At 41.7% G+C, this 57671-nt stretch carries 57 protein-coding genes, 1 pseudogene and 2 other annotated features (2 of these 60 only partly in view); of the genes and pseudogenes, 48 read left to right on the top strand and 10 right to left on the bottom strand.

Features of this window, described 5'->3' with window-relative positions:
- A protein-coding gene (gene ysxE / locus ACQKIC_RS07335) for a spore coat protein YsxE (protein ID WP_402958140.1) crosses the window boundary here: on the top strand, positions 1–825 show its 3' portion. 246 nt of this gene lie to the left of the window's left edge; only the last 825 of its 1071 coding nucleotides appear in the window; its start codon lies off the left edge, out of view; its stop codon occupies positions 823–825.
- A 57-nt stretch (positions 826–882) separates the two neighbouring features.
- Here ysxE and ACQKIC_RS07330 read toward each other — a convergent pair whose 3' ends face one another.
- A complete protein-coding gene (locus ACQKIC_RS07330) occupies positions 883–1035 on the bottom strand; it encodes a hypothetical protein (protein WP_402875862.1) in 153 nt (50 codons plus the stop codon).
- Between the two features lie 276 nt (positions 1036–1311).
- Positions 1312–1539: a binding site (T-box leader), on the top strand.
- Positions 1540–1582: 43 nt separating this feature from the next.
- Between ACQKIC_RS07330 and ACQKIC_RS07325 the strand changes: the two genes are divergently transcribed.
- Positions 1583–4234, top strand: coding sequence for a valine--tRNA ligase (locus tag ACQKIC_RS07325; RefSeq protein WP_402958145.1), 2652 nt, complete (start codon positions 1583–1585; stop codon positions 4232–4234).
- A 54-nt stretch (positions 4235–4288) separates the two neighbouring features.
- Here the strand turns inward: ACQKIC_RS07325 and ACQKIC_RS07320 are convergent, their stop codons facing one another.
- Positions 4289–5134, bottom strand: coding sequence for an ATP-grasp domain-containing protein (locus tag ACQKIC_RS07320; RefSeq protein WP_427590572.1), 846 nt, complete (start codon positions 5132–5134; stop codon positions 4289–4291).
- Positions 5131–6042: an ATP-grasp domain-containing protein gene (locus tag ACQKIC_RS07315; RefSeq protein WP_427590571.1), complete on the bottom strand. Its 912-nt coding sequence runs from the start codon at positions 6040–6042 to the stop codon at positions 5131–5133. Before ACQKIC_RS07315 ends, ACQKIC_RS07320 begins: the two co-directional genes overlap by 4 nt.
- Before the next feature lie 99 nt (positions 6043–6141).
- On the opposite strand from ACQKIC_RS07315, the gene ACQKIC_RS07310 reads away from it, so the two are divergent.
- The 4 genes from ACQKIC_RS07310 (at position 6142) to ACQKIC_RS07295 (ending at position 14142) form a co-directional block, all read left to right on the top strand.
- Positions 6142–7428, top strand: a complete 1287-nt coding sequence (locus ACQKIC_RS07310; protein ID WP_427590570.1) for a bifunctional folylpolyglutamate synthase/dihydrofolate synthase — start codon at positions 6142–6144, stop codon at positions 7426–7428.
- A 245-nt stretch (positions 7429–7673) separates the two neighbouring features.
- Positions 7674–9374 (top strand): sensor domain-containing diguanylate cyclase, encoded by a 1701-nt coding sequence (locus ACQKIC_RS07305; RefSeq protein WP_427668587.1) that lies wholly within the window; start codon positions 7674–7676, stop codon positions 9372–9374.
- Positions 9375–9624: 250 nt separating this feature from the next.
- Positions 9625–13113: a DUF5057 domain-containing protein gene (locus ACQKIC_RS07300; RefSeq protein ID WP_427590568.1), complete on the top strand. Its 3489-nt coding sequence runs from the start codon at positions 9625–9627 to the stop codon at positions 13111–13113.
- A gap of 60 nt (positions 13114–13173) precedes the next feature.
- Entirely contained in the window at positions 13174–14142 is a 969-nt protein-coding gene (locus ACQKIC_RS07295; RefSeq protein WP_427590567.1) for an ankyrin repeat domain-containing protein, read from the top strand.
- Here ACQKIC_RS07295 and ACQKIC_RS07290 read toward each other — a convergent pair.
- From ACQKIC_RS07290 to ACQKIC_RS07280, 3 genes are read right to left on the bottom strand one after another with little or no spacing between them, the layout of a single operon-like run.
- The gene (locus tag ACQKIC_RS07290; protein ID WP_427590566.1) at positions 14111–15754 is read right to left on the bottom strand and encodes a hypothetical protein; all 1644 of its coding nucleotides are present in this window, start codon (positions 15752–15754) and stop codon (positions 14111–14113) included. The genes ACQKIC_RS07295 and ACQKIC_RS07290 overlap by 32 nt on opposite strands.
- A 12-nt stretch (positions 15755–15766) precedes the next feature.
- Positions 15767–16420 carry a PilW family protein gene (locus ACQKIC_RS07285; protein ID WP_427590565.1) on the bottom strand — a complete coding sequence of 218 codons (654 nt, stop codon included), beginning with the start codon at positions 16418–16420 and terminating at the stop codon, positions 15767–15769.
- Positions 16375–16866, bottom strand: a complete 492-nt coding sequence (locus ACQKIC_RS07280; protein WP_427590564.1) for a type II secretion system protein — start codon at positions 16864–16866, stop codon at positions 16375–16377. The genes ACQKIC_RS07285 and ACQKIC_RS07280 overlap by 46 nt, the downstream gene beginning before the upstream one ends.
- Before the next feature lie 123 nt (positions 16867–16989).
- Between ACQKIC_RS07280 and ACQKIC_RS07275 the strand changes: the two genes are divergently transcribed.
- From ACQKIC_RS07275 to minD, 20 genes are all read left to right on the top strand, one after another.
- Positions 16990–18591: a hypothetical protein gene (locus ACQKIC_RS07275; protein WP_427590563.1), complete on the top strand. Its 1602-nt coding sequence runs from the start codon at positions 16990–16992 to the stop codon at positions 18589–18591.
- Between the two features lie 33 nt (positions 18592–18624).
- Positions 18625–19362, top strand: a complete 738-nt coding sequence (locus ACQKIC_RS07270; RefSeq protein ID WP_402875820.1) for a PRC-barrel domain-containing protein — start codon at positions 18625–18627, stop codon at positions 19360–19362.
- A 17-nt stretch (positions 19363–19379) separates the two neighbouring features.
- Complete coding sequence (locus ACQKIC_RS07265; RefSeq protein ID WP_427590562.1) at positions 19380–20816, top strand: VanW family protein; 1437 nt, start codon at positions 19380–19382, stop codon at positions 20814–20816.
- An 18-nt stretch (positions 20817–20834) separates the two neighbouring features.
- Positions 20835–22493, top strand: a complete 1659-nt coding sequence (locus tag ACQKIC_RS07260) for a GspE/PulE family protein (protein ID WP_427590561.1) — start codon at positions 20835–20837, stop codon at positions 22491–22493.
- A 10-nt stretch (positions 22494–22503) separates the two neighbouring features.
- Complete coding sequence (locus ACQKIC_RS07255) at positions 22504–23544, top strand: type IV pilus twitching motility protein PilT (protein ID WP_402958171.1); 1041 nt, start codon at positions 22504–22506, stop codon at positions 23542–23544.
- Positions 23545–24756 (top strand): type II secretion system F family protein, encoded by a 1212-nt coding sequence (locus ACQKIC_RS07250; RefSeq protein WP_427590560.1) that lies wholly within the window; start codon positions 23545–23547, stop codon positions 24754–24756.
- 113 nt (positions 24757–24869) lie between these two features.
- A complete protein-coding gene (locus ACQKIC_RS07245; protein ID WP_427590559.1) occupies positions 24870–25343 on the top strand; it encodes a prepilin-type N-terminal cleavage/methylation domain-containing protein in 474 nt (157 codons plus the stop codon).
- Between the two features lie 2 nt (positions 25344–25345).
- Positions 25346–26092 (top strand): prepilin peptidase, encoded by a 747-nt coding sequence (locus tag ACQKIC_RS07240; protein ID WP_427590558.1) that lies wholly within the window; start codon positions 25346–25348, stop codon positions 26090–26092.
- Positions 26093–26116: 24 nt separating this feature from the next.
- Positions 26117–27115 (top strand): type IV pilus biogenesis protein PilM, encoded by a 999-nt coding sequence (gene pilM / locus ACQKIC_RS07235; protein WP_427590557.1) that lies wholly within the window; start codon positions 26117–26119, stop codon positions 27113–27115.
- 2 nt (positions 27116–27117) lie between these two features.
- Positions 27118–27753: a hypothetical protein gene (locus ACQKIC_RS07230; protein WP_427590556.1), complete on the top strand. Its 636-nt coding sequence runs from the start codon at positions 27118–27120 to the stop codon at positions 27751–27753.
- The gene (locus tag ACQKIC_RS07225; protein WP_427590555.1) at positions 27750–28595 is read left to right on the top strand and encodes a hypothetical protein; all 846 of its coding nucleotides are present in this window, start codon (positions 27750–27752) and stop codon (positions 28593–28595) included. The genes ACQKIC_RS07230 and ACQKIC_RS07225 overlap by 4 nt, the downstream gene beginning before the upstream one ends.
- Position 28596: 1 nt before the next feature.
- Positions 28597–29055, top strand: coding sequence for a type II secretion system protein (locus ACQKIC_RS07220; RefSeq protein ID WP_427668585.1), 459 nt, complete (start codon positions 28597–28599; stop codon positions 29053–29055).
- Positions 29056–29163: 108 nt separating this feature from the next.
- Positions 29164–30147, top strand: a complete 984-nt coding sequence (locus tag ACQKIC_RS07215) for a hypothetical protein (protein WP_427590553.1) — start codon at positions 29164–29166, stop codon at positions 30145–30147.
- Positions 30148–30351: 204 nt separating this feature from the next.
- Complete coding sequence (locus ACQKIC_RS07210; RefSeq protein WP_407407944.1) at positions 30352–30921, top strand: Maf family protein; 570 nt, start codon at positions 30352–30354, stop codon at positions 30919–30921.
- Positions 30922–30979: 58 nt separating this feature from the next.
- A complete protein-coding gene (gene radC, locus ACQKIC_RS07205; RefSeq protein ID WP_402875860.1) occupies positions 30980–31654 on the top strand; it encodes a RadC family protein in 675 nt (224 codons plus the stop codon).
- A 148-nt stretch (positions 31655–31802) separates the two neighbouring features.
- Positions 31803–32822, top strand: coding sequence for a rod shape-determining protein (locus ACQKIC_RS07200; RefSeq protein WP_402875797.1), 1020 nt, complete (start codon positions 31803–31805; stop codon positions 32820–32822).
- A 153-nt stretch (positions 32823–32975) separates the two neighbouring features.
- A complete protein-coding gene (gene mreC, locus ACQKIC_RS07195; protein WP_427590552.1) occupies positions 32976–33848 on the top strand; it encodes a rod shape-determining protein MreC in 873 nt (290 codons plus the stop codon).
- Positions 33845–34363, top strand: a complete 519-nt coding sequence (gene mreD / locus ACQKIC_RS07190) for a rod shape-determining protein MreD (protein WP_427590551.1) — start codon at positions 33845–33847, stop codon at positions 34361–34363. Before mreC ends, mreD begins: the two co-directional genes overlap by 4 nt.
- Positions 34364–34479: 116 nt before the next feature.
- On the top strand, positions 34480–35163 hold the full coding sequence (gene minC, locus ACQKIC_RS07185) for a septum site-determining protein MinC (RefSeq protein ID WP_402958197.1): 684 nt from the start codon (positions 34480–34482) through the stop codon (positions 35161–35163).
- Positions 35164–35165: 2 nt separating this feature from the next.
- Entirely contained in the window at positions 35166–35969 is an 804-nt protein-coding gene (gene minD / locus ACQKIC_RS07180; protein WP_402875789.1) for a septum site-determining protein MinD, read from the top strand.
- Between the two features lie 126 nt (positions 35970–36095).
- On the opposite strand, the gene ACQKIC_RS07175 is transcribed toward minD, so the two are convergent.
- The gene (locus ACQKIC_RS07175; protein ID WP_402875787.1) at positions 36096–36539 is read right to left on the bottom strand and encodes a S1 domain-containing RNA-binding protein; all 444 of its coding nucleotides are present in this window, start codon (positions 36537–36539) and stop codon (positions 36096–36098) included.
- A 272-nt stretch (positions 36540–36811) separates the two neighbouring features.
- On the opposite strand from ACQKIC_RS07175, the gene ACQKIC_RS07170 reads away from it, so the two are divergent.
- From ACQKIC_RS07170 to ACQKIC_RS07120, 11 genes are all read left to right on the top strand, one after another.
- The gene (locus ACQKIC_RS07170) at positions 36812–37561 is read left to right on the top strand and encodes a peptidoglycan DD-metalloendopeptidase family protein (protein ID WP_402875785.1); all 750 of its coding nucleotides are present in this window, start codon (positions 36812–36814) and stop codon (positions 37559–37561) included.
- The gene (locus ACQKIC_RS07165) at positions 37554–38420 is read left to right on the top strand and encodes a M50 family metallopeptidase (RefSeq protein WP_403122089.1); all 867 of its coding nucleotides are present in this window, start codon (positions 37554–37556) and stop codon (positions 38418–38420) included. Before ACQKIC_RS07170 ends, ACQKIC_RS07165 begins: the two co-directional genes overlap by 8 nt.
- A gap of 41 nt (positions 38421–38461) precedes the next feature.
- On the top strand, positions 38462–39931 hold the full coding sequence (locus ACQKIC_RS07160; protein ID WP_427590550.1) for an Rne/Rng family ribonuclease: 1470 nt from the start codon (positions 38462–38464) through the stop codon (positions 39929–39931).
- Positions 39932–40006: 75 nt separating this feature from the next.
- Positions 40007–40091, top strand: a sequence feature (ribosomal protein L21 leader region).
- A 13-nt stretch (positions 40092–40104) separates the two neighbouring features.
- Complete coding sequence (gene rplU / locus ACQKIC_RS07155) at positions 40105–40413, top strand: 50S ribosomal protein L21 (RefSeq protein ID WP_402875780.1); 309 nt, start codon at positions 40105–40107, stop codon at positions 40411–40413.
- 14 nt (positions 40414–40427) lie between these two features.
- A complete protein-coding gene (locus tag ACQKIC_RS07150) occupies positions 40428–40760 on the top strand; it encodes a ribosomal-processing cysteine protease Prp (RefSeq protein ID WP_402958202.1) in 333 nt (110 codons plus the stop codon).
- A 12-nt stretch (positions 40761–40772) separates the two neighbouring features.
- Positions 40773–41063: a 50S ribosomal protein L27 gene (gene rpmA / locus ACQKIC_RS07145; RefSeq protein WP_402875777.1), complete on the top strand. Its 291-nt coding sequence runs from the start codon at positions 40773–40775 to the stop codon at positions 41061–41063.
- A 549-nt stretch (positions 41064–41612) separates the two neighbouring features.
- Positions 41613–42152, top strand: a complete 540-nt coding sequence (locus ACQKIC_RS07140; RefSeq protein WP_402875775.1) for a Spo0B domain-containing protein — start codon at positions 41613–41615, stop codon at positions 42150–42152.
- Between the two features lie 48 nt (positions 42153–42200).
- Entirely contained in the window at positions 42201–43490 is a 1290-nt protein-coding gene (gene obgE, locus ACQKIC_RS07135) for a GTPase ObgE (RefSeq protein ID WP_402875773.1), read from the top strand.
- A 45-nt stretch (positions 43491–43535) separates the two neighbouring features.
- Entirely contained in the window at positions 43536–43985 is a 450-nt protein-coding gene (locus ACQKIC_RS07130) for an ACT domain-containing protein (RefSeq protein WP_402875772.1), read from the top strand.
- 127 nt (positions 43986–44112) lie between these two features.
- Positions 44113–44988, top strand: coding sequence for a prephenate dehydratase (gene pheA / locus ACQKIC_RS07125; protein WP_427590549.1), 876 nt, complete (start codon positions 44113–44115; stop codon positions 44986–44988).
- 328 nt (positions 44989–45316) lie between these two features.
- Positions 45317–46045: a DUF6944 family repetitive protein gene (locus ACQKIC_RS07120; protein WP_402875768.1), complete on the top strand. Its 729-nt coding sequence runs from the start codon at positions 45317–45319 to the stop codon at positions 46043–46045.
- A gap of 44 nt (positions 46046–46089) precedes the next feature.
- On the opposite strand, the gene ACQKIC_RS07115 is transcribed toward ACQKIC_RS07120, so the two are convergent.
- Together ACQKIC_RS07115 and ypfJ are read right to left on the bottom strand one after the other, a co-directional pair.
- Positions 46090–46623: a transcription repressor NadR gene (locus ACQKIC_RS07115; RefSeq protein ID WP_402987346.1), complete on the bottom strand. Its 534-nt coding sequence runs from the start codon at positions 46621–46623 to the stop codon at positions 46090–46092.
- Between the two features lie 153 nt (positions 46624–46776).
- Positions 46777–47622 carry a KPN_02809 family neutral zinc metallopeptidase gene (ypfJ, locus tag ACQKIC_RS07110; protein WP_402986434.1) on the bottom strand — a complete coding sequence of 282 codons (846 nt, stop codon included), beginning with the start codon at positions 47620–47622 and terminating at the stop codon, positions 46777–46779.
- 284 nt (positions 47623–47906) lie between these two features.
- Between ypfJ and safA the strand changes: the two are divergent.
- The 10 genes and pseudogenes from safA to yajC form a co-directional block, all read left to right on the top strand.
- Positions 47907–48050 (top strand): annotated as a pseudogene (gene safA / locus ACQKIC_RS07105) (SafA/ExsA family spore coat assembly protein); the annotation flags it as partial.
- A gap of 1900 nt (positions 48051–49950) precedes the next feature.
- The gene (locus tag ACQKIC_RS07100; protein ID WP_427668583.1) at positions 49951–50904 is read left to right on the top strand and encodes a phosphotransferase; all 954 of its coding nucleotides are present in this window, start codon (positions 49951–49953) and stop codon (positions 50902–50904) included.
- Positions 50905–51012: 108 nt separating this feature from the next.
- Positions 51013–51618 (top strand): YhcN/YlaJ family sporulation lipoprotein, encoded by a 606-nt coding sequence (locus ACQKIC_RS07095; protein ID WP_402869847.1) that lies wholly within the window; start codon positions 51013–51015, stop codon positions 51616–51618.
- Positions 51619–51747: 129 nt separating this feature from the next.
- A complete protein-coding gene (locus tag ACQKIC_RS07090; RefSeq protein WP_402869845.1) occupies positions 51748–52248 on the top strand; it encodes a BofC C-terminal domain-containing protein in 501 nt (166 codons plus the stop codon).
- A 239-nt stretch (positions 52249–52487) separates the two neighbouring features.
- Positions 52488–53102, top strand: coding sequence for a Holliday junction branch migration protein RuvA (ruvA, locus tag ACQKIC_RS07085; protein ID WP_402958215.1), 615 nt, complete (start codon positions 52488–52490; stop codon positions 53100–53102).
- A gap of 11 nt (positions 53103–53113) precedes the next feature.
- Positions 53114–54115, top strand: coding sequence for a Holliday junction branch migration DNA helicase RuvB (gene ruvB / locus ACQKIC_RS07080; protein ID WP_402869841.1), 1002 nt, complete (start codon positions 53114–53116; stop codon positions 54113–54115).
- Positions 54112–54315: a DUF2905 domain-containing protein gene (locus tag ACQKIC_RS07075; RefSeq protein ID WP_402958217.1), complete on the top strand. Its 204-nt coding sequence runs from the start codon at positions 54112–54114 to the stop codon at positions 54313–54315. The genes ruvB and ACQKIC_RS07075 overlap by 4 nt, the downstream gene beginning before the upstream one ends.
- A 39-nt stretch (positions 54316–54354) precedes the next feature.
- Positions 54355–55383 (top strand): tRNA preQ1(34) S-adenosylmethionine ribosyltransferase-isomerase QueA, encoded by a 1029-nt coding sequence (queA, locus tag ACQKIC_RS07070; protein WP_402958220.1) that lies wholly within the window; start codon positions 54355–54357, stop codon positions 55381–55383.
- A 37-nt stretch (positions 55384–55420) separates the two neighbouring features.
- A complete protein-coding gene (gene tgt / locus ACQKIC_RS07065) occupies positions 55421–56560 on the top strand; it encodes a tRNA guanosine(34) transglycosylase Tgt (RefSeq protein ID WP_402986425.1) in 1140 nt (379 codons plus the stop codon).
- A 39-nt stretch (positions 56561–56599) separates the two neighbouring features.
- Positions 56600–56884 (top strand): preprotein translocase subunit YajC, encoded by a 285-nt coding sequence (yajC, locus tag ACQKIC_RS07060; RefSeq protein ID WP_402869833.1) that lies wholly within the window; start codon positions 56600–56602, stop codon positions 56882–56884.
- Between the two features lie 43 nt (positions 56885–56927).
- Here yajC and ACQKIC_RS07055 read toward each other — a convergent pair whose 3' ends face one another.
- Complete coding sequence (locus ACQKIC_RS07055; RefSeq protein ID WP_402869831.1) at positions 56928–57299, bottom strand: TIGR04086 family membrane protein; 372 nt, start codon at positions 57297–57299, stop codon at positions 56928–56930.
- Positions 57300–57488: 189 nt separating this feature from the next.
- Between ACQKIC_RS07055 and ACQKIC_RS07050 the strand changes: the two genes are divergently transcribed.
- Positions 57489–57671, top strand: the 5' end (the start) of a protein-coding gene (locus ACQKIC_RS07050; protein WP_402958222.1) for a DUF421 domain-containing protein. 477 nt of this gene lie beyond the right edge of the window; only the first 183 of its 660 coding nucleotides appear in the window; the start codon lies at positions 57489–57491; its stop codon lies off the right edge, out of view.

Here is a 57671-nt window from a genome sequence, read left to right as displayed (position 1 = left end):
CAGCGCTATGCCGTGCTTCATAATGGCCGATTATATTACCTGATGCCTTGGTTGAATAATGAAGAAAATGGCGAACGTGATGAGAAACATAAGCAAATGTTCAGGGAACTTGCACGGATGCATACACTGTCTGTGAAAGAAACAGAGGTGGATACAGAGGAGCGGGAAGCTCATTATGAAAGAACGCTGAGTGAGTGGAATACGCAGAAAGACTTTATGGAAGAGTACATTGTCACCTGTGAAAGAAAGTGGTATATGTCTCCATTTGAGATGTCGGTCTGCACCTTTTTTACGGATATCACCCAGGCATTGAACTACTCTATCAAAAAGTTTGAAACATGGTTCGAAAAGACAAAGGAAAGCGAAAAAGTAAGGACCGTCCTCACCCACGGAAAGGTTTCATTGAAGCACTTTGTATATGATGAACGAGGATATGGTTACTTTATCAATTTCGAGAATTCGAATACGGCCCCTCCCCATTTTGACTTACTACCTTTTCTCGTCAAAACGGCGAGGACCTATCCAGTCCAATGTGATGATTGCGTCGATTGGCTTTATAATTATCTTCGTTTCTTTCCTTTGAAAGAAGAGGAAATGCTGCTGATGCAAAGTTATTTGGCTTTCCCGGGATCAGCACTGGATGTGGTGAAGAACTATTCCGAGGGTAAAGGTCTAAGGACGGAACTGGATAATGTCACGAAGCTGCAACGACAATTCTGGCTTTTGAAGAATGTGGAATATATGGTGATGAAGGTCGAGGAAGTCGAAAAACAGAAAAAAGCGGCTGCCGAGGCGGCCAAAGAGGAACAATCGCCCCCAAGCTAAATATACATGAATGGATGAATATCCAATCATGTATATTTTTTTGTTGTAGGGGAATAATTATATCCATTCTAAATATAGCGACATGGCTAAGAAAATAAAGGCGACCAACAGGAGCATATCGAAGAAAGTTGGAAATATTAACGTACGTATTCCTTGAAAAACAATAAAGGGGACAATGAATTGCTGACAAACACCGCGGAACTTTTTCATCCAAGGTGGCAACGTATAAGGTGAGTATTTTCGTCTCAAGATTGCACCTTCCTTTGTAGGACTTCTTTTATTGTATGGGAGGGCTGCGAAACATGTGAGAAATGCGGAACATCATGAAACGTTGATGGTATAATAGGAAGATCGCTCTGTTCTTGTGAGCCTCCCTTAGTGAATAGGGCCATACTTACGAAAGTAAACGAAAAGATGATTGACTCGACCCCCCTTTTTTTTGTACTATATACTATATGCAATTAATGATTTTACATATGAATATAAATGAATGTAAAGACCGGAAATAGTAAGATGAAATGCCCTTTTCAGAGAGGAAACCATTGGTGCGAGGTTTCTAAGCAGGCAGCATCAGAAGTCGTCCGCGAGCAGTCTTCGTGAATAGTTAGTAGCGAAGGCCGGTGAAGAGCCGTTATCCGATTTGAGAGCCGAGAAAAGATTTCTTTCTTTTTCGGAAAAAAGGTGGCACCGCGAACAACTTCCTTCGTCCTTTTATGATGATGGAAGTTTTTTTTATGCCCAAAAGGAGGAAAACAACATGGAAGAAAACCAAATTTCGATGCCAACAAAATATGATCCGCAAACGATAGAGAAAGGCCGTTATAAATGGTGGCTTGATGGGAAGTACTTTGAAACAACAGGTGATGATAAAAAAGAACCGTATACAATCGTCATCCCTCCACCAAACGTAACAGGTAAGCTACATCTTGGTCATGCTTGGGATACAACACTACAAGATATCTTGACACGTATGAAGCGTATGCAAGGATATGACGTGCTATGGCTTCCTGGTATGGACCATGCCGGTATCGCAACACAGGCGAAAGTGGAACAAAAGCTTCGTGCTGAAGGCGTTAGCCGCTATGACCTAGGTCGTGAGAAATTCGTGGAAGAAACATGGAAATGGAAAGAGGAATATGCAAGCCATATCCGTGAACAATGGGCAAAACTTGGTCTTGGCCTTGACTATACCCGCGAACGCTTCACGCTTGATGAAGGTCTTTCTAAAGCGGTTAACGAAGTATTCGTTACCCTTTATAAAAAAGGATTGATTTATCGTGGCGAATATATCATTAACTGGGACCCATCGACGAAAACGGCCATTTCTGATATCGAAGTAATCTACAAAGATATTCAAGGTGCATTCTATCATATGAAATACCCGCTAGTTGACGGATCGGGAGAAATTGAAATTGCGACAACCCGTCCAGAAACGATGCTTGGTGATACGGCAGTTGCGGTACATCCTAAAGATGACCGTTACAAGCATTTAATCGGGAAAATGGTTCGTCTGCCAATCACAGGTCGTGAAATTCCGATCGTTGGCGATGATTATGTGGATATGGATTTCGGTTCGGGTGCCGTTAAAATTACACCGGCTCATGACCCTAATGACTTTGAAATCGGAAACCGTCATAATCTAGAACGCATCCTTGTCATGCATGAAGATGGTTCGATGAATGAGAAGGCTGGTAAATATGAAGGAATGGACCGTTTCGAATGCCGTAAGCAAATCGTCAAAGACTTGCAAGAAGCTGGAGTACTCTTCAAAATTGAAGACCACCTTCACTCTGTCGGCCATTCAGAGCGTAGCGGAGCAGTTGTAGAACCATATCTTTCTACTCAATGGTTCGTTAAAATGCAGCCTCTTGCTGATGCATCGGTTGACCTTCAAAAGAAATCCGAGGATGAAAAGGTCAACTTCGTTCCGGATCGTTTCGAGAAAACATATCTGCACTGGATGGAAAATATCCGCGATTGGTGTATTTCCCGTCAACTTTGGTGGGGCCACCGCATCCCGGCCTGGTACCATAAAGAGACAGGCGAGGTATACGTGGGACAGGAAGCACCTGCTGATGCACAGAACTGGGAACAAGATACAGACGTCCTGGACACTTGGTTCAGCTCCGCACTATGGCCGTTCTCGACTATGGGCTGGCCGGACAAGGAAAGCATCGATTTCAAACGTTACTATCCGACCGGAGCACTTGTAACAGGATATGATATCATTTTCTTCTGGGTATCACGGATGATTTTCCAAGCGCTTGAATTTACGGGAGAGCGCCCATTCGAAGACGTTCTGATCCATGGTCTTGTTCGTGATGAACAGGGACGCAAGATGAGTAAATCGCTTGGCAATGGTGTCGATCCAATGGATGTCATCGACCAATATGGTGCAGATTCGCTACGTTACTTCCTTTCAACAGGAAGCTCACCAGGGCAAGATCTTCGTTACAGCACGGAAAAAGTGGAAGCGGTATGGAATTTCTCCAATAAGATCTGGAATGCCTCCCGTTTTGCCTTAATGAACATGAATGGCATGACGTATGATGAAATCGATTTAAGCGGTGAAAAGTCCGTTGCTGATAAATGGATCCTTACTCGATTGAATGAAACGATTTCAAACGTGACAAGACTTGCGGACCGTTATGAATTCGGTGAAGTGGGTCGCGTGCTTTATAATTTCATTTGGGATGATTTCTGTGACTGGTATATTGAAATGGCTAAACTTCCGCTATATGGCGAAGACGAAGCGGCGAAGAAAACGACTCGTTCGATTCTTGCATACGTACTAGATAACACGATGAGATTGCTTCACCCATTCATGCCGTTCATAACGGAAGAAATTTGGCAAAACCTTCCGCACCAAGGCGAATCAATCACGGTTGCTGCATGGCCTGAAGTGAAGGAAGAGTTAACGGATACAGCTGCAGCGGAGGAAATGAAACTGCTTGTTGAAATCATCCGTTCAGTCCGGAATATCCGTTCTGAAGTCAACACGCCTTTAAGCAAAAAAATCAACTTGATTCTAAAAGCAAAAGATGAGTCCATTTTAGAAACATTAGAAAAAAACAGCAGCTATATCGAGCGTTTCTGTAATCCTGAACAATTGACAATCGGCATCGATGTCGAAGAACCAGCACAAGCCATGACAGCTGTGGTTACGGGTGTTGAACTGATCCTTCCACTAACAGGGCTGATCAATATCGACGAAGAAGTGAAACGTCTTGAAAAGGAACTCGACAAACTTAATAAAGAAGTAGAACGCGTACAGAAAAAACTAGGCAACGAAGGCTTTGTCAAAAAAGCGCCAGCAAGCGTCATTGAAGAAGAACGTGCCAAAGAAAAAGACTATAGTGAGAAACGTGATTCTGTCATTCATAGAATCAATGAATTGAAACAGCTTTAAAAAACAAAAAAGGATGAACCGGCTATGTAAGAAGCTGGTTCATCCTTTTATTTGTTACTTAACCGATAGTTTCTCTTTTATAAACAATAGATACTCTTTTACAATATTAAGATTGCTGAGCGCACTTAACGTTCTGCTTCCCACTACATCTTCAATTTCATTGAGCATGAGGCTGCCATCTTCGGCGAAAATGAAATCGATCCCGACCATGCCAAAGTCAAAGGCGGCGATTACCCGTTCTACGAGTGTCCGTTCGGCAGCTGACAGCTCATATAACGAAGCAGATCCGCCTAACGTGTAATTGGCCTTGAAGTTTGAAGAGGACTCTCTAAGGACAGCTGCAATGATTCTGTTCCCAATGACAAAGACACGGATATCCTTTCCGAATACACCCGGTTTTTGAACGATCCATTTTGCGTTAGGCAGTTCTCTCAAGTCTTTTTCATGTTCAATCAAGTAAACCTGTTTTCCACCACGTCCATGAACGTCTTTCGCAATGAATGGTAATTCCATATCGCTTGTTGAGGGAGTGCCATAGCAATAAACTGTATCTGACATTGGAATGCCGATAGAAGTCACATATTGATGCGTCTTTGCTTTATCATTCACGATTTCCGAGATGAAAGAAGAGTTGAAGCATGTGATATGTAGCCTTTCCAATTGTTTGGTGAAGAAAGGATCGATGGTCCGGACTATCGCAAAATCAGGCAAATCTATCGGTTCGTGCTTGTGTTCGACATACAATTGATTCGAACGGTGGCCGATTTGTAGGTGGTCGCGATAATATAAACGCAAATCTAGGTCGAGACTTTTGGCCTCTTCCAGCATCCAATCTATGTATCCCCTGTTTTTTGCGGAATCTTCCTGGTTATAAATCAGCCAGCCTGTATGCTTTTTCATTGGAATCCCTTTCTTTCGAATGCATCCATCACATAATCAAACATGCTGTCAGCAATATTAATGCCCGTACATTCGTAAATGTTGAGCAAGTGCGAGTTCGAGTTCACTTCACATAATAGCGGGCCATCTTCTCCGAACAGCAAATCTACCCCGGCAAAATCCGCACCCAATAGAGTAGCGCAACGGATGGCAAGATCACTTTCTGCCTTGGTGGGTGTGTAGGGGAAGGCTGTTCCACCAGCTGTCATGTTAGCTCGAAAATCATGCTCGGACTTCCGTTGCATGGAAGCGATGACTTGATTACCGACGACATTGACACGGATATCCCGGCCTTTACTATGCTCAATGAATTCCTGCATAATAAAAGGCCGGTGCCCAAGCTTTTTCACCGTTTCCATAAATTCATCCTCCGTAGGAATTAAATACACCTGTTCCCCGAATGAACCGTATGCTTCTTTTACAACTAGGGGGTAGCCAAGCTCATTGCCGATTTTTTTGAATGCATCCAGGTTCTTTCTTTCTATTCCTTCATAAGTAAACGGGGGAAACAGGGTTTTTGGCATCGGGATGCAGTGACCCGCTAAAGCTTGATGCGTTTTGGCCTTGCTATCGCACATATCGATGGCCGAGCTGCTGTTATATACGGGTAGGCCGAGCAGTTCCAGATGGCGTGCCAAATGAATATCCTTATCCATAAACAGGACGAAATCTGGTAATTTTCCATCAGTTCCTTTTAGATACGGGGTTCCCTTTTCAATAACGGGAACCAGGTCGGAATTTCGGACAAGTGTTGCCGATATCCCTTTTCTTTCAGCGGACTCTTGTATGAATAAAGCCAAGCTAGAAAACTTTTCATGTTGCAAATAGCCGTTGACGACAATCCAACAATGGAGTGAAGAAGATTTCATGGTCAATCACTACCTTTCATCTAGGTAAATCGTTAATATATTGATAAAATAATTTTAACGCATAAGAGCGGTATAAAGAAAGAGGAGGCTTATCGATAAATGGTAACGGACATGAATGAAATCAACCGATTTTTTGAAGAAAGACAGGTCCAATTAGGTATGAACTTTGGCTTGTCACGAATGGAAACATTATTAGCTAAATTAGGAAACCCCCATGTAGGGCTTAAATATATACATATTGCAGGGTCCAATGGCAAAGGTTCTACGCTCCAATTCATAAAGGAAATCCTTTTGGCTGAAGGGCTACGGGTGGCTTCTTTCACATCCCCATACTTAATTCGACTGAATGAGCAGGTAAAGATAAACCGGGAGGAAATCAGCGATGAGGACTTTGTCTCTGGATTTCAAGAACTGTGGCCAATCGTACAAGAGATGGATGGTGAAGGAAATGGACCCACTCAATTTGAAATCCTGACAGCGATGGCTTTTTCTTATTTTAGCAAAAAAGGCACGGATTTGGTTTTACTGGAAACGGGACTTGGGGGAAGGCTCGATACCACCAATGTCGTCAAGCCACTTCTTTCCATCATCACCTCCATTTCTTTGGAGCATACGAATATCCTCGGTAATACGCTTGGAGAAATTGCTTTTGAGAAGGCAGGGATCATTAAAAAAGGGGCACCCATCATCAGTGGAGTGACGACAGAGGAACCAGCAAAGGTGATAGAAGATAAAGCACGTTCCATGGACGTTCCATATTATCAAATCGATAAAGACGTTCATGTACATGGCATTAAGCAAGATGAACTCGGCCAAAGCTTCTCTTTTTCATTCAAGGATATCACCATCGAAAATATAGCGGTAAAGATGCTAGGGCGCCATCAAATCTATAATGCTGCACTGGCCATCGCAGCTGCTACAATTGTAAGAGAGGACATCCGTGAACAAAGCATTCGGGAGGGGATAGGGGAAGCACAGTGGAATGGCCGTTTTGAGATAATTTCAAATGAACCGTTGATCATCATTGATGGGGCGCATAATCCAGCCGGTATTGAGGTGCTGCTTGACACGTTAAAGACACGCTATCCGAATCATCGTTACCGGTTTATATTCAGTTCGTTTCGTGATAAGGATTATGCTACAATGCTTCAGCTACTCGACACGGAAGCAAGTCAAATAACGGTTACTGAATTCGAACATGAACGGGCAGCGAACGCGGAAGTGCTTTATGAACATTGTTCTAAGGAGAAACGGGAATTGGAGAAGGATTGGCAGAAAGCGATCATAACCGGCAAACAAAGAACAAACGCACGAGAAGTACTGGTCATCACGGGTTCCCTCTATTTTCTTTCTCTTGTCCGGAAATTTGTATACAGTGTTGAGTGATCATCAGCATATGCCACTTATTGCAGCCATTTTTTCTATCATATTTAGCTTTATACCCATTTGTCTTTTAAGACAGAAGGGTTTTTTTAGGTTCAAAAAATAAAGAAACAAAGACTTTTGACCTATTAGTTTTAAAGTTTTTTAATTTGGGTATAGTGCTAAAGTAACTGATTACTGGTATGATTAATGTGTCAAGATACTCATGGGGATGGGGAGAATAAATGATTATTTCTAGAAAAAAAAGAATGGCTGTCTATGTGATGTGGTTTCTTATTATACCCGCTGGTTTAGTCGGGACTTTTCATGTATTTCCGCCAATCACGAGTGGGAATACGGGGGACATTGTTGCTTTTCTCGCACTCATAAGTGTATTGACCTTGATGCCGATTATGATTAACAATATCCCGATCACAGTCGTACAGGGAGTTTCGCTCGCGGTCTTTCTAGTGTTCGGACTAGCTATCGAAATCCTGGTCACACAGGTTACCTTCATGTTCATTATAGTCAGGCTTCGATTAGCCAAAAAGGATTGGTATCGGTTTCCGCTTAATTCCATCACGTCATTTATATTTTGCCTATTGAGTGGACTGGTCTATTATGGCTTAGGTGGAGATCATGATTTCACTTCCGGTATTGATATTTTCGACATTCTGCTGATTCTCGTTTATCTGTGTTCTTATTTTTTATTCAATCATTTAGCTGTCACCGTCTCCCATTCATGGTTATATGGGAAAAAGATGGAGATGAAAACAAAGGATGCTTTATGGGACGGTTTCTTAAGCCTCATGACCATGCCAATCGGGATTATTTTATTTATTTTATATATCGAAATGGGGACCTTGGCCATTTTGCTCGTAGGGGCGGCTTTGATCAGTTTGGCTTATATCATGAAACAATACTATTTTACTAAGGAAATAAACAGGCATTTAAAAAAGGTAAGTGAATTTGGTCATCAGTTGACTCAAAGGCTACAGGCGAATGAGGTACTGGATCTATTTATTGATGGCAGTTCAGCGATCATCCCTTCCAAGTACACGCTGGTCTTCGAGATATTCGATGAAAAAGAAAACGCCCAGATATTACGATATGCAGAAAATGGCGTACAAATAGAAAAAAGGATTCAACCTGTTTCCATAAAAGAAGGAATTTATGCAACCCTTTTTCAATTGAAAAAGGCCAAGGTCTTTCATGCTAAAAAGGAATGGAAGCATCTGTCCAATTATGGGAATTTCCCCGAAGACGTGGAAAGCATCATGGCCATTCCGATTCTTCGGAACTCTGTTGTAGTTGGAGAAATCATCGTTACCTCTTCCGAGAAGAGGGCGTATGGTACGCATCAAACGAAGATCATGGACATTCTCTCATCCTACTTATGGGTGGCTCTTGAAAATGCTCGCCATTATCAAAAAACCAAATATAGCAGTGAACGATGCGCATTAACCCATTTATATAACTTTCGGTATTTTGAATGTGTGTTACATAAGGAGTTCGAACGTTTACAAAACCAATCAATCAATCAGTTGTCGCTAATCCTTCTTGATATTGACCATTTTAAGTCCGTTAACGATACATATGGGCATCAAAGCGGTAATGAAATCCTTTGTGAATTGGCGGAGCGTCTAGAGGGCATTGTTGGTCATTTAGGGGTAACAGCAAGGTACGGTGGAGAGGAATTCGTTATCCTCTTACCCAATGTTGGAAAAGAAGAAGTCTATCAATTCGCTGAATTTATCAGACTCTCGATAGCCAACAAGCCCTTCACCGTCCATTCGGATTTAAATGAAAATAGACGGGAAGAGTCCATTTCCATTACAGCAAGCATCGGGGTCGCAACAGCACCGGTCGATGCCGAAGATGCCCAATCGATAATCAGGCACGCTGACCGTGCCATGTATACAGGCGCAAAACAAGCTGGGAGAAATAAAGTGGCAGTATATGGAGGGTAAAAAGGCAGGATTCCTTGGAGTCTTGTCTTTTTTTTTATAAGGGTTATTTTACCAATATTAAAAATTAATGGATTTATTGCCCATTCTTGTGCATTTTTTGATAAAATATGCTTAAGTAATAAGACTATATAACTAATAATGGTATAAGCAATCGATAGAGAGAAACATATAGACTTTCATTACCAGGAACTGAACTGCTTCGTATAAGGCAGAGGAGAGATAAATTATAAATGAGAGTGATGTGTAAATTATGAAAAAATCAGTGGGGTTAGTCTTATCATTGGTATTACTATTTTCGTTTCTATTTCTACCTAAACCTTTAGAAGCAGCTGTTCAAACGTCTGGTCCTAAACTGAGAATCCTTGAGATAATTGCAACGGGGGAATCTTCACAATTAAAGAGTATCCTGGGTAATGACTATGAGTATACCTTAATGACGATGAAGAAGTTTGTCACACAGCGGGAAGAGCTGGATGGCAAATATGATGTGATTGCGATTATGGAGGGGAATTATACTTCTGACCCTGTAAGTGGGGATAATCATAATACAAAAGGTGTAATGAATGACATAACGAATTTAAAAGCAAATGAAATCATTAATGATTTCATTAATAAAGGACAACCTGTCATCCTACATACCAAAAGTCTAACGACTGGTTCTAAAATAAAAGCGAAGTTTAGCAATCAAAATCTATTAAATAAAAATAATGTCATCAACTATGATAGTACTAGTACCAATTCAAGCGGAAGCTTTTGGGATCGCTGGAACGAATTCTGGTATGGAAGTGGAAAAAATAATAATGAAAGTACACAAACAGATAAAGATAATATGAAAAAGGCTTTTAATGATTTTCTTAAAGGAGATAAGTACAAGCAATCCCCACGCTTTACATTAACTAAAGCCCCTGATAAGGAGAAGACATATCAGCCAAAAGAGGACATGGAATTCACGATGAATGTAGTCGTTCCTTCGGATATTAACTCGAGGAGCCTAAAAGCCAAGCTTTATATCGATTCCAATTTTGATGACAAATATACGACAGATGAAATTGTATTGGAGGAGAATGTTACTTCTAAAGCAACGAATCTTTCTTTCAAACTACCAAAAGGTTATTCAGGGGTACGTTATTGGAAAATGGAGCTTGTAGATTCCGGTAATAACTTAAAGAGTTATGAAAAAGGGATTATTAAGTTCGTTGATAAAAAAGTGGAAGTAAAAGTGCTCCAAGTCTATACAAATGAAAAAAGCTCGTTAAAAAGGGATAGCAACCCGAATAATATGAATCAATCTTATTTAAATAGTAACGAATATAGTATCTCGATTGACGCAACGAACATGGACACTTTTAATAAGTCAAAAAAAGAAGCCCCGAATTATTCGCATGAGGTCATTAACGGAAAATATGACATGGTCATCTTTGGATTTGCCGATTCTTATAATAGATCGGCGAATATAAATACAAATGCAGTGGCTTCATTGAAAAGGTTTATTGCTTCTAAACAAAGCATCATGTTTACCCACGATACCATTTTTGAAAATAATAATAATTGGGTAAATAATTTCATGAATGATACAGGACAAATCAGTCCTCAGACGAATCTTGGATATGGTGCACCCAATACTTCGAGAACGACGAAAAAAATCAATGATGGTTTAATGACAACCTATCCATATGCATTGAAAAATGAATTATCAGTGGCATTAACTCATAATCAGTATTACACGCTTGACTTGGAGGATCCAGAAATAATTCCTTGGTATAATATCACTGGAAACAGTCGGGATGAAAATGATAGCTGGAATCATTATTATACCTACTCGAAAGGGAACATTACGTACTCTGGAACAGGTCATAAGGGGGGAAGTGATAGCTTCCCTGATGATGAGCAAAAGTTATTCGTTAACACGATGTACAGAGCGTTCCTAGGGTCGAATCATGCACCTGAAATTACCATTCATACTCCAACAGAAAATCAGGTCATCCCTTTAAACCAGAACATCGAATTATCTTACACACTACAAGATTATGATTTAAAAGATAAAAATCTATCCACTAAAGTGTTTATGGACGAGAAAGAAGTATCGGAAGAAAAAGATGTGATAAATGGATCGACAATCAATATGTCTCTACCTCATAATTTACAGGATAGTAAAGTTGTGAAGATCAAGGTCCAAGCAACAGACCAATCTGGCGCAGTCAGTGAAAAAGAAGTGAAAGTAAAAGTACAAAAAATAAATGCCAATCTTGAAGTAAGCAGGATTTTGAAATCAAATAACTTAGTGGAAGTCGGACAACCTGTAGAAATCGAATATACGGTAACACCGAAAAAAATCACTGGAATAGAAGCTCAAGCCCTTTCTGGCAATTCCGTCACTCTAGAAGCCATGGCATTGAGAGAAAGTTTTCCGGCAGATTTGGAGGTCACTAGTGACGGTACGAAAAGTGGGACAGCATCAACTGGTATATCCCTAGAAAAGACATTGAGTATTGTCTACAAAAAAGTGGGCAATGACTTCGTTGCTAGTCCTTTGACGTTCAGTGTCCATGTCACGCCAACTGCAAAAAAACAGTATATATTGGCTAATTCTATATTGAGATATAAGGATTTAACTAATATCCAAAAAGAGTTAACGTTTAATACATTAACGTTCAATGCGGATTTCGCCTTAACTGGTATTGATTTTCCTGATTCTTACGTACTCAGTAAGGGTACAGAAAAAAACTTTTCGATTGACTTGAAAAAGTTGCCCGCAGATGCAGGAGTCAGGAGTATTTCATGGAGTGAAGAAAGCAGAGGAAATATTTTGGATTTAAATCCTGCTTCAGGAACGGCTAAAGTAATAAAAGAAGGAAATACATTCTTAAAAGTGAAAGTTACGGACAATTTCGGGAATGTTTTTGAAAAGAGAGTTCCTGTGACAGTAAGAATTCCGGTCAATTCGTTTACTTTAACGGACCTAACATTACATGTTGGCGAGACACTACCATTACCCGTTAGTAATATATCACCAAAGGATGGCAAGTCTAGCTTAGAGATTGTATTGGGTAACAATGACATAGCTCGTGTTAATAAAGAAGAATTCACCATTACAGGGTTAACGACTGGTGAAACCCTTATGACTGTTACGGGAATTGATTCTAATGGTGAGAGAGTCAAACACACTTCCATGATTACGGTGACAGAGGTACCCGTAACAGGTATAGAAGTGTACCCAAACGTGATTACCATGAATAAGTTCGATGAATTTAAAGATTTCACTGTTGAAATTTTACCAAGTAACGCAACGGATAAAACAGTAGTTTGGACATCTTCCGATAGCAACATTGTGGAAGCGGTGGAGAATGGTAAAATCAAGGGCGTCAGTACTGGGACGGCGAATATAGAGATTACATCTAAATCAAACCCTGTTGTGAAGGCCATAGTCAAGGTCCAAGTAGGCCAACCTCTTGAAGGAATCATCGTACCGGATATCACGCTACAAAAAGGTACTTCACAACCCATTGTCGTACATCATAGTCCAGCAGATGCAACAAACGTCGATACAACTGATTTCTCTCCTCTAAAGAATGATTATATAACGGTATCTAATGGAGCTGTTCATGGAGTGAGGGTAGGAAAAACTGAAATGATCGTTACAGTAAAAGATGATAAAGGTAAAGAATACAAAGCTGTCGTGAAGGTCACTGTTACGCCAATGGCCGAAAAAGATTCAAATGACAAGCAAGATAAATATTAATATTTTAAGGGCCGGGGCAACCCGGCTTTCGTTTATCTTCTAAACAGGAAAGGACATCCTATGAAAAAAAGAATCCTAATCATCAGTTCAATCGTGTTATGTATATTGATTGTGGCTGGTGGGGTATATCAATACAACACAGCCAAAGCGGAAAAGAAAGAACAGTTTGAATCGCTGCTTACTTACATAAAGGCAGGGGAAGAAGAGAATGCGGAAAAGGTGTTGAAGAATAATAAATCAAAGGCATTCATTAATAAAGAATCGGAAGAGGGATACACTCCACTGGAATACGCCTTACACATGCAACTTTATTCTTTATCTAGGACACTTTTAGAACAAGGGGCAGATGTGAGTCCAAAAGCGGATAACCCTCTATTCATCCAGCTTGCTTATTCTTTAGATCATTACCAGCAGATGCAAGTCGAAGAAAAGCAGAAAGTTAAAAATGAGATGTTTAAAATGGCGCTGAAAAAAGCTGAAGCAAAGCTAAAAGAAAAGGATGAACAAGGAAACACGGCCCTCCATATCGTTTCCCTAAAAGGAGATGATGTACTAGCACGACTTTTTATCAAGTATGGGGCTAACCCTGGAATCAAAAATAAAGCAGGAGAAACGCCGCTCATGCTTGCCGTTCAGGAAGGGAATGTCGAAGCTAGTCAAGCGTTGATAGAAAGCGATAAAGAACTAACAAAGATACAGGATCATGAAAAGAATACTTTACTAACTATAGGAGTGATTGGTGGAAGAACGGATATAGTGAAGTTGCTTACTCGTACGGGATTGATTCCGGTTGATAGCAAAAATGAGCTGGGTAAGACAGCCCTTATGTATGCCAGCGAGTTCGGAGAGAAAGAACAAGTCCAGTTATTACTCGACGCCAAAGCGGATAAATCAATAAAAAGCAAAGAGGGAAAGACTGCCTATGATTACGCTAAAGAGTGGGACCATAAAGGGATTATGAAACTATTGAAAAAAATAAAACAGGGAGCTCCCTGTTTTATTTTTCTTTATTCAGCTTATCGGGTATGACATCCAATCCTTCCACCTTTGGAAGGGCATGCGTCTTATTTAGAAAAAGCCTTTTGTTGTTTTTTATGGTCAACCTTGACTCGGCGTCTTCTTTTACTGCAGGAAAGCTTAAATCGCCATCACCCTTATCATCTTCTACGTCTCCACGATAACTATTGACAGTTAAATAACTCTTAGAAAAGACCCCACCATTAATATTCAGAATGGATCCCACTGCAAAAATCTCAGAAGACGTCGGGTCTTCTATATTCGAAACCTCTTTGGAATCACATCCAGAAGCAAAGCGGTATTCACAGGAAGACTTACTTTCTGTATAAAAATAACCATTGATCGTATTGGTTTCATTTTGAAATTTATTTATCCGCGCAATGCTAAGTTTACCTTGTGTCATTAAGATCAAAGACGAATCATCTGGTTGATTTCCACATTTGTTTTTGTAACAAGGAATATCTGCATTATTTAGGGTAGTAGAACCAAGTACATAGATGACGGAATCAAAACTCACCTTTCCTTTAATCGTCAAGTCACCTGTAATTAAAATATTGCCTTTAACATCCATAGATTCCAATAAGGAGTTTTCAATCGTTGCATTACCGGAAATGACTAGCCATTGCTTGTCCCCAAGCTCGATATCGAAGCTGTCTATATAGGCGTCGTCGGAGTGAATAATCGGCGATATTGTACCATACTGCGATAAATCATCGAATCTGACTTTTTCATTTTTAGGGTAATCTTTTTGATTAATGGATTGATTCAAATCTTCAATCGACATATCAATATCTAGACCCGAAATACCAATACTACTAGATGATAGTTTATCAATAAACGTTTCTTTTATATCAATCTCATTGAAAGTGTCATCTATATCATTGAAAAGGATGTTTCCAGAAAGAAAAGCGTCTTTCAATGTGGGAACATTCAATCGCTGCCATCTCAGCTCTTCCTTGTCATGTCCTGCACCACCGTAGCACGAGGGGGCGGATATACACATGTTCATCCCTTGTCGATTCGCATGCAACTCACTATAATCTTGGACCGCTGGCAATTCTGTCTTCCTTGAAAGAAGCGAAGATTTATACATATATAAAGCTTGGTTACTGATATTAAATTGCTCTTTCGCGTAGATATTTCCATCAATAAAGGGAGAACCATTAATGGTCAAATCTTTCCCGGCACCAAGAGCATACTTTAGAAAGCTTGGCATCGCCGTAATGTAGACCTTTTGATGATATTTGCCGCTGCTTACTTCAAATACTCTCGTGTTATCATGTTGGTTATCAATCGTTGGATAATTTTTCGTTAAATCTTCTATTGTGAAAATACCTTTCAAGTTTTCCTCGTTTATGAATGTTGCTAAATCGTTATTGTATTCAGACTTACTACCAAAAAGGAGAGGTGTTTCCAGTGTATTCACATGTTCCTCAATAATCGAAACCCCCTCTTTTACGGCACTTATATCATCGATATCATCCACGATTTCTGTTTCCCTTATTTCCGTTCTCTTTGCTCCATTAATGCTCGCAGCAAGAAGTACCATGCCAAGCGTGGTCAGAATCAAAAAAGAAAGCAACACGGATAAAAGGGTATATCCTTCTTCATTATTCCATTTCATGAATTTCACTCCTTAAAATCCAAACGAGCTTTCTAATACATGTGGTTCGGTCGTAACAAAGAACCCTTTAGCATGAATATTATTTTCAATGACCATCGTGACATGAATCGTACCATGCGTACATAAGGCCCCTGAGGAGTCCATGGTGCAGTCGGGGCTATCCGCATCGAGTATAATGCCCGTTTTCTTTTCCGTTTGTGTACCTTCATTCATGTCGATAAAAGAGGAAGTGGAAAGATCAAGAGTGGTCAACACGCCTTTATTATCGATGATGAACTGGCTATCTTTAAAATAAATATCCACTGGTTCCGTTCCCTTGCTATCTTCTATGATGAATCCATCTACCGTTTTCTCTTCCTGGACGTTCAACGTAACGCCGATTTTTCCATCTTCTTTAAGAGGCGTAACATATTTAGGCTGGTTCGTTGTCAATTCATTCATAATCATGGTGGCGATATAATCCGCATCTTCTCTAAGCTGGCCTTCAATTTGGATTTTTTGATAGAGGCTAAGGCCGGTAATGAATAGTGAATAGATAACGCCTGTAATGAAGGTTGTAATGGTTACAGCAAGTAATATCTCAATCAGGCTCAGGCCATTCTCGTTCGAGAGAGATTTTTTTACTTTTTCAAAAGGCCGGTGACAGCTGTTACTTTGTCTTCCCAAACCACCTTCACCTCGATTCTAATCAAATTCTTATTAAGATCATAGCCTGTATCCTTCACTGCTACATTTTCATATTTTTTAAGGGTAATTTCTGTATCATATTTGTAATTATTTATGGTAGGTTGCAAGATTTCGGAACAGCTTGTTGTATAGAGGGAAGGGCGAGTGTTGCAGTCTGGTAGAGATATATTGATGCCTTCTGAGTCTAGTGAGGCGATTCCATATTGTTTATAAAGTTCATTAAACTCAAGTTGGTCAAAGTAATTGATCACATTTCTCGCAACATTTATTCCGACTGTCTTACTCTGGTTCCTTTTTGTATAATCATAGGATTGTGTAAAGAAGGTCATTACCGTTATGGTAATAATTCCTAATATAGCGATAGAAGCAAGTACTTCAACGAGGGTGAATCCCTTTTGATTTTTCGAAAAAATATTTTCTTCCATACTTTTCCCTTCTTTCAAAATATCTATAAGTATTATACAATATTTTTAGGATTTATTACCCAAATTAAGGAGCTATTTTCGAAAAACGGAAAATATATAATAAAATAGTATAGGAGTGATTTATTGGAGACAATCGTATTTGCTGGAATATCCCTCGTTTTATTGATTCCGATTGTTTATGTTTTACCATTGTCCCTTACTTTCAAGGGAAAGCTGGTCATAATCGGGGGTGCTGTTGCCGTTTCACTGGCGGGTCTAGTTGTGGCAAATAACTATCCTCTTTGGCAGGCTTTATTACTTTTGACTTTGCTGTTATTTTTGGCTTTATTCCTTATCGGTAAAAAAATCGAGCCATTAATGCTCTCGAATCAAGAAGAAGCGTCGGACTTCTATGAACGGTATAACGATTCTGCCGTTTTGATTGAAACGTCGAGAGATCGTGCTTCGTTATCCAAAATAGAAGAGTCAGAGGCGGAACAGAAAGAAAAAATGGGATTTGAGAGCAGCGAGCATCATGTTGCGGTATCTGAGGAACGCGTTCAGGAAACGGAGGAAGAGCAAGAATTCGCTGATGATGAGATCGTTGTTTTTGAGGCAGAGTTTTTGGATACGAGAACGGATGATTTAGAAGAAGTTGAAAGTATTTCAGAAATAGAAGTCCCGGTAAAAAGTGAAATAAATGATATTGAAAGATTACTAGAAGAAGACTTGATGGTGCCGGTGACCGAAGAAACAGAAAGTATTCCAGAAATAGAAGTACCGGCAAAAAGGGAAATAAGTGATATTGAAAAATTATTAGAAGAAGACTTGATGGAGCCGGTGACCGAAGAAACACAAAGTATCCCAGAAATTGAAATGCCGGTAAAAGGTGAAATAAGTGATATTGAAAGATTACTAGAAGAAGACTTGATGGAGCCGGTAACTGAAGAAACAGAAAGTATCCCAGAAATAGAAATGCCGATGAAAAACGATTTAAGCGAGATTGAAAAGCTACTTGATGATGAGTATGTGGAGCTGGAGATTGACGAAGAGAGTGACCCTATTCATCTAGAAGAGATGGAAGAACTGGCTGTATTACCTGAAGAACGCGAGTGGGTAACGGAAGTAATAGAGCCGGAAAATGACACAGAAACTATCGAAGTGAATACTGCGGAAGAGAAACTGGATTTCCATGGTTACTTAGAATCAAATGGTTTAGGGGAAAATCCCGAAGAGCCTGGAACTCTTGAAAATACGTCCGATGAAACAGGTAGTGAAGATAGTCAGGAAATGAATGTGGAAGAACCAGATATTCAGTTAGAAGATTCTTTAGAACCGGAAAGCCTTCTAGAGATTCCTGAAGCGCTTGTCCTAGAAATGGATAAAGCAAAAGAAGAGCAAGAGTCGTCGTCAGTCATTGCTAAGCCTGAAGAAACAACTCTTGAGAGTCCAACAGAACATGTCAGCGAATTGCAACAACAGATGTTTCAAACGATGATTTCCCATATTCAAATCGCACAGCATCAGTTGAATGATAGCGAGTTCGAGCAACTGGTTATGAGCCATTTGCATCCGGAAATACCGGATCAACAGTATTACATATTTGCATCATTTTTAATTCAAACGTATATCACAGCGAAAAAGACGGAAAAGCTTCGTGAATTGATCGTGCAGTTAAAGGAAAAGTTCAGCGCGCACCCAATTCTTCTAGAAGAGTTAGCATTCATGGAAAACCGTTTTTGTTAAGATGAAAAATCAGAAGATAGGTATGGTGAAAATATGAAAAAAAGTACAGAAATTTTAGGCTTGCCCATTATCAGCATTTCAGAAGGTATGGAAATTGGAAAGGTGAAATCATTAGTGATCAATCCTGAAAAAGGCTCACTAGACTTTATCACAATCGAACATGAAGATTGGCAGGTTAGTGTAAGGGCCATTCCCTTCAAAAAGGTAATAGGGATTGGGGAATACGCTTTAACGATCGAAACCGAAAACTCTGTCATCGATTTAAATGAAATCCCGATTGCGAATCAGCTCGTGAATAAAAAAATCAAGATTACCGATGCCAAAGTGATGACCCGAAAAGGTGAATTATTAGGAAGCGTCCGCGAGTATTTTACGGATGAAGATAACGGTCAAGTCATCGGGATGCAGGTGAAAGTCGGGGATCATGAAGTAATTCTCCCATCTGAAACTGTTTTGACGTTTGGCAAGGACATTTTGATCGTGACGGAAGATGCTTCATCCCGATTCCTCGAGCAGGCGGAACAGTTGATGGGTGAACAAGTCCCTGAGGCAGAAGTAGCTGCCGGCGAAGAAAACCCCAATGGGGAAGCTGATTTAAGGAATAAGCAAATTGAATTGCTTCAAGGAAAGCGATTGGTGAATAATGTTACGGGCCTAGACGGAAAAGTCCTTTTCTCGGAAGGTCGCGTTCTTTCGAAAGAGGATATTATTAACGCACAATCGGCGGGTCCGAGTGTATTGGTCGGGCTTTCCATGAATGTTGAAGCATAAAAAGGAGTTGCCTTTATGTGAAGAATCCACAAATGCTGAAAATTTTTCTGGTCTTTATTTTATCAACCGCATATATTTTTAGTTTTTCGCATTTTGGAGCGTCGGCTTACAATCAGATTTTCAAAGATTCAGCACAATTTGGTGAGAACACGACGATTGGGAGCCTGGATATAGAGGGTCAAAGTAAGCGGGAAGTAAGTACGCTACTGAGCGAGGCAACTGAAAAGTGGACGCAGAATACGGTCTTGGGCATCACTTATAAGGAAGGTCAAATGACCGTAGATAATGGGATTTTCAATTTTCAAAGGGAAAAGACGATTGTTTCTTTGCTTTCAGGCAAGAAAAATAAAGCAGTCGTCTCGGTCGACAAAGATTCTTTGCTAGAAGATTTATATGACATGTCCTTATCACTTGCATCTACTACGTTGGACATAGATAGGCTTGCCAATGACCTGGCGGTAAGTGCGGAGTTCTTAACGGAAGGGACCAAAACCCTTGAGCTGGAAAACTACATCGATGGAGATGTGGGCGAGGAAGAGGTAATTGCTGAGGCTACGGTGAATGTAGGAGACGCTGCAACTGCCATTAAGGAATTGATTCCCTTGATACAGCCGTTGGAAGTGAAAGGGGAAACTCAATTTTCTCTTTTGCAGAAAATGTCGGAGCTTGAAGGAAAGAAATATAACTCAGACACATTGAGCCGGTTGGCGACAGCGATTTATGGTGTGGTCCTGCCGACTAACTTTACGATTCTTGAGCGGAATATCAGTGATCAACTTCCTGGTTATGCCAAATTGGGATTTGAGGCACATATCGATTCTGAAATTGGCCATGATCTGGTTTTTGCCAATACGAATAATCATGCATACCGGGTTGAACTTCAGGTAGAAGGAAAGAAATTAAAGGCGACATTAAAGGGGCAATCCTTCCTGAATTCCTATGAGGTAAAGACGACCGATGAAAAAAGGTACACGCCGAAAACGATTAAACAATATAGTGATGAGTTGGCCCCTGCTGCCATGCAGGTGAAAAAGGATGGCAAAGACGGTATAACAGTCAAGGTTCTTCGTCGCATCGAGTCCTCTGCGGGAGATCTTCTGGAGACGGAAACCGTATCTGAAGATTTCTATGCACCGATTCATCGAATTGAAGTATATGGATTGGAACTCAAAGTCATTCCACCTCCTTCTGATTCTAATAATGAAGATGCCTCTGATGCGGAGGATGAGAGCACGGAAAAAGACGATCAAGGGATTGACGAAGACACTGAGCAGGATCAGGGGGAAACAGAGAATGAATCGCCCGAAGATGCCAGTGGGAATAGCGATAGGAAAGAAAACAATAAGGACATCGAAAAAGGTAAACAAGATGGTGATCAAGTTAAGGGTGATAGTATCCAGGAAGCGGGTGGATACCCCAAATATGTGGAAGATCCCAACGTTCCCCAAAAATAAGGTAAAGCAGGGATAAATATGGCTCAAACCCGAAAAAGGCTTGGAGACTTATTGGTGGAAGCTGGTTTGATCTCTGAGGACCAGCTGCAAATTGCCTTGGAAGAAAAAAGTAAGTCACAAAAGCTTGGTGATGTATTGCTGCAAAAAGGGTATATCACGGAGCAACAGTTGATTGAAGTATTGGAATTTCAATTAGGTATCCCCCATGTGAGCTTATATCGGTACCCGTTCGATTCGAATATCTTCAGTTTGATTTCGGAGGATATGGCTAAGCGGAACTTAATGATTCCTTTGAAAAAAGAAGGCGAAAAACTATATGTCGCCATGGCTGACCCGATGGACTTTTATGCCATCGATGATCTACGGCTCTCAACCGGTTTTCAAATCGAACCAGCCATAGCGACAAAAGATGATATTTTGCGTGCGATTGCTAAACATTACACGGATGAAGACGGACTAGAAGAATTGATGGTTACCCTTAATCGCGATGTAAATAATCAAGAGGAAACAGTCGATCAGGATTCACCGGTCGTACGACTTGTCAATCAGTTGCTTTCGAATGCCGTGACACATAAGGCAAGTGATATTCATATTGATCCCCAGGAAAAGAAATTGGTCGTCAGGTATCGCGTGGATGGTGTATTACGGTTGGAAAAGGTGTTACCCAAGAATATGCAAAACGTTTTAATTGCCAGAATCAAAATCATGGCGAAATTGGACATTACCGAACATAGAGTTCCACAAGATGGCCGGATTAAAGTGAACCTCGGCCATCATCCTGTCGATCTACGGGTGTCGACTCTTCCCACAATCTTTGGGGAAAAAATCGTCTTGCGGATTCTTGATTTAGGCAATAAGTTGAATGATTTGAAACAACTTGGATTCAATAAATTGAACCTACAGCGATTTGAATCCATGATTGCCCAGCCAAATGGAATTGTCCTGATTACAGGTCCGACTGGATCAGGGAAATCTTCGACCTTATATGCGGCCTTAAATCAGCTGAATACCGAGGAAGTCAATATCATTACGATTGAAGATCCGGTTGAGTTTCAGCTTGAAGGTGTGAACCAGATTCAAGTCAATACGAATGTCGGCATGACGTTTGCAACCGGTCTACGTTCCATCCTACGACAAGATCCAAACATCATCATGGTGGGGGAAATCAGGGATAAGGACACGGTAGAGGTGGCCATCCGTGCATCCTTGACAGGACATCTAGTATTAAGCACGATCCATACGAATGATTCACTAGGAACGATCACTAGATTGATAGATATGGGCGTCGAACCTTTTTTGGTCGCTTCTTCCTTGAGCGGAATCATGGCGCAGCGATTAGTAAGAAAAGTGTGCCGGGATTGTGTCGAAAAACAGGAGCCGAGTAAGCGGGAAATCGATATTTTTGCAAAACGAGGCATGAAAATCGAAAGCATTAACCGGGGGCGCGGGTGTACGTCTTGTAATATGACTGGGTATAAAGGAAGGATTGCCCTTCAAGAAATATTGGTCATCAATGATGAGATGAGAAAACTGATCATGAATGGCGAGCGGCTTAACAAGCTCCGTGAAGTGGCCATGAAATATAAAACGATTTTCTTAATGGATGACGGCTTATTGAAAGTCAAACAAGGACTGACCACTACCGAGGAAATTCTTCGAGTAGCAGTTCTGGAATAGGGGTGTCAGTTTGAGAGCTAAAATTGATAGTTTACTAATGGCTGGCTTTGAACTAAAGGCATCTGACATTCATATAACGGTGGGTGTGCCACCAGTTATGCGCTTGAATGGTGAGTTGAAGAAATACGGAAAAGAACTGTTGCTTCCATCCGATACGGAAGGGATGGCTAAAGCGATTATCCCCGAAGAGATGTGGGAGCAATTTAAAGAACATGGTGAACTGGATTTTTCTTACGGCATTCCTGGGATTTCCAGATTTCGAATCAACACGTATATGCAAAGGTCCTGCGTGGCGTTGGCCGTCCGAATCGTGCCGACAAGAATTCCTACTTTAGATGAACTGCAGTTACCGTCCATTTTAAAGAAAATCGTCGAAAAACCCCAAGGCCTTGTCCTTTTGACGGGACCAACGGGAAGCGGAAAGTCAACAACACTCGCGTCCATGATTCAATATATGAATCAGACGATGCGTAAGCATATCATAACCTTGGAAGATCCCATCGAATATTTGCATAAGCATCAAAATTGCATCATTGACCAACGTGAAGTGGGTTTCGACACGAATAATTTCGCAAATGGGCTGAGAGCCGCTCTAAGGCAGGATCCCGATACGATTCTAGTAGGGGAAATGCGAGATTTAGAGACCATCCAGACGGCGATTACAGCAGCCGAAACGGGTCATTTGGTGTTTGGGACATTACATACATCGAGTGCCCCGACGACAATCGACCGGATCATAGATGTCTTTGAACCGGCACAGCAACCTCAGGTTCGAATCCAGCTTGCTAACGTCCTTGTTTCCATCATCTCGCAACGCTTGATTCCGACCGTCGATAAAAAAGGCAGGAAAGCAGCAACCGAGATTCTAGTCAATAATGCAGCTGTGGCCAATTTGATCAGAAATGAAAAAATCCATCAAATTGTCAATGTTATGCAGACTTCCAAGGCACAAGGCATGCATACCCTTGAAAGTAGCATCAAGGAACTATTGGCTGAAGGGGTCATATCCAAAGAAAGCGCCCATGCATTTTTACAGGACAAGGTGGAGTAAATGGCTAGGTTTAAATATTCAGGTCGGAATAAATCAGGAAAAAAAGCGGGAGTCGTCACAGCCGATACAAAGCGTGAGGCTATGGAAAAGTTAAAGTTGGAAGGCATTCGGGTCATCGAAATGACGATGGTACCCGAAACGTTTTTAACAAGGGATCTTTCCATCGGAAATCCAGTGAAACTGCAGCATTTTGTAATTTTTATACGTCAATTCTCCACACTGCTGCAATCAGGGGTCACGGTCGTCGATGCAACGAGCATATTAGCCCAACAGACGGAGAGCAAGCCATTAAGCAAAGCGCTAGAAAGTATCGAACAAGATTTACAGGAAGGGAAGGCACTTTCCCAAGCATGTGCCAAGCATAAAAAAATCTTTTCGACAATGTATATCAATATGGTCAAGGCCGGGGAAGCTGGCGGTAATCTGGATAGTACCTTGGACCGGCTAGCCGATCACTTTGAAAAGCAGCAGGCAACGAGGCAGAAAATCACATCAGCGATGGCCTATCCAGTTGTTGTCGCCTTTGTAGCATTTTTCGTGGTCATCTTTTTATTAACGTCCGTTGTGCCAACGTTTGCTGATATGTTTAGCGATTTTGGTGGCGAATTACCGGCCATAACCCGCTTTGTTTTAGGGGCGAGTGGGTTCATGCAAAAAGCCTGGTACTTGGTCATTCTGTTTGCACTCTTGATCGCTTTTGGAATTGTATCTTTTAAGAAAAATCCGAAGACGAGATACTATTTTGACTATGCGATGCTAAGAATGCCTTTATTCGGCAAGATGATGCAAAAAGCAGTATTGGCAAGAATGACGCGGACCCTCAGTTCCCTGTTCAGTAGCTCCGTACCGATTTTACAGGCGATGAAAATCGTCGAACAGGTAGTTGAAAATGAAGTGGTCGGCCGAGTCATCCGGGAATCACATGATTCCCTGGAGCGGGGCCAGTCAATCACGGACCCGATGAAAAAACATTGGGCGTTCCCACCTTTGATCACCCAGATGATATCAATTGGCGAAAAAACAGGGGCCCTGGATGCGATGCTTGGGAAAGTGGCGGACTTCTACGAGAAGGAAGTAGAAGCAAGCACGGACCGCTTAAAATCACTTATCGAGCCGCTTATGATCGTCCTCCTTGCGGGAATTGTCGGAACGATCGTCATCTCGATCATGGTGCCGATGTTTGAAATCTTCAACCAAGTGGACAATATGTAAAAAATGTAAGAATAATTACCCCTTAACGCTGTATTTTTCTAGAAATATATAGTAATCTAATATAAAAGTAACAGTAAAGTAACGAAATGGAAAATAAGAAGAGGAGGATTTATATGAATTTTATTAAAAAACATCTTAAAAATGAACGTGGTCTTACCCTGATTGAGCTATTGGCCGTTGTCGTCATCTTGGGGATTATCGCAGCCATCGCCATCCCAAGCATTGGGGGATTGATCAATAACTCGAAGAAAGATGCCCATATTGCCAATGCACAGCAAATGGTGAGTGCGGCTAGGACAGCAGTTGCAGGGAAAGATATTACATTAACTACAGCTTCAGCATCAATTACATTGGGAGATTTAATCGATAAAGGGTATATAGAAGAAATTGAAAATCCTAGTGGCGAGTCATATAGTCCAACAGATAGTAAGGTAAATATTACCAAGAACGAAACAACAGGTAACTTAACATACGCTGTAGTATTGTCAGATGGAACAAAAAGTTACATCAAAGGCACAGGAACAGGGAATAATGCAAAACCTATCCCAGCACCAAGTAAATTAACAAGAGAGAATATAGAATTGTAAAAATGATTATCATTTTTCTCTTCATCCTAGGTCTAATCCTAGGTTCATTCTATAACGTCGTCGGTTTAAGTGTACCGGCAAACAAGTCATTTACGAATCGGCGTTCGGCTTGTCCTTCTTGTGGACGAACCTTGTCGCCGTTTGAGTTAATACCGGTTGTTTCTTATGTGATACAAGGCGGGAAATGCCGTGGCTGTGAAGCCCGGATTTCCCCGCTTTATCCGGTTGTTGAATTGCTGACAGGAATTTTGTTCGCTGTCGCTCCTATGTTCTTAGGATGGACAAGTGAATTATGGATGGCCTGGGCATTGATCTCTTTATTGATGATCATCTTTGTTTCCGATATGGCTTATATGCTTATACCTGATAAGATCCTGCTTTTTTTTGCAGTGTTTTTTTTATTTTTACGAGTATTTTATCCACTATCTCCATGGTGGGATTCCATTCTAGGCGCGGCCGTCGGTTTTGGTCTGCTGCTTTTGATTGCCGTAGTAAGTAAGGGCGGAATGGGTGGCGGCGATATCAAATTGTTTGGCGTACTGGGCCTTGCACTAGGATTGAAGCTCGTACTATTAGCGTTTCTTTTTGCTACTTTCTATGGGGCTTTCCTAGGTATCATCGGAATTCTGACAGGTATGATTAAGAAGAAAACGGCCATCCCGTTTGGACCGTATATTGTTTTCGGTACATTAACTGCCTATTTTTGGGGCGATTCTATTTTACAGTGGTATTTGCACTTTTTAAGATGACTTTAAAGTAAGGGGTATCTATCTATGGCTTTCTCTTTTTTTAGCGGAAAAAACCGAATAGTAAATTTGATCTTCAAAGATTATGTAATCCGGTATGTAGAGCTAAAGCAAGTGGATCCACCTATCGTACATGCTTATGGTGAACGTTATCTGCCACCTGGTATCATTAAAGAAGGGAAAATCCTCGATTATGAAACGTTGCAGATGATTGTAGAGCAATGTGTTGAAGAGTGGGGTCTTTTGAAAAGACAAGTGCGCTTTTTGGTGCCGGACCCGTTTGTCGTGATTCGAAAAATGATGATTCCAGAAGAAATAAAAGAAGATGAGATTGAAGGGTTTTTATATTTGGAGCTGGGCACAAGCATTCATTTACCGTTTGAGGATCCGATTTTCGATACGGTATCCCTGGAGGATAATTCGGAAGGTAAGGAGATTCTCTTGTTTGCAGCTTCGGAAGAGCAAGTTTCGCAATATAGTGATTTGCTTGAAAACACTAAACTGGAGCCTTTGGCTGCCGATATCGCTTCACTCGCAATCTATCGATTATGGAATGTATCTAGAGACTTGGATTCCAGCGAGCAGCTCATGTTGTTAGAATTAGATGTGGCTTCGGTGACAGCGACCATTTTTGTTGAAGATAAACCGGTATTCATGCGTCATATTTTACTTCCGGATGAGGTTTCCGAATGGGAAGTCGATCACTCATCAAGCAGCGGAGTGGAAACACTAGCTTATCAAGGTAACAGAGATATTTATTTTCAATCGCTTGAGGATACGTATGTAGAGATTGATCGATTGCTGACCTTTTATAAATATAATTTAAATAGTGGTCGGGACTCTGTTTCTACCATCTTAGTCACCGGAGATCATCCGTATCTTGAGGAGATTTGCGAAAAACTCTCAGACCATATGGATCTTCCTATCATAATCATAAATGAAAACATGGAAATGGTAATGGATGATGGTCCTTTATCGCAGCGATATCACTCTGCCGTTGGATTGGCCATCAAAGGGGTGAAATAATCATGCTAGTTGACATTAATTTACTCCCCAAGAAAGAAAAAAGAAATCCACGTTTCTTCATTTATCTCATTTTCTTACTCATACTGGCTTTAGCGGCGGGTACGTTGTTTTATTGGCAATATTCTTTGCAATCAGACCGGATTAGAAGCATGGATAAGCAGATATTACAAGTGAGGGAAGCGACAGCAACCGTCGAACAAAACATGATTAATACACAGAAGTCTGGAAATTCCGTTACCGAATTACATAGTATCATTGACTGGGCTGATACGTTTCCAATCGATACGGTGTTTGTGTTAAACCAGTTAACATTCCTGCTTCCAGAACGAGGTTTCTTCGATGCTTTTTCCTATAATGAAGATGGTTCCATTCAATTAACCGTCCAGTTTGATACCTCAAGGCAAGCTGCTTATTATTTGAGCGAATTGACTAAGTCTAAACTGATAGGGACCGCTGAATTGGTATCAGTGACCACTGAGGAAATGGAAAGGGAGATAGAAAACGTTGAAGAAGAAACAGAGGCCTTTCTGCCGCGTTATCTGGCTGTGTATACTATTATTCTTGACAAACCTGCCGTAAAAGAAGCTATAAAAGACGATGAGGAACAAGCCGGGGAAAAGGGTGGTGCTTCTGAATGATGAGGTTTTTCAATAAAAAGCAACTATTCTTATTAGTTGGCACACTTTTTGTCTTTGCCTTGGTCTTTACTCTACTATACTTTTTTCTACTAGATCCGGTAAAAAAGGAACTGGCCACTAAGACATCTGAATTGAAAAATGAAGAACGGATTTTAGAGATGGTCCAAACGAAAGCTGGTACAGGAACGAGTGTTGATTTTGAATCGACGACAGAACTGCAAAAAAGACTGCCTGTTCAACCCTTAGCCGATCAGTTTGTGTTGAACCTAGAAAAAGCAGAAGTCGTGTCCAACAGCTTTATTGTTGATATGACATTTGCGGATGGAGAAACGCCGGTAGAACCTGAACCATCTGAGGCAACTGGAGAGGAAGAACCTGCATCCACAGATGAGGCATCCAAAAGTTCAGATGTTAATGACCAGGCTCCTGAAGATGAAGGAAAAGGTACTTCGGATTCAAAAGAAACAACGATTGAACCTCAGGATAATACTGTAACTGAGGCATCAGGGACACTGCCGAATAGCTTGAAAAAGCTATCAGCGACGATGAATGTAAAATCGTTTTCTTATGATGAAATGTTGGAATTTATTCATTCCATTCAAGCAACAAATCGAATTTTTACGATAGACAGCTTAACCTTCGAGGGAGCTAAGGAAGTCAGATCCCGTGACCAAAGTCACGAGCCTTTAGAGTATGGTCTGACTGTGTCTGCCTATTACTATCCTACATTAACGGATTTGCAGGACCAGACCCCGATTGTCGCAACACCAAAACCTAGTGAAAAGAAAAATCCATTCAGCACAAATGAAAGAGATGATGCTGATATGGATACGGGCAATTAGGATGAGGGAGCGAAAATGTAGGAATGTGGATAATGAAAAGGGCATGACATTGATGGAAGTCTTGGCGGTGATTGTCATCTTAGGGATACTGGCTGCAGTGGCCGTCCCGATTTTTTTCAATGTGATACAGAATTCGCGGACGAATGCATTCGTTTCAAATGGTTATGCTTTTAGGGATGCTTCGAATTTTTATTTAAAGGATAAGGTCATGCGTGGAGATCGTGTGACAGAAATCAGCTATCAGGAGCTTGTCGAAGCTGGTTTTCTCGATAAGGTGGTAGACCCTGATACTAAAGAGTACTGGGACCCTTCAATTAATGAATCCTATGTGACTGCCTTGGATAATAAGCTCGTGGGAATATGTCTATACGGTGAGAAACGTAAACTTTGTGGTGATGAAGGAGATGGGAAAGCTATCCCCTTTGAAGATTTATCACCCGAATTAGTGACAGATAAATGAAAAGAGAAAAATGACGAAACCTATTAATGACAAGACGACAAAAGTCTTGTTATTTTTTTTTGCCCCTATGTTAGGATGAAAAAAATGAAGCAGAGAGGAGGAAGAAAAGTGGACAAGTCCGAAAAACGTAAAGGGATAAAGATTAAAATAAATGGAGAAGAAAAAATATTTGTGGGTGAAAATAAGCGGGAGTCTACAGAGGAAATTCCAGAGGCTGCAAGTAAGGAACAACCGGATGATAGTTTCGAGTGGATTTTGCCGGATGATTCCGTAGAAAACAAGGTTGTATTGGTTCCTACACCACCTAAGAAGAAAATGCCGAAGCTTATCGGTTTTAATACACATACGGGCAAACGTCCTGGTAACAGGTCTTTAAAGACTTTTGTGATTGCTGTTTTTTGTGCGATTTTATTTGGATCGGTACTGGGCCTTATCGCCGTAAATACGATAACGAAGGAAAAGGCAACGGATTCTCCGGTCGAAACAGCTATCACGACGACGGCATCCCCAGTTGTAAAGAATGATAGCGGGGGTGAAAAAGGGCAAGGGATGGAACTGAAAACGTTCCTGGTTCAAGGTGGGATATTCAGTAGCGAGGATGCCGCGAAACAAATCCAGGAGAAAATCGTGGAAAAACAGGTTCCTGCTGAAATATTCAAAATGGAGGACAGCTATTATTTATTCCTAGGTTCAGCTGAAAGCTTGATTTCAAGTAAAGAGCTAGCTTTATTTTTAAAGACCTATGATGTGGAAGTATTTTGGAAGGAAATTGATTTAAAAGCGTCGGGAATAAGTGCGGAAGAAGAGAAAACGCTGGATGTCATGAAGGAGATTTATTCATCCTTATCAGAGATTTCATCAGGAGAGCTTCGTGGGAAGGAAACGAAATGGGATGCTTTAACGTTGAAAAAAGATATGGATAAGCTAAAGGATGAGAAACTTTCATCAGAGCTTTCACAAATGAACACCCATTTAGCGGCTGCAGCCAAGCTGATCAGTGAGTATGAGACGTCCGAAAAGGATGAACAGCTATTAGAGGCACAGGGAAAACTATTGAAGTTTCTAAAGGGTTTTCAAAGTATGGGGAGTTAAGAACAGGTATGTGAAGGGGAAGCTGTTTTCTAAAGAAAAAGTTCCCCTTTAGGAGGAAATTGTTTGAATTAGGGACCTTTTTTTATTTTCCAGGAAATAAGACTGAATCTTTGTCGATTCCTGGTAAACAATAATTGTGGAATTCTTCATAATTTGATAGGATGAAAAGGTATCTCTCCTAGTAAAGAAAGGTGAATTTTTATTATGCATTCATTAATTTTAGCTTCTTCATCACCACGCCGTAAAGAACTTCTACAATTCCTACAAATCCCCTTCGAAAGTATGAATTCCAATGTCGATGAAAGTATTGACGAAAACATGCAGGCAGAGGACGCAGTGCAAGAATTAGCTGTAAGGAAAGCGGAAGCCATTGCAACAAGATATCCGGACAGCTGGGTAATCGGTTCCGATACCGTCGTGGTACTTGACGGGCAAATCCTCGGAAAGCCGGCCAATCGTGCTGATGGAAAAAGAATGCTTGAAATGTTATCGGGTAGAACACACGAAGTTTATACAGGTGTGGCCATTCTATATGGTGAGCACAGCAGCATATTCGCAGAAAAAACAGAAGTGACTTTTTGGGAGCTATCAGAACCTGAAATCGAACGTTATCTGGACAGTGGTGAACCATTTGATAAAGCTGGGAGCTATGGGATCCAAGGGTTGGGTTCGCTTCTTGTCAAACAAATCAATGGGGACTATTTCTCGGTAGTCGGACTCCCAGTTTCAAGGCTAGCAAGAGAATTAAAGATGATGGAATCCGCGTGGACGTAAGATTTCGGACTGATTTCCTCCCTTTTATTAAGGAAGGGTGGATGCTTTGAGTGAAAAGATGTTAATCAGGGATTATCCGAAAGAAGAGAGGCCTCGTGAAAGGTTTTTGCAGGATGGTCCCCAGAGCCTTTCGAATCAAGAGTTACTTGCGCTTTTGTTAAGGACGGGATCTAAGGAGGAATCTGTGCTTCAGCTCTCCAATAGGCTTATCAAGGCTTTTGAGGGATTCCGGCTTTTGAAAGAAGCGTCCGTAGAGGAATTGACTGAAATCAAGGGAATCGGGGAAGCGAAAGCAATTCAAATTCTAGCATCGGTAGAGCTTGGCCGACGAATCCATAAATTAAATGATCAAGACCGCTATGTGATCCGTTCCCCGGAAGACGGGGCCAATTATTGCATGGAAGAAATGCGTTTTTTGTCGCAGGAACATTTTGTTTGTCTTTACTTAAATACGAAAAACCAAGTCCTTCATAAACGAACTGTCTTCATAGGCAGCCTCAACGCTTCGATTGTGCACCCACGCGAAGTATTTAAAGAAGCCTTCCGTAGGTCGGCAGCCTCTATCATTTGTCTTCATAACCACCCCTCCGGAGATCCTTCTCCTAGCAGAGAAGATATTGAAGTGACAAAAAGGTTAGTAGAATGTGGTAAAATAATGGGGATAGAAGTACTGGACCATATCATCATCGGGGAGCATAAATATGTGAGTTTAAAGGAAAAAGGTTATTTATGACACTATCCAAATTTTTGACGATACGATATAATGTTGTTTATGATTTTTAAAAGAGGGAACTTTTTTCAAAAACCTATTGTCAAAAAACGACAAATTATCATTTGAACTTATAAAAAGGCATTTTTGTTTACGAAAGGGAGATACCATAATGTTTGGAATTGGCGCAAGAGATATAGGAATTGATTTAGGAACGGCGAATACGCTGGTTTATGTTAAAGGAAAAGGCATTGCCGTCCGTGAACCGTCGGTTGTTGCCGTGCAGACAGATACGAAGCAGATCGTTGCTGTCGGTAAAGACGCAAAAAACATGATTGGCCGTACACCGGGAAATGTAGTGGCACTTCGCCCTATGAAAGATGGCGTAATCGCTGATTATGAAACAACGGCTACGATGATGAAATATTATATGAAAGAAGCTCAGAAAAAAGGCGTATTTGGCAACAAGCCATATGTCATGATTTGTGTGCCTTCAGGAATTACGGCTGTTGAACAACGTGCAGTGATTGACGCAGCTAGACAAGCTGGTGCTCGTGATGCTTATCCGATTGAAGAGCCATTTGCAGCTGCTATCGGAGCGGATCTTCCTGTTTGGGAACCTACAGGCAGCATGGTTGTTGATATTGGTGGAGGTACTACGGAAGTGGCCATCATTTCTCTTGGCGGTATCGTGACAAGCCAGTCAATCCGCATTGCTGGTGATGAGATGGATGATGCGATCATCGTTTACATACGTAAAAACTACAACTTGATGATCGGTGAACGTACATCGGAAGCCATTAAAATGGAAATCGGTTCTGCAGGTGATACAGAAGGAATCGAAAACATGGAAATTCGTGGCCGTGATTTATTGACGGGTCTTCCAAAAACGATAGAAATTACGGCAGAGGAAATATCCAAAGCATTGCGTGATACAGTATCAGCCATTGTGGATTCTGTCAAAAATACATTGGAAAAAACTCCACCGGAACTTGCAGCTGACATCATGGATAGAGGCATAGTATTAACAGGTGGCGGAGCTTTACTGCGTAATTTGGATAAAGTCATCAGTGAAGAAACGCAAATGCCGGTTATTATTGCTGAAAATCCTCTTGATTGTGTAGCGATTGGAACAGGGAAAGCCTTGGACCATATTCACTTATTCAAGACGAAATCTAGAGATTCTCGCTAAGCGGTACTTATAAAAAGGCCGGCTCAACAAAAGATCGCAATTTTGAGCCGGCTTTTCTATTTTTTTACCTGTCTTAAATGTGTAGTTTTTTGACAGAGGATATTATTATACTTCATGCAAATAGAGTAAATTAAAATAGAGGTGCAGATCATCATGCCACAGTTTTTTAATAAAAAGCTCCTTCTCTTGCTCGTTAGTATTATCGTTCTCGTGGCATTGATCGGTTTTTCATTAAAAGAGAGAGAAGAGTTAACTTGGCCCGAAAAGTTCTTGAAGGATACAACCGGTTGGGTTGGTAATGTGTTTAATAAACCAGTATCGGGTATTACAGGTTTTGTAGGGGATTTAAAAGACCTTCAGCATACATACGATGAAAACAAGAAATTAAAAGCTCGTCTGGATGAATACGTCTTGTTGAAAACGCAGGTGCAGGATTTGAAAGAAGAAAATGAAGAGCTTCGTGATAATCTAAAAAAAGAAGATGACTTGCGAAAGTATGCACCTATTCAGTCAACGGTCATTGGTCGTAATCCGGACCGCTGGCATGAAATGCTAACAATTAACAAAGGCGAGCGTAACGGTGTGGAAAAAAATATGGCTGTCATCACTGCCAATGGCTTGATCGGTAAAGTTAAAGCCACGACTGAATTCACGGCTTCCGTTCAGCTTTTGAGTTCAATCGATAAAGCGAACCGCGTCTCAGCTATCGTCCAGGGTAATGATAAGGCATATGGTTTGATAGAAGGGTTCGATGATGAGAAGAATCTTCTATTAATGAAACGGATTCCTTATGATAAAAAGATCAAGAAGAACTCTACGGTCATCACATCCGGTTATGGCGGGATCTTTCCTAAAGGTCTGCTAATCGGTAAGGTTGTTGACGTGAAGGTGGATCAATATGGGTTGAACCAAACCGCATATATTGAGCCGTCAACGGATTTCTATGATATCAATAATGTCATGGTCGTTAAACGTGAAGTTGAGGGAGCTGAAGAAGAAAGTGAAGGGGAGGATGAAGCTAAGTGAAACATTTCATCCTTTCTTTTGTAGCCTTACTCTTCTTCGTTTTTGAAAGTATCTTTGCGCAACTTTTCGCGGGGGGTGTCTTTGGAAGTAATAACATTCTCGTTCCCCGTTTCATGATCATTTTCGTCTTCTTCCTGACCATGTATGGTTCAAGGAAGATGGGGATGTTGTATGGAGCCATTTTGGGGCTGACCTATGATGTCGTATATACGGAGATTTTGGGGATTTATATGTTCCTTTTACCTTTTCTAGCATATTTGATTTCCAAAAGTATGAAGATCCTTCAAAACAATATTCTCATTAACTGTCTAATGGCACTTGTCTTTACGGCAATTGTAGAGTGTGTATCTTATCAAATGAATCATATTCTTACTTTTGCGGATATGGGATTCGGGGAATTTGCAGAACGGAGATTCATTCCAACGCTCATATTGAATCTCGTTTTTATTATTATTAGTTGCTACCCTTTAAAGAGACTTATTGAAAAGTTTGATTTGCAGGGAGAAATGGAATAACGTTCACTGGACTGTTGGATGCGGTCTAAAATGTATTTTCTCTTTAACATGTGCGTAGAAAAAGGTAAATTGTTTTCCTATGTCGAATTATATTTCATTGAGGTGAAACAAACGTCATGAATAAAAGAATTCAGCAAAATGTTATGATTAAGGGGACAAAGGACGGGTTTATGCTTCATCTCGATGATTCTTGCTCATTTTCCGAATTATTGAAAGAGTTAGAAGTGAAGCTTTCGGCAAACTATCAGTTTCAAGAAAACGACCCGTCCATTTCCGTTAAAGTACATACCGGGAACCGCTATCTAGATGCAGACCAGAAGGAAAAAATCAAAGAAGTTATTCATAAAAAGAAAAAGCTTATCGTTGATGAGTTGATTTCGAATGTCATGTCAAAGGAAGATGCGAAACAGTGGAAAGACGAAAACCAAGTGACAACTTTGACCAGGGTGATAAGATCGGGACAGGTTTTTGAAGTGCCCGGCGATTTGTTGCTCATTGGCGATGTCAATCCAGATGGTACTGTCCGAGCTGGTGGGAGCATCTATATTATGGGACAGCTGAGAGGCATTGCCCACGCTGGTTATTTGGGGAATAAAAAGGCCATCATCGCTGCATCCATCATGAAACCTGCACAATTGCGAATTGCGGGGAAAGTGAATTTATCTCCTGACCAATATACGAAATTTGGACATGACTTGGAATGTGCGTTCATGGACGACGAAGAAAATATCATCATTGATAAACTGCAAGTTTTAAAGAAATATAGACCTAATTTAAATAGATTAGAAGGGGGTCTCTAATCGTGGGAGAGGCAATAGTTATAACATCTGGTAAGGGTGGTGTCGGCAAAACGACCACCTCGGCCAATCTAGGAACGTCGTTAGCTCTTCTAGGCAAAAAGGTTTGCTTGATTGACACGGATATTGGTCTTCGGAACTTAGATGTGATTATGGGGTTGGAAAACCGTATCATCTATGACTTGGTCGATGTAGTCGAAGGGCGTTGTAAAATTCATCAAGCACTTATTAAAGATAAGCATTTCGAAGATTTGCTTTATTTGCTTCCGGCTCCACAAAACAGTGACAAATCAGCTGTGAATGAGGAACAGATGAAGAAACTGATCAGTGATATGAAACCGGACTATGATTACATCGTGATCGATTGTCCGGCAGGTATCGAGCAGGGCTTTAGGAATGCGATAGCGGGTGCGGACAGGGCCATCATCGTCACCACCGCTGAAAGACCGGCCGTCCGTGATGCAGACCGTATCATCGGCCTGCTTGAGAAAGAAGAGCATATCGATCCTCCTCAATTAATCATCAATAGAATCCGTGGACATCTTTTACATGAAGATGAAGAAATGGATATTGACGGAGTAACCAATTTCCTTAAAATCGATCTTATCGGTGTTATACCTGATGATGATCAGGTCATTGTGGCTGCGAATAAAAAGGAACCGATAGCTTACAATCCGGACAACAGGGTCTCGATTGCCTATCGGAACATTGCCCGCCGGATTCTTGGTGAATCTGTGCCGTTGACTCCAATTGGTGGAGAGCAAAAAGGTTTCATGTCTAAATTGAAAAAATTCTTTAGTGTACGTTAATTTAGTAAGCGGGAGCATTCCATGCCCTCGCTTTTTTTATTTTTATCGAAAAATGGATATAAAAAAGGTAAGCCTCATAATAGGCTTACCTTATCTATTGTACTAAAGTATTAAAAATGCAACAGGTTATCCGCGTCTTCCGCCTCTACCGCCACGTTTTGATTCTGTACTACGTTTGAGCGTAGATAAATTCTCTTCACTAGTCTTTAAAAAACGGACCATTTTATCTTCGAAGTTTTCCTTAGGTTGAAAATTGCCTTTAGAACGAAAATCTTTATTACGATTATCGCCTTGGCGTGGTGGGCGTTTAGTATAAGAAGAGGTTTGTCCTTCGGGTCTATCTATAGCTTTTTTGATGGACAAGGCAGTTTTTCCGTCTTTCTCGCTGATCACTTTTACCTCAATTTGGTCGCCTATTTTAAGATGGTCATTAACGTCTTTTACATAGCTGTCCGCTACCTCACTGATATGCACAAGACCTGTTGAGCCTCCTGGTAATTCTACGAATGCTCCAAAATTAGTGATACCTGTTACTTTACCTTGTACTTTGCTGCCTATTTCGATTGACATATTAAAATTGTTCCCCCTCAATAATGTTAAAACAACTTCATTATAACAAATAAAGTAGGAGAATATCAATTGGATTTTTCACCTCTTCCATTATTAAAAGGGAAAGGCTTTCAAAACGTTTGAAAATCAGTCTTTTTTTCTTTCGTCCATTCGTTTTTAAAACGCAAACCATTCATCTGTCGTAAAGAAAAACGATTCCTCGTCATAGTCTGGACAGGTTGCTCATAAGTTTTAATATGAGCGCTTTGATATGAGCAGGGGGTAGATTTGGAATGGATGATCGCAGGAAAGATATCCGCAATCGTATCGCCAAGAGACGAAAGGTGAAGGATAGCCCAGTGGTTAACAGTACTTGGACGGAGATTGAAAAGGAGAACCCGTACGAATTCGAATCTTTTGACGGGTATTCAGAAAAAGATCATCCGCTCTTTAAGAAGGAATATTTCTTTTTGAAAATCTTGGTGAGCATTTGCCTATTCTTAGTGGTTGCCGTGATGTTCAAGCACCCTTCCGTTCGCTTGGACTCAGCCAGAAGCTTTGTTACGGAAAACATGAACCAAGAGTTCCAATTTGCATCGGTTTCCAGTTGGTATGAAAATGCTTTTGGCAAACCTATCGCATTTTTACCGACTGAATCCACTACTGAAACGGCGGATTCGGGTGAAGAATATGCAATGCCTGCATCGGGGGAGATTACGCAAACCTTCGAGGCGAACGGCGAGGGAATCATAATGGAAACGAGCTTAGGGTCCAAGGTCGAAGCCATCAATGAGGGGGTGGTCATTTTTGCAGGGGAAAAAGAAGGAATCGGTAAGACTGTGGTCATACAGCATGCCAATAAAAGTGAGTCATGGTATGGCCAGTTGGAAAAGATTGATGTGAAGCTCTATGATCTGGTGAAGAAAGGGAAAGAAGTAGGACAGGTCACCGTAAGCGAGGATGGTTCCAAAGGCAGGTTTTACTTAGCCATTAAAGAAAATGATGCATTCATCGATCCTAAAAAGGTGATTTCCTTTGACTGAATATGCGAACTTACTGTCCAAAATCAAGATTCATCCGACGCTGTGGTTCGTCATAGGAATCGCCATCCTTACGGCACACTTTATTGAAGTGATGATGCTTTTACTCATCGTATTTATCCATGAGATGGGACATGCTGCGTGTGCACAGTATTTTAAATGGCGGATCAAGTCGATTCAGCTCCTCCCCTTTGGTGGGGCTGTCGAGACCGAGGAATATGGCAATAAAAGTTTGAAGGAAGATCTTGCAGTCGTACTGGCGGGCCCACTGCAACATATATGGCTCATTGGAGCGGCTTACCTGCTCTATTTCTTTTCATTCATTTCTTCTGATCTGTATCATTCCTTCTTCTATATGAATCTTATGTTGTTGTTCTTTAACCTGCTGCCAATTTGGCCATTGGACGGGGGAAGGCTACTCTTCATTGGTGTTTCCCTATACTGTACCTTCCTTGAGGCTCAGAAATATACCTTATATTTTTCTGGTGCATTCGCTGTATTGGCGTTTTTAACATGGCTTCTTCTCGAACCGCTTAACCTGAATATTTGGCTGATCATCTTTTTTATCAGTCTTTCTCTAATCATGGAGTGGCGACAGCGATATTATGCGTTCATGCGGTTTCTTCTGCAGCGCCATTACGGAAACACGAATGATCTGGCCAAATTAAAACCCATCATGGTGGATGCCCATGAACCGATTTATAAAGTGCTGGAATTGTTTCAACGTGGCTGCAAGCATCCCGTCATCATCATGAAAAATGGGAAAGAGAGTGGCTCATTGGATGAGACGGAAATACTTCATGCCTATTTTTCCGAGAAAATGACCAATGGGCAAATTGGTGACCTGTTATATTCTTATTAAATATGGTATCCTTTCTTCAAATTGAGGAGAGGATTTTTTTGATGAAAAAAGTGATTGTGAACCTATCTTCGCGTGAGAAGAGAGTAGCTGTCTTAGAAGATGAAGTGTTGCGGAAAGTCGAAGTCATGCCACCTCATCAACATAGTACGGTAGGTAATATTTATCTTGGCAAAGTGACTAAGGTCTTGCCAGGAATGGATGCCGTGTTTGTCGATTATGGTGCAGACAAGAATGGTTTTCTGCATCGGGATGAAATTCCGGCATATCAACTGACGAAGCGTGATGGAAAATCACCCATCAATCATTATGTTAAACAGGGTGAAAAGCTGCTCGTTCAGGTGAGCCGTGATGAAACGGGTACAAAAGGGGCGAAATTGACGGGGCTGATCGAGTTTTCGACGGATTCCCTCGTTTACATACATGGAATAGATTATGTTGGTGTGTCGAAGAAATTCAAAAATGAACGTTTGCAAAAGTATTGGAGAGAAAAAGCAACAGAATATAAGCAAAAGGACGAGGGGGTGATTGTTCGCACCTCGATGGAGAAGGAAAGTGAGTCGGCATTTCTCGACAAGCTGAATACACTGAGGCAGCTGCATAAGGAACTGGAAGGAAAGTCCGGTACGATGAAGGCGCCTGCCCTTCTCTTTGAGAAAGATACATTCCTGGAGATGGTTATCGCTGAAATGGCGAAAACGGTATCAGGTCAGCTCTTTATCGACAATTTTGATGCGAGTCAAGAGTTGAAAAAGTGGGTGCTGACTAATGGTAAGGAATGGAGTATATCCTATGAGACTGGTGCGAAGAACATTTTTTCAGAACGGAATCTAGATAACCAGTTCGAAAAGGCCATGAAAAAAGTGGTCTGGCTCGATAATGGGGGTTATCTGATTTTCGAAGAAACCGAAGCGTTCACCGTAATCGATGTCAATTCAGGGAAGTTTACAGGCAAGGTGGAAAAGGAAGCGACGCTTTTTGAAGTGAATGCAGCGGCAGCAAAAGAAGTCGCCCGTCAGCTGAGGCTTAGAAATATTAGTGGAATCATCTTGATTGATTTCATCAATATGGAGAAACCGCAACACAGGCTTGAAATCATCGATCTGTTTAAAAAGGAAGCCGCGAAAGATGAGATGCGGATGAAGGTTGTCGGATTTACTGAACTAGGAATCCTTCAAGTGACGAGAAAACGGACATCCCCTTCGCTTAGTGAAACCATGACGGTTCCTTGCCCAACCTGCAATGGAAGTGGAAAGGTGGAAAGCGCTGAAACCGTTGCCTTCCGCTTGGAGCGGGAGTTGCTGGAGCACCGCAAAACGGACGATGAGGCCGTTTGGGTGGAACTTAGCCAATCAGTGGGGGATGTCCTGTTGGGGGAAAAGGAATCATATAAAGCGACATTGGAAGAACTAATATCCAAAAAGCTAGTGATCTCTTATGTTCCAGGCCCGGTCCATACATATTCCATCAGGCGCTTCGGAAGTTATGAAGAAATCAAGCGGTCAGTAAAGTGATGGACAAGAAATCCAACAAATGTATTGACAGTCATTCAGGTTTCATGATAGGATTTTAATGTTATGTTTGTAGCACCCGTGCTACAACCGCTCAACAACAGGTCTTAAGTTTTTTGTCTTCTGGACAAAACGCCTGTGATTGGCGAGTCTGAGACATTCAAGGAGGTGCAAGTATGTACGCAATTATCGAAACTGGCGGAAAACAAATTAAAGTAGCAGCTGGCGAAGCAGTTTACATTGAAAAATTAAACGCTGAAGCAGGCGAAACTGTTACATTTGACAAAGTTTTATTCGTAGGTGGCGAGGACGTGAAAGTCGGAGCTCCACTAGTGGAAGGCGCTACTGTAACAGGTACTGTTGAGAAACAAGGGAAGCAAAAGAAAATCACTGTCTTCAAATACAAAGCGAAGAAAAACAATCGTAGAAAACAAGGTCATCGTCAACCATACACTAAAGTTGTTATTGAAGCAATCAACGCGTAAGGGCTGATATCAAGATGATTAAAGTTATCTTTGATGCTCCGCAAGAACGGATCACTTCGTTCACATTAAGCGGACATGCTGATTTTGCTAAAAAAGGTTCCGATATCGTTTGTGCAGGCGTATCGGCCGTATCCTTTGGATCGGTCAATGCGATTATGTCCTTAACGGATGTAGAACCTGAGATTGAGCAAGGGCAAGACGGGGGTTACCTTCGCTGCGTCATCCCGGGGAATCTTTCGCCGGAATCCGAAGAGAAGGTGCAATTGCTCTTGAACGCAATGCTCATATCGCTACAAACCATCGAACGTGATTATGGTAAATATATGAAAATTATCCTCAACCAGTAGGAGGTGGAACAAATGTTAAGATTAGATCTTCAGTTCTTCGCTTCGAAAAAAGGAGTAGGTTCTACAAAGAATGGACGTGACTCAATCTCTAAGCGTTTAGGCGCTAAACGTGCAGATGGTCAATTCGTTTCTGGTGGTTCTATCCTTTACCGTCAACGCGGAACAAAAATCTATCCAGGTGAGAACGTAGGCCGTGGTGGAGACGATACTTTATTTGCAAAAATAGACGGTGTTGTTAAATTCGAACGTTTCGGACGTGACCGTAAAAAAGTAAGCGTATATCCAGTTGCACAAGAAGCATAATTGGCATCTTTGAACAGAGGCTGACTCAAAAGGGTCTGATTCCTTCTATGAGACACTATATATCGCGTCATTATTGATAATGGTATGCTTTATATAGTGTAGAAGGGGTCCGGCCCTTTATTTATACTATAAATATGATGAATAACCAGCGTTTTGCAGGAGATTTTAGTCAATTAGTATGGAAAACCACCTCTGATTCACAAAAGGCTCGCCAGTTTTGGCGGGCTTTCTTATACTTTAGGGGGTAAAATCCTGGATTGCTCTAACTAACACATTGATTGAATTTAAATAGACTGTTCAATTCAACTATTATATCTCCAATTGTTGCATGAATAAGCCCATTCTCTTTGCAAGTTCAAACGGCTCTACCATCGTCCAAAGAACTCAGGGTGTGTGGCTGTATTTTTTGGACGGGGGCTTTCATATGAAGGCATGTGAATCGAGCTTCATTTCCTGTTTGTTTTGTTTTTTGATATACTGATACAAATGGAAGTATTCAACATGATAGAGCCAAAAAAAGTTTCTTTATCATAATTGAAGGTGTTAATAATGGATAAAAATTGGACGACTATTGAAACGCTTCGTCAGACTAGACATGATTGGCTGAATAGAATTCAAATTATAAAAGGGAATTTGGAGTTGAATAGAATTGATCGCGTCAAAGGATTCATTGACGAGATCATAATTGAAACCCAGAATGAGGCAAGGCTCTCTAGTTTGAATATGCCAAAGTTCAGCGAGATGCTGTTGACGTCGAATTGGAGTAATTCAACATTTCAATGTGAATTTGAAATTATCGATGTTTTTGCGGGCTCCAATGAGTTGGACGAGTTGATGTCTCGTTGGACGAACGATTACTTTAAAGTTTTAGAAAAAAATCTCGATCCTTTTGGAGAAAATGTACTGGCTGTTTCTATGTGTAAAAAAGAAATAAGTGATATGCGTTGTTCTTTTCATTTGCAGGGCCGTTTCAATGATCAATCCGCGGTGGTGGAATTTATAGAAAAATCCTTAACAGCGGAGCAATCAATAGAAATGCGTATTTGTAATGAGAATGAATTATTCTTTAAGATGGATATTAAGTTTTAGAGAAGTATACAGCAAGAAATGACTTGCAGAAAACAAGGAAGTGATAGCATGTTTGTCGATCAAACGAAAGTCTATATAAAAGGCGGAGATGGTGGTAACGGAATCGTTGCTTATCGTCGAGAGAAATTCATACCAAAAGGCGGACCTGCCGGCGGAGATGGCGGCAATGGAGCAAACGTCGTATTTGAAGTGGAAGAAGGATTACGGACGTTGATGGATTTCCGTTATCAACGTCACTTCAAGGCGCCTCGCGGGGAACACGGCATGTCTAAAAATATGCATGGTGCAACTGCGAAGGATATGGTCATTAAAGTTCCACCTGGTACAGTTGTCATTGATGAAAAAACGAAAGAAGTCATCGCAGATTTAGTTGAACATGGACAACGTGCCATTATCGCTAAAGGCGGCCGTGGTGGACGCGGGAATTCCCGTTTTGCGACACCAGCCAATCCGGCACCGGAAATTTGTGAAAATGGCGAACCAGGACAAGAACGCGATATTATCATGGAACTGAAGTTATTGGCTGATGTAGGCCTTGTAGGATTCCCGAGTGTTGGTAAATCTACATTGCTTTCAGTCGTATCAGCAGCCCGACCTAAAATTGCCGAATATCATTTCACGACAATCGTGCCGAATCTTGGTATGGTTGAAACGGAAGATCACCGCAGTTTCGTCATGGCCGATTTACCGGGGCTAATTGAGGGTGCTTCTGAAGGAGTAGGTCTTGGACATCAATTCTTGCGCCATATTGAAAGAACAAGAGTCATCGTTCACGTGATTGACATGTCTGGCCTTGAGGGCAGAGATCCATACGAAGACTACCTGACAATCAATAAGGAACTAGAAGAATATAACCTTCGTTTGACTGAACGTCCGCAAATCATCGTAGCCAGTAAAATGGATATGCCTGATTCAGCAGATAATTTAGCGGCATTCAAAGAAAAGCTTGAAGAGGAATTCCCGGTCTTCCCGGTTTCAGCTGTAACACGTGAAGGTATCCGTGAACTTCTTTATGCAATTGCCGATAAAATCGAAGAAACACCTGAATTCCCGCTTGATCATGAAGAAGAGAATACCGGGGTTCATCGTGTTCTTTATAAACATACAGCCCTTTCAGATGAATTTGATATCGAGCGTGAATCGGACGGCAGCTTTGCTGTTAAAGGATTCAAGATTGAACGTCTATTCAAAATGACGGACTTCACACGTGAAGAATCCATCAAGCGTTTTGCTAGACAACTTCGCTCATTCGGTGTCGATGAAGGATTGCGCCAAAAAGGTGCGAAAAACGGGGATATCGTTCGTATCCTTGAATATGAATTTGAATTTATTGACTGATAATATGTAAAAACCATGGTGGTAGGCAAAAGGAGCGTGCGGACTTTGAATAAGGCCGATCAGAAATTTTTCCTCGTTCGAGAGGATGTCCTCCCCGAAGCGATGAAAAAAACGCTGGATGCTAAAGAAATGATTGAACGGGGAAAAGCAGATTCAGTTTGGGAAGCGGTACAAAAAGTGGATCTGAGTAGAAGCGCCTTTTACAAATATCGGGACACGGTCTTTCCGTTTCATACGATTGTCAAAGAAAAGTTAATCACTCTGTTCTTTTACCTCGAAGACCGTTCCGGGACTCTATCGGAGCTCTTACGACTGGTCGCCTCATCTGGCTGCAACATCATGACGATTCACCAAACGATTCCCTTACAGGGTCGTGCCAACGTCACTCTCTCGCTCAACACGAGTGGGATGACGGTGGATATTGATGATCTTTTAACAAGATTGCGTAAAATGGAATTCGTCGAAAAGGTCGAAATCCTTGGGAATGGTGCATAGAATAAAGCCTGTACAGTTCATTGTACAGGCTTTTTTTTATGTGTGGTCATTAAAGATTAACTATTGTAATAAATCAGAAAATGGCATAACATAAACAATAGATTGTCCGTGAAAAGGGGATTATAATATGACTTCAAAAATAGCATTTCTTGGACCGAAAGCAACGTTCACGGATTTAGCTGTCTCTCGCTTATTTCCTAATGATAGTAAAATTCCGATGAGTACGATTCCAGACAGTCTCGACGCTGTCCGCGATGGGGAAGTAAGCCATGCGCTGGTCCCAATCGAGAATGCGTTGGAAGGTTCGGTAAATATAACGATGGATTACCTGGTTCATGAAGTGAGGCTTCCGATTAAAGGGGAAATCACGATTCCTATCGAACAGCATTACATGGTTCATCCGGATCATGCCAATCCTGACTTTAAACCGGATAGGGTCTATTCTCATTCACACGCTATTGCACAATGCCGTAAATTCCTACATAAAGATCTAAGTGGCATCCCATTTGAATATGTTACGTCAACGGCTGCAGCAGCAAAAATGGTAATGGAGAATCCGGATGCCAAAATTGCAGCCATCGCGAACGAAATGGCAGCACAGGAGTATGGGTTGACGATTCTTGAACGAAATATTCACGACTATGAGCATAACCATACCAAATTCATTGTCGTATCCAACGGCGAAGTCGATTTCAGTGGGCATTTAACTACTGAGGGAGACAGTAAAACGACGTTGATGATCCAGCTCCCAGCCGATCATTCGGGACAGCTTCATCAAGTCCTTTCCGCTTTCTCATGGAGAAAGCTCAACCTGTCCAAAATTGAATCTCGGCCGATGAAAACAGGACTAGGTCATTATTTCTTCATTATCGATATAGAAATGGCACTTGACGAGGTGCTCATCCCAGGCACGATTTCTGAACTTGAGGCCCTTGGATGTACCGTGTCAATCTTGGGCAGTTATCCATGCTTTACCGTTCAAAATGGATTGGTGCACCGATAAGGACAGATGTAGACAGAAGGAAACACAGTTAAATGGTCTTTAAAGTACATTCCTAAAAAATCTCCTTGGATAAAAGTCCAAGGAGATTTTTTTAGGAGGCCTTGAATCTAATTAGAAAAATAGGGAGTGACACATTGTTCTGCCTTTTTTAAAGAACGTAAAGCTATTAAGCCCATATAATAGGATTTAATAGGGTTAATTATGAAGTGGGTTGGGAGAAATACATACCAAGAGGTAAACCAGATTTATCGTTACAATATCCTCTTACAGAATTTAAATGTAAAAGACTGAAAAAGATGAAAGAGGGGATGGGAGATGTGCGGTAAAGATGAGTAATGAGTTCAAAGAAACGTTCGGATCTTGGCTGCAAGCCATCGGAACGGTTTTATCCGCCATCGCAAATACACCAACCCTTATATCGGATTACGATTCTGCAAATAACTTGGATGTGGTGGGGAACACTCTCCAGGGAACAGGTAATGCTTTAATTGCCGATGGAGAGGAAGCTTTCACTTTAGATCAAATCGGAAGTGCAGTTCAGGCCATTGGAAATTCGACGGTTATTACAGGATTGATAGGTACTTTTTCAGATGACACGAATGATCTATTGATTATAAACGGAAATTTTATTCAGGCTTTAGGCGGTGGCGTATCTGCGGCGGATATAACCGAAAATGCACCAGCTGAAGGGATAAATATAGTTGGTAATTTAATGCAGCTGTTGGGAAATTCATTACAAGCACTGTCTGGGATTATTGAATTGAAAAGAGAAAATACGAATCCAAGCCTGGAAAGCAAAGGAAATGGGAGCCAAGGGAGTGGGAATCAAGGGTACGGAAGCAAAGGAAATGGGAGCCAGGGAAATGGGAACCAAGGGTACGGAAGCCAAGGGAATGGGAACCAAGGGTATAATGAGGGACAATTAGACCCGGAAACATTACAAACGTTAGGGAGCTGGATTCAAGCGATAGGAGCCGTTCTCAACCTGATCGCTCAATTAATAAGCAATGAAGAGGGGGAGAGTGGAGATGAAGGCGAAAACGAGAGCGATTCGTAAGAAAATAGGACACTTCGAATGCCTTTACTTCGAAGTGTCCTATTTTAGTTAACTAAAATCCCGGCTTTATTCAATGCTTCTTCTGCTTCGTCCAGTAAGTCTTCTGAAGCGGCACTAATGGTATGAAGGTGAATGCCGCTAGTCAGTTCCGATAATAATGTGGCTTTTGTTTTAGTAACCTTTGAAAGGAAGGATGCCACTTCTTTCCGATTACTGACCATGATGGAAGCCGTTAAGTCCCCATACACGGGATGCTCTATTTTCACGTCTTTGACGGTTATGCCGATATCGACAAGTAGAAATAATTCCTCCTGGGCTCGCGTGGGCTCGTGCTGGCAAGCGATGGTCCGTTCAGGGTTTTGTCTAGTCTCGGTTTGCAAGTAGATATACCCCTGGCTAGTAGCGATAATCGGCTCATTTCGTGCTTTAAGAAGGGTAATGTCACCGACGATGACCTGCCGGCTCACATTGGTTATTTGGGAGAGTTCGCTACCGGTAACAGGCTGTGAACTTGTTTGTAGGATATGTAAGAGCTTGGTTCGTCTTTCTTCGCCTAATAATTTCTTTTTTTGCATGATCCTTCACCTCGTTATGTACAAATAGTTTACCATAAAATAAAGGGGCTAATCGAATGAAAGTCGATTTACCCATGGTGTTCCTTAAATGCATGCGGGTGAATGCAGCAAAAAAGAGGGAGGCACATGGAAACGTCCGCCCTCAATCTTGTACAATCATAGGTTACTTGCCTTGAAAGTATTGCCCCCGTTCATATCACCAGATTGGAATCCTTTATTAAACCAGCGCTTTCGCTGCTCGGAGGTTCCATGCGTAAAGCTGTCAGGAACAACATACCCTTGAGCTTTCTTTTGGATGGTGTCGTCTCCCACTCCACTGGCTGCACTCAAAGCCTCTTCGAGATCGCCTTCCTCAAGTAAGTTCTCTCCTTGAGCGTGATGAGCCCATACCCCTGCTAAATAGTCAGCTTGAAGTTCCAGTCGAACAGAATATTTATTATATTCTTTTTCACTGACCCTTGACCGGTCGGGCATTTCTTTTCTAGACGTGCCCAATAGGGTCTGTACATGATGTCCCACTTCATGAGCTATGACATAAGCCATTGCAAAATCTCCGGGTGCCTGATACTCATCTTGAAGTTCCTGATAGAAACTCAAGTCAATATAAAGCTTCATGTCACCGGGACAATAAAAGGGTCCCACTGAAGAACCGGCCGTTCCACAGGCCGAGTCGACACTTCCTGTATACAAAACGAGAGTGGGCTCTTTATATTCTAGACCTTGCTTACGAAACTCTTCCGCCCAAACCCGCTCGGTATCTCCAAGAACGACCGAGACAAATTGAGCGAGCTCCTTCTCCTGGTCCGTTTCCTCATAGGAGTCATTGTCTGTAGTATCATTGGAACCAAGGCCATTCAAAAGATCACTTGGGTTGCCACCTAGGAACATAACGATCAAAACGACAACTATACCAAATCCGCCACCAATCCCGGCGATGCTCTTTCCACCCATTCCTCTTCTGTCCTCAACGTTCGAACTCTTTTGTCTTCCTTTCCATTTCATTCAGATACCCTCCTAGACTGTTGTTTTTTATGTAGTGCCATCTAAATCAGCATTTTATAAATCCTATACCCTATACCCAAAGTTCGGATTGATTAGACAGAGATGCACGCTGGCAAAAAGCGGTCAATCCTGCTACCCCCCTCATTTGAACGGGTTTTTCTGACTGTGTGGCTTTCATTCATATTTTAGTTTCATCAAGCATAAGTTTTCATGATAAATAATAATGGCAATTTACCCACTACATCATAGTATATATGGACATATGCACAGGAGGGGTTATCAGCGTGAAAATTCATATAGTCCAAAAAGGCGATACGCTTTGGAAGCTCGCAAAAAAATATGGCGTGAGTTATGAACAACTGAAAAAATCCAATTCTCAGTTAAGTAATCCGGATATGATGATGCCGGGCATGAAAATTAATATACCTGGAAATACATCGGGATCAATTAAAAAAGAGATGGGCACGCCACAAGTGACATATCAATCCAAAGAATCTCAAATTCAACCGATTCAAATGAAAGAACAGCAAATTCAACAGCAACCCGTGATGAAGGAACAACAAAAATATCAAGCACCCATAAAAGAACAGCAAAAGTATCAGGCACCTATAAAAGAACAGCAGAAATATCAACAGCCTGTGATAAAAGAATATCAATTGCCTATTAAGGAAAAACAATTGCCTGTTAAAGAAAAGCAAATGCCTATAAAGGAAATGCCCGTTAAGGAAAAACAAATCGTTGTCCCGAAAGAGGTTCAGGTACCGAAACAAGTGATACCAGAAATAGATATCAATAATTATTATTTGGTCAATATGACCAACATGAGTGTACAGAAGCCACCAACTCCGCCAACTCCCCCAAAAAAGGTTGAAGCGGTGAAGCCAGTAGAAAAACCGGTAAAGAAAAAATCAAAAAAGAAGCCAGTTGTTCAGGAAATATGTGAACCGGTAGACGATTGCATTCCAATCACCCCTATCATGCCAGGAAGCGGTTTTAGCATCGATCCACCGCCATGGGCATCCATGCCCATGCATGGAGTCCAAGGAGCTTTTCAGGGAGCCCCTCACTATCAACAAGGTGTTCAAGGCATGCAAGGCTATCAAATGATGGAAGAAAGTTCAGACGTATGGGGAGAATCTCCTGATATGCATTCAATGGGTCAAAGTACCGTCCAAGGAGCCAGTCAAAACCAGGCCGGTCAACAATACTATCCATATCAAGCTTCAGCACCCGTCCCACATCATATGTATGGCGGAACTCCACAACAAGTTGCAGGTGCGTATATGCCGCACCATTATGAGTCATCTTCCGAGTCGTCATCGTCGAATGCTCCGAATTTCCAATACTATCCACAGCAGCCCTATATGCAGTCCAATATGCAAGCCGAAAGTGAGGATTGTGGCTGCAACAAGGGAGAAATAGGAACATATGGACCAGAGAAAGAAGTGAAGGGCCAATACTATGCTATGGAAGAAACGCAAAGCAAGGCGCACCATCACCCTGATTATCATCAATTCCATAAAGGCAGACCACAATACTCAGAATCCTATGCGGGAGCTAGTATTCAAAGTCTAATGGGGGAAAAACAGCAACCAATCCAATATGAAGTAGAATCGGTAGATGAAATTCAAATACAAGAATATCAAGGAGGACCTCCTGGAGGCATGATGGGGAACCAGTCTGGCAATCAGATGGGAGACATGATGGGGAACCACCAATACGGCAATCAAATGGGAGGCATGATGGGGAACCAGCCCGGCAATCAGATGGGAGGCATGATGGGGAACCAACCTGGCAATCAGATGGGAGGCATGATGGGTAATCCATACGGCAACCAGATGGGAGGCATGATGGGGAACCAGCCCGGCAACCAGATGGGAGGCATGATGGGGAACCAGCCCGGCAATCAGATGGGAGGCGTGATGGGGAACCAGCCCGGCAATCAGATGGGAGGCATGATGGGGAACCAGCCCGGCAACCAAATGGGAGGCATGATGGGGAACCAGCCCGGCAACCAGATGGGAGGCATGATGGGGAACCAGCCCGGCAATCAGATGGGAGGCATGATGGGTAATCCATACGGCAACCAGATGGGAGGCATGATGGGGAACCAGCCCGGCAACCAAATGGGAGGCATGATGGGGAATCCATATGGCCATCAACTAGGGGGCCAACCAGGTGCGATGCCAGGTCAGTTTGGCGGGCAGCCCGGAATGATGCGTGGACAGCTCGGAGGTCACCCTGAAGCAATGATGCCAGGACAAATGGGTGGTCAACCAGGTCAATTCGGAGGCGTTCAAGCACCTGAAACATTTGGAATGCCTACGTATGCGGACGAAAGTGATGACTACTAATTATCAGGGGGACAGTGTTTTTTACACTCGTCTCCTCTCTTATTTAAACCGCCGACCAAAGAACGTCCATCATCTTCAGAGCAATGTCTATATGATTTCATTCAAAAAAGACGCTCCCATCATTCTTAAAGGATTCGATAGCTTTGAAAAATGGGATCGACAAAGGGAATTGACTTCTTTGTTAAGTCAAAAAGGGTTCGAACAAACGTATCAGATTCACCAGAAGTTAATGCCGTTCCAATTCAAAGGGAAATGGTATGGCAGTATGGACTATATACCTCCAAGCAAGAAAAAGTTCCGTTTTTCCCATCATAAAGACCGGTTGGAGGGCATTGAATTATTGGAAAGATTTCACGATGTTTCTGAAAATCTGTCGATCAAAGCTCCCCTATTTGATCAGGTGAGAAAATGGAAAGAAAGATTGTCATTATTCAAAAAGAATATTTCGTATACTCGCCAATATGTTTCAGATGAAATCATCAATGAGTGGGTAAGGTGGGGGGAATGGTCCTTGGAGGGGTTTGAAAAAAACCAATCAAAATGGGATAAGGAAAAAAACGTCATCATTCACGGTGACTGTGCCCACCATAATTTTTTGAGGAGAGAAGATGGGTCACTTGCTTTAATCGATTTCGATTTAATGGCGAAGGCACCACGATGCATCGATTATTTACAATATGCCAATCGGATTTCGCCCCATCTCGATGATGCTGCCACGATGCTTTGGCAAGTTCCACAGTTGAAAAAGTATCAAAAAGATCGGGCATTTCTTTATGCTTTGGCTTTCCCTACGGATATATTCCGCGAGTGGAACCGGAATAATAAAAGTTCATCACAATTCCATTCCGTTTGGAAAATGACGGTGGAGGGGTTTTCGAAGCGAATGGAGATGAACGAAAAATTGGCGGACATGATTTCCAAAAGGTAATGAGTATCTAATATGGACATAACTTACAGACTGAAATCCCTTCAATACACCCATGCTAATTATGAGCGAAAATAGGCTCAATCCATTTTAGCAAAGGGGGGATTGTTGGTGCGGAACAAAATTTGGGCACTGCCGCTTTGCACGGTATTCGTTGGGGGTTTGATTGGCTGTGCCAATAATAATGATACGGCAGAGAATCAAAATCCTATGAACGAAACGGGGTACCATACAACTGAAAAGAATGCACTCGTTCGTCAAATCAATTTTGATGATATGGAGAAGGATTTGTATGGGAAAGACGATGCATACAGTAAGAAGGACCGTAACTATCATGGTCATGAAAGCAAACCACTTCGGGCTAGATCATCCTACTATAACTCGTATGAAGGGACATTAGTCGACCAAGCGAATGGGGTTGCTAATCGTGTGGAGAATGTCATTGACGCAAGGGCCATAATCATGAAAGATGAGATGTTGGTGGCTTTGTTGCTCGATGATTATGATCAGTCAACAGCGGTCAAAGAAGCGGTGTGGAAGAAAATCGAACCTCTAACTGAAGGCCGGGCACTTTATGTAACGACGGATGAAGGTGTGTACTTCCGGACGATGACGCTCGATAATAATTTGCGAGACGGAGATACAAAAGAATTAATTGTCCTGGATGCCAATGATATGTTCGACAACCTGGATATTCATAAAGATCATATAAAATAAACGCATCCAAGCTGGCTTCGAATGGAGTCAGCTTTTTTCCTTTAAAATAAGGCTAACGGAATTTTTCGGTTAATAATCGAATTTCAGGTCAAACTATGTAAAAAGTAAACGCCTTAAGAGGTGATCACATTGATTAATCAACTGAAAATCCAGTTTTTCTTGGCCTTGTTCGTCATCCCATTTTGTTTGACTGCTTTTGCCGAGGAAGCAAAACAAGAGGAAAGTCAGCCAATCGAACAAAAAGTCATCCTCCAGCGTTTGTATCTCGATGGGGAATTAAGTGAAGAGAAATTGACGGAAAAGATTTGGACGATGGAAGACTTTTGGTTGAAATACCAAGGATGGAATGTGGTTGATCAAAATGATGACCACATTGTATTGAATAAAATAGAGAATGATATATCGCCTTTACTCAAAGCAAACGGCTATCTTGGGATGAAGGAGGATGGGACTCTATCCATTTTTATCGGGAAGCCGGAGCATGCCAAAATCATTCATACTTTCTATCAATTGGATGTAGGGAAATTGGAAGTGTACAAGCAGGAAGAATTGCAAAAAGGGATTCCAATCGTAAATAAGGATCAATATAAACAGCTTATTAAGGAATATGAGCCGTATTCGATTAACTAGGATGGGAGAAATACACCCGTCCTATTTGTCTGCCTTCCAAGGATTGATGGGTGACTTAACGCCAAACTGACGGGTAGGGAATTCAGGATATCCAGGGTCGGGGCAAAAGGTGCCTATCTCAAAAGAACATAAATAAGCATAGGAGGTGAACACCACCAATTGCTAAATAACTTTTAATAAACTTCCCTCTCCTTTTATGATAAAATGAGAGGTACAGCTAAATCAGGGAGAGAATTAATTTGTATGATTATATAAAAGGCATGGTCGATTATATTGGACCTGAATACATAGTCGTGGATAATGGGGGAATCGGATATCAAGTGCTGACTCCGAATCCTTTTATTTACTCCGCCCAATTTAAGAAAGAGACTCAAGTTTTTCTATATCATTATGTACGTGAGGACATGATTTCTTTATACGGATTTCAATCGCGGCAGGAAAAGGCTCTGTTCACGAAACTATTGAATGTGACGGGAATCGGGCCGAAAGGGGCGCTTGCTATATTGGCGTCGGGCCAGGTGGATCAGGTTGTGCAAGCCATCGAAAATGAGGATGAGACGTTCCTTGTAAAATTCCCTGGAGTCGGAAAGAAGACAGCGCGCCAAATGATCCTTGACTTAAAAGGCAAGCTTGAGAATATCATCCCGGATGCTTTCCCGAACTTATTCAATGAAGGAGTTCCGACGGCAATCAATCAAAATGGGTATACCGAAGAGTTGGACGAAGCGATTCTGGCCCTGAAGGCACTTGGTTACTCGGAAAAAGAAATACAGAAGGTCGCGAAAAAGCTGCAAGTGGAAGAAATGACGACCGAGCAATACATTAAGAAAGCATTGCAAATGATGTTAAGATAAGGAGTGGCGCAATGGAGGAGAGAGTTTTTAATCAGGAAGCCGATTTGAACGAACTATCCTTTGAACAAAGCCTGCGACCGCAAAACTTAAAGCAATACATTGGACAGGATAAAGTGAAGGCGAATTTGAGTGTGTACATCGAAGCAGCCCGGATGCGCGAAGAAACGCTTGATCACGTGCTTTTGTATGGACCGCCGGGGCTTGGGAAGACGACGCTTGCCGTCATCATTGCGAACGAAATGGGAGTCAATATCCGCACGACTTCTGGACCGGCCATTGAAAGACCGGGAGATTTGGCAGCCATTTTGAGTGCCCTTGAACCAGGGGATGTCTTATTTATTGACGAAATCCATCGTTTGCCTCGGGTCGTGGAGGAAGTCCTCTATCCAGCCATGGAGGATTTTTGTCTGGATATCGTGGTCGGTAAGGGACCCGAAGCCCGTTCAATCCGAATCGATCTTCCACCGTTCACCCTTGTTGGCGCTACAACTCGTGCGGGTTCACTATCAGCACCTCTTAGGGACCGGTTTGGCGTCTTGAGCCGCTTGGAATATTACACGGAACATCACTTGACCGACATCGTTCTCCGGACCGCCCAAATCATGGATACGGAAATGGATGACCAGGCTGCCGGTGAGATTGCGAGAAGGTCGCGGGGGACCCCTAGGATTGCCAATAGGCTTTTACGCCGTGTAAGGGACTTTGCCCAAGTTCGCGGGGATGGCACGATCACGACGAAACTGGCTGATTATGCATTGGAATTAATGCAGGTCGACCGTTTAGGACTGGATCATATTGACCATAAATTACTTAAAGGAATCATTGAAAAGTTTCGTGGTGGTCCTGTGGGCTTGGAGACGATCGCAGCTACGATCGGGGAGGAAGCGCATACGATTGAAGATGTGTATGAACCCTATTTACTGCAGGTTGGTTTTTTACAGAGGACTCCTCGAGGTCGTATGGCAACTTCGCTTGTTTACGAGCATTTCGGGATGGAGATGCCTGAGCGATGAATATGCCTAAGACGATCATGACTCTAGGTGTGATTATTTTTGTGATTGGATTTGCGATGAAGTTCATTCAGCTTGGCAGGCTCCCGGGGGATATCTTTTTCAAGAAGGGAAATACGACTTTTTATTTTCCTATCATGACCTCGATCATCGTCAGCATTGTGCTGTCGGCTATTTTTTATTTAATTAGCCGTTTTAAATAATAACTAACTACATGATACACAGATTAGGAAGTGGAACAGATGAAATTAGAAGAGTTTGATTTTCATTTACCAGAGGAATTGATTGCCCAAGTTCCTTTGAAGAACAGGGAAGCAAGTAGATTGATGGTATTGGACAAGGAAACCGGTGAGATTCAGCATGATGTGTTCAGTTCAATCACGGAATATGTGAAGCCGGGTGATTGTCTTGTATTGAATGATACGAAGGTTTTACCAGCAAGACTTTATGGAAGTAAAGAGGAAACAGGCGGGAAAGTTGAAGTTCTTTTGTTAAAACAAGAGAGTGACGATGTTTGGGAGACCTTGGTGAAACCTGCAAAACGTATTAAAGAAGGATCCACTATCGTTTTTGGTGATGGCAAGCTACGTGCAGTCTGCACAGGCATTCTGGATCATGGCGGCCGGATTATGAAATTCCAGTATGATGGCATATTCTATGAAATATTGGACGAACTTGGCGAAATGCCGTTGCCACCTTACATTAAAGAACAACTTGACGATCAAGACCGCTACCAGACGGTTTATGCACGTGAACGTGGATCGGCAGCAGCACCTACGGCTGGTCTCCACTTTACGGAGCATTTGCTTGAAAAGCTTAAAGACATGGGGGTTCACATTGCTTTCATCACGCTACACGTTGGGCTTGGAACGTTCCGCCCTGTAAGTGTGGAAGACATCGACAGTCATGAAATGCATTCGGAATTTTACCAAATGACCGAAGGCACAGCACGGTTGTTGAATGAAGTGAAAGGAAACGGCGGAAGGATCATCACAGTCGGCACGACATCAACAAGAACGCTGGAAACGATTGCATCCCGTAATGACGGGGTTTTCAAGGAAGAAAGCGGCTGGACAAGCATTTTCATCTATCCTGGTTTCGAATTCAAGGGAATCGATGCAATGATCACGAACTTCCATCTGCCAAAATCAACGTTAATCATGCTTATTTCTGCACTTGCAGGAAGGGAACATGTTCTGCATGCCTACGAAACGGCAGTGGAAGAAAAATACAGGTTCTTTAGTTTTGGAGATGCAATGTTAATCAAGTAATATAAAGAGTGATAGGCTCTTGAAGGGAGTTATTGCGTTGACTGCAATACGATATGAGTTAATCAAAACATGTAAACAGACGGGGGCACGGCTTGGCCGCGTTCATACGCCACATGGTTCTTTCGAAACTCCAGCATTTATGCCGGTTGGGACGATGGCTACCGTCAAAACGATGTCACCTGAAGAATTGAAACAAATGGGGGCAGGCATCATCCTCAGCAATACGTACCATTTATGGCTACGTCCAGGGCATGAGATCATCAAGGAAGCTGGAGGACTGCATAAATTCATGAACTGGGATCGTGCAATATTAACGGATTCCGGCGGTTTCCAGGTATTCTCCCTAAGCAAATTCCGTCAAATTGAGGAAGAGGGCGTCCATTTCAGAAACCATATCAATGGTGATAAGCTATTTTTATCTCCTGAAAAGGCAATGGAAATCCAAAATGCACTAGGCTCAGATATCATGATGGCATTCGATGAGTGCCCTCCATTCCCGGCTACCGAGGAATACATGAAGAAGTCTGTCGAACGGACATCACGCTGGGCAGAGCGCTGCTTGAATGCTCATGAACGTCCAAATGATCAAGGATTATTCGGTATCGTTCAGGGTGGGGAGTTTGAACATCTCCGTAAACAAAGTGCGAAAGACCTTGTTTCCCTTGACTTCCCGGGTTATGCTATTGGTGGATTATCGGTGGGTGAACCAAAGGATATCATGAACCGTGTGCTAGAGTTCACGAGTCCGCTCTTACCAACGAATAAGCCTCGTTACCTCATGGGGGTTGGATCACCTGATTCATTGATTGACGGTGCAATCCGTGGGGTTGATATGTTTGACTGTGTATTGCCAACACGAATCGCTCGTAATGGTACATTGATGACAAGTACTGGCCGATTAGTCGTAAAAAATGCGAAGTACGCGCGTGATTTTGGTCCAATCGATGAAAATTGCGATTGCCATGTTTGTAAAAATTATAGCCGGGCATACATTCGCCACTTAATTAAATGCGAAGAAACGTATGGTATTCGTCTAACGACTTATCACAATCTTCATTTTCTGTTAAACTTGATGGAACAGGTCAGACAAGCTATCCGAGAAGATCGCCTTGGAGACTTTAGGGAAGAGTTTTTTGAACAATATGGTTTCAATAAGCCAAATGCAAAAAACTTCTAATTCCATAAATACTTTAAAAAATGAAAGGAGTGAATATAAATGGGTGGTTTAACACAATTACTTCCGTTAATCTTAATGTTCGTATTGTTCTATTTCCTACTTATCCGTCCGCAGCAAAAACGCGCCAAGAATACAAGAAACATGCAAGAGAGCTTGAAAAAAGGCGACAAGGTTGCAACGATCGGTGGAATGCACGGAACAATCGATGCTATCGATGAGTTAAAAATCGTCATTAAATCTACAGATGGTTCAAAACTAACGTTTGACCGTGCTGCAATCCGTGAAATTACGGAAAGCGCACCAGCTAGAGAAGCACAAGTATAAGACAGACGAAAACCGGGCCCTGTGCCCGGTTTTTTTGTTTCTATTAATTCGTCCGTGATTCTGAGCTCATATTCACTCCAAGTACTCCACCCATCATAGCGGTAATGACAAAGCATCCGTAATAAATCCATTGTTTCAAGGTAAACAGTGCATCATGTCCCAAGTATTGAAAAAGGAACACGACAAGGAGATACAGTAATCCTGTACTGCCACCTAGGAATAACCCCTGTTTCTGACCTTTGCCCCCTGAAATGAACCCGCCAATGAATAATGATATAAAGGACACGATCATGATTACGTATGTCAGGGATGATTCCGTCAATGAAGTGAAACGAAGAAGAATCGAAAATAGAAAACTTGCAATCACAGCTATGGCAAAGATGGAGCCGACGCCATAAAGTACGGCGACGCTCATTTTTTTTGTTTCGATGTTTATTCCCCCTTTTTAAAAGGCTGAATCGACTAGCCTGTTGATGTGTTTGTACAAGCATATTCCACTTTTATCCGCTTTAGACCAGGTTTGGGAACCTTCCGTGAATTTTTAAAATAAAAAGAGTAATTATTCGTCATCCCAGCCATGATAATGGTGAAGGAAGTGCTTTGTATGGAAGATTATTTAAGCAGTGGAATAAGGACCCTATTTGTTTATTTATTCATTTTGCTCCTTTTTAGGTTGATGGGAAAACGAGAGGTCGGGGAACTTAGCATCCTGGATTTGGTGGTTTCCATCATGATAGGAGACATTGCTGTATTAGCCTTAGAAGGAAATGATGAACCATTTTTTGGA

This window comes from Peribacillus sp. NPDC046944, assembly GCF_050272735.1.
In the GTDB taxonomy this organism is placed as follows: domain Bacteria; phylum Bacillota; class Bacilli; order Bacillales; family DSM-1321; genus Peribacillus.
This window is presented reverse-complemented; position numbering and strand designations above follow the sequence as displayed.

Bases quoted from the DNA above. Each gene is read 5' to 3' on its own strand.
- ACQKIC_RS07170 (WP_402875785.1), top strand. From the start codon at position 36,812: ATGGATGATCGCAGGAAAGATATCCGCAATCGTATCGCCAAGAGACGA.
- ACQKIC_RS07220 (WP_427668585.1), top strand. From the start codon at position 28,597: ATGAGGGAGCGAAAATGTAGGAATGTGGATAATGAAAAGGGCATGACA.
- ypfJ (WP_402986434.1), bottom strand. From the start codon at position 47,622: ATGAAATGGAAAGGAAGACAAAAGAGTTCGAACGTTGAGGACAGAAGA.
- ruvB (WP_402869841.1), top strand. From the start codon at position 53,114: ATGGAGGAGAGAGTTTTTAATCAGGAAGCCGATTTGAACGAACTATCC.
- ACQKIC_RS07305 (WP_427668587.1), top strand. From the start codon at position 7,674: ATGGCTGTCTATGTGATGTGGTTTCTTATTATACCCGCTGGTTTAGTC.
- ACQKIC_RS07075 (WP_402958217.1), top strand. From the start codon at position 54,112: ATGAATATGCCTAAGACGATCATGACTCTAGGTGTGATTATTTTTGTG.
- ACQKIC_RS07100 (WP_427668583.1), top strand. From the start codon at position 49,951: ATGCGGACGAAAGTGATGACTACTAATTATCAGGGGGACAGTGTTTTT.
- minC (WP_402958197.1), top strand. From the start codon at position 34,480: ATGAATAAAAGAATTCAGCAAAATGTTATGATTAAGGGGACAAAGGAC.
- ACQKIC_RS07160 (WP_427590550.1), top strand. From the start codon at position 38,462: ATGAAAAAAGTGATTGTGAACCTATCTTCGCGTGAGAAGAGAGTAGCT.
- ACQKIC_RS07240 (WP_427590558.1), top strand. From the start codon at position 25,346: ATGATTATCATTTTTCTCTTCATCCTAGGTCTAATCCTAGGTTCATTC.
- ACQKIC_RS07295 (WP_427590567.1), top strand. From the start codon at position 13,174: ATGAAAAAAAGAATCCTAATCATCAGTTCAATCGTGTTATGTATATTG.
- rplU (WP_402875780.1), top strand. From the start codon at position 40,105: ATGTACGCAATTATCGAAACTGGCGGAAAACAAATTAAAGTAGCAGCT.
- ACQKIC_RS07270 (WP_402875820.1), top strand. From the start codon at position 18,625: ATGAAAAAAAGTACAGAAATTTTAGGCTTGCCCATTATCAGCATTTCA.
- queA (WP_402958220.1), top strand. From the start codon at position 54,355: ATGAAATTAGAAGAGTTTGATTTTCATTTACCAGAGGAATTGATTGCC.
- ACQKIC_RS07175 (WP_402875787.1), bottom strand. From the start codon at position 36,539: ATGTCAATCGAAATAGGCAGCAAAGTACAAGGTAAAGTAACAGGTATC.
- ACQKIC_RS07210 (WP_407407944.1), top strand. From the start codon at position 30,352: ATGCATTCATTAATTTTAGCTTCTTCATCACCACGCCGTAAAGAACTT.
- ACQKIC_RS07150 (WP_402958202.1), top strand. From the start codon at position 40,428: ATGATTAAAGTTATCTTTGATGCTCCGCAAGAACGGATCACTTCGTTC.
- ACQKIC_RS07280 (WP_427590564.1), bottom strand. From the start codon at position 16,866: ATGGAAGAAAATATTTTTTCGAAAAATCAAAAGGGATTCACCCTCGTT.
- ACQKIC_RS07330 (WP_402875862.1), bottom strand. From the start codon at position 1,035: ATGAAAAAGTTCCGCGGTGTTTGTCAGCAATTCATTGTCCCCTTTATT.
- ACQKIC_RS07260 (WP_427590561.1), top strand. From the start codon at position 20,835: ATGGCTCAAACCCGAAAAAGGCTTGGAGACTTATTGGTGGAAGCTGGT.
- pilM (WP_427590557.1), top strand. From the start codon at position 26,117: ATGGCTTTCTCTTTTTTTAGCGGAAAAAACCGAATAGTAAATTTGATC.
- mreC (WP_427590552.1), top strand. From the start codon at position 32,976: ATGCCACAGTTTTTTAATAAAAAGCTCCTTCTCTTGCTCGTTAGTATT.
- ACQKIC_RS07230 (WP_427590556.1), top strand. From the start codon at position 27,118: ATGCTAGTTGACATTAATTTACTCCCCAAGAAAGAAAAAAGAAATCCA.
- ACQKIC_RS07140 (WP_402875775.1), top strand. From the start codon at position 41,613: ATGGATAAAAATTGGACGACTATTGAAACGCTTCGTCAGACTAGACAT.
- ACQKIC_RS07120 (WP_402875768.1), top strand. From the start codon at position 45,317: ATGAGTAATGAGTTCAAAGAAACGTTCGGATCTTGGCTGCAAGCCATC.
- rpmA (WP_402875777.1), top strand. From the start codon at position 40,773: ATGTTAAGATTAGATCTTCAGTTCTTCGCTTCGAAAAAAGGAGTAGGT.
- ACQKIC_RS07290 (WP_427590566.1), bottom strand. From the start codon at position 15,754: ATGAAATGGAATAATGAAGAAGGATATACCCTTTTATCCGTGTTGCTT.
- pheA (WP_427590549.1), top strand. From the start codon at position 44,113: ATGACTTCAAAAATAGCATTTCTTGGACCGAAAGCAACGTTCACGGAT.
- ACQKIC_RS07315 (WP_427590571.1), bottom strand. From the start codon at position 6,042: ATGAAATCTTCTTCACTCCATTGTTGGATTGTCGTCAACGGCTATTTG.
- ACQKIC_RS07245 (WP_427590559.1), top strand. From the start codon at position 24,870: ATGAATTTTATTAAAAAACATCTTAAAAATGAACGTGGTCTTACCCTG.
- radC (WP_402875860.1), top strand. From the start codon at position 30,980: ATGTTAATCAGGGATTATCCGAAAGAAGAGAGGCCTCGTGAAAGGTTT.
- ACQKIC_RS07320 (WP_427590572.1), bottom strand. From the start codon at position 5,134: ATGAAAAAGCATACAGGCTGGCTGATTTATAACCAGGAAGATTCCGCA.
- ACQKIC_RS07310 (WP_427590570.1), top strand. From the start codon at position 6,142: ATGGTAACGGACATGAATGAAATCAACCGATTTTTTGAAGAAAGACAG.
- ACQKIC_RS07325 (WP_402958145.1), top strand. From the start codon at position 1,583: ATGGAAGAAAACCAAATTTCGATGCCAACAAAATATGATCCGCAAACG.
- ACQKIC_RS07225 (WP_427590555.1), top strand. From the start codon at position 27,750: ATGATGAGGTTTTTCAATAAAAAGCAACTATTCTTATTAGTTGGCACA.
- yajC (WP_402869833.1), top strand. From the start codon at position 56,600: ATGGGTGGTTTAACACAATTACTTCCGTTAATCTTAATGTTCGTATTG.
- ACQKIC_RS07055 (WP_402869831.1), bottom strand. From the start codon at position 57,299: ATGAGCGTCGCCGTACTTTATGGCGTCGGCTCCATCTTTGCCATAGCT.
- ACQKIC_RS07250 (WP_427590560.1), top strand. From the start codon at position 23,545: ATGGCTAGGTTTAAATATTCAGGTCGGAATAAATCAGGAAAAAAAGCG.
- ACQKIC_RS07200 (WP_402875797.1), top strand. From the start codon at position 31,803: ATGTTTGGAATTGGCGCAAGAGATATAGGAATTGATTTAGGAACGGCG.
- ACQKIC_RS07300 (WP_427590568.1), top strand. From the start codon at position 9,625: ATGAAAAAATCAGTGGGGTTAGTCTTATCATTGGTATTACTATTTTCG.
- obgE (WP_402875773.1), top strand. From the start codon at position 42,201: ATGTTTGTCGATCAAACGAAAGTCTATATAAAAGGCGGAGATGGTGGT.